48 protein-coding genes, 1 tRNA gene and 1 pseudogene (1 of these 50 only partly in view) are annotated in these 53,973 nt (G+C 72.8%); 25 read left to right on the top strand and 25 right to left on the bottom strand.

Annotated features, from left to right (window positions below; genetic code table 11):
- The 10 genes from ACIRQF_RS08420 to ACIRQF_RS08465 all read left to right on the top strand — a co-directional run.
- On the top strand, positions 1–1,959 hold the 3' portion of the coding sequence (locus ACIRQF_RS08420; RefSeq protein ID WP_404090017.1) for a hypothetical protein. The gene continues 8,556 nt to the left of window position 1, outside the view; only the last 1,959 of its 10,515 coding nucleotides appear in the window; its start codon lies off the left edge, out of view; it ends in the stop codon at positions 1,957–1,959.
- Positions 1,960–2,065: 106 nt separating this feature from the next.
- Positions 2,066–2,500, top strand: a complete 435-nt coding sequence (locus ACIRQF_RS08425; RefSeq protein WP_404090019.1) for a hypothetical protein — start codon at positions 2,066–2,068, stop codon at positions 2,498–2,500.
- A gap of 79 nt (positions 2,501–2,579) precedes the next feature.
- On the top strand, positions 2,580–4,112 hold the full coding sequence (locus tag ACIRQF_RS08430) for a hypothetical protein (protein WP_404090021.1): 1,533 nt from the start codon (positions 2,580–2,582) through the stop codon (positions 4,110–4,112).
- A gap of 85 nt (positions 4,113–4,197) precedes the next feature.
- Positions 4,198–7,608 (top strand): right-handed parallel beta-helix repeat-containing protein, encoded by a 3,411-nt coding sequence (locus ACIRQF_RS08435; protein WP_404090023.1) that lies wholly within the window; start codon positions 4,198–4,200, stop codon positions 7,606–7,608.
- A gap of 344 nt (positions 7,609–7,952) precedes the next feature.
- Positions 7,953–9,080 (top strand): S8 family serine peptidase, encoded by a 1,128-nt coding sequence (locus ACIRQF_RS08440; RefSeq protein WP_404090025.1) that lies wholly within the window; start codon positions 7,953–7,955, stop codon positions 9,078–9,080.
- A 340-nt stretch (positions 9,081–9,420) separates the two neighbouring features.
- Positions 9,421–10,017, top strand: a complete 597-nt coding sequence (locus ACIRQF_RS08445) for a sigma-70 family RNA polymerase sigma factor (protein ID WP_382485450.1) — start codon at positions 9,421–9,423, stop codon at positions 10,015–10,017.
- Positions 10,018–10,783: 766 nt separating this feature from the next.
- A complete protein-coding gene (locus tag ACIRQF_RS08450) occupies positions 10,784–11,638 on the top strand; it encodes a MinD/ParA family protein (protein ID WP_404090027.1) in 855 nt (284 codons plus the stop codon).
- Positions 11,639–11,685: 47 nt separating this feature from the next.
- Complete coding sequence (locus ACIRQF_RS08455) at positions 11,686–12,222, top strand: hypothetical protein (protein ID WP_404090029.1); 537 nt, start codon at positions 11,686–11,688, stop codon at positions 12,220–12,222.
- Positions 12,223–12,362: 140 nt separating this feature from the next.
- On the top strand, positions 12,363–12,695 hold the full coding sequence (locus ACIRQF_RS08460) for a hypothetical protein (RefSeq protein ID WP_404090031.1): 333 nt from the start codon (positions 12,363–12,365) through the stop codon (positions 12,693–12,695).
- 326 nt (positions 12,696–13,021) lie between these two features.
- A complete protein-coding gene (locus ACIRQF_RS08465; protein WP_404090033.1) occupies positions 13,022–13,852 on the top strand; it encodes a glycoside hydrolase domain-containing protein in 831 nt (276 codons plus the stop codon).
- A gap of 181 nt (positions 13,853–14,033) precedes the next feature.
- On the opposite strand, the gene ACIRQF_RS08470 is transcribed toward ACIRQF_RS08465, so the two are convergent.
- Positions 14,034–14,780: a DUF2071 domain-containing protein gene (locus ACIRQF_RS08470; protein WP_404090035.1), complete on the bottom strand. Its 747-nt coding sequence runs from the start codon at positions 14,778–14,780 to the stop codon at positions 14,034–14,036.
- Complete coding sequence (locus ACIRQF_RS08475; RefSeq protein ID WP_382485434.1) at positions 14,777–15,127, bottom strand: metalloregulator ArsR/SmtB family transcription factor; 351 nt, start codon at positions 15,125–15,127, stop codon at positions 14,777–14,779. Before ACIRQF_RS08475 ends, ACIRQF_RS08470 begins: the two co-directional genes overlap by 4 nt.
- A 543-nt stretch (positions 15,128–15,670) precedes the next feature.
- On the opposite strand from ACIRQF_RS08475, the gene ACIRQF_RS08480 reads away from it, so the two are divergent.
- Together ACIRQF_RS08480 and ACIRQF_RS08485 are read left to right on the top strand one after the other, a co-directional pair.
- A complete protein-coding gene (locus tag ACIRQF_RS08480; RefSeq protein WP_404090037.1) occupies positions 15,671–16,822 on the top strand; it encodes a hypothetical protein in 1,152 nt (383 codons plus the stop codon).
- 464 nt (positions 16,823–17,286) lie between these two features.
- Positions 17,287–18,453: a Rieske 2Fe-2S domain-containing protein gene (locus ACIRQF_RS08485; RefSeq protein WP_404090039.1), complete on the top strand. Its 1,167-nt coding sequence runs from the start codon at positions 17,287–17,289 to the stop codon at positions 18,451–18,453.
- A 67-nt stretch (positions 18,454–18,520) separates the two neighbouring features.
- Here ACIRQF_RS08485 and ACIRQF_RS08490 read toward each other — a convergent pair whose 3' ends face one another.
- From ACIRQF_RS08490 to ACIRQF_RS08505, 4 genes are all read right to left on the bottom strand, one after another.
- The gene (locus ACIRQF_RS08490) at positions 18,521–19,840 is read right to left on the bottom strand and encodes an FAD-binding oxidoreductase (protein WP_404090041.1); all 1,320 of its coding nucleotides are present in this window, start codon (positions 19,838–19,840) and stop codon (positions 18,521–18,523) included.
- A 370-nt stretch (positions 19,841–20,210) separates the two neighbouring features.
- Positions 20,211–20,284 (bottom strand) — tRNA-Met (locus tag ACIRQF_RS08495).
- A 57-nt stretch (positions 20,285–20,341) separates the two neighbouring features.
- Positions 20,342–20,542 carry a cold-shock protein gene (locus tag ACIRQF_RS08500; protein WP_030221474.1) on the bottom strand — a complete coding sequence of 67 codons (201 nt, stop codon included), beginning with the start codon at positions 20,540–20,542 and terminating at the stop codon, positions 20,342–20,344.
- 181 nt (positions 20,543–20,723) lie between these two features.
- The gene (locus ACIRQF_RS08505; protein ID WP_404090044.1) at positions 20,724–21,689 is read right to left on the bottom strand and encodes a lysostaphin resistance A-like protein; all 966 of its coding nucleotides are present in this window, start codon (positions 21,687–21,689) and stop codon (positions 20,724–20,726) included.
- 582 nt (positions 21,690–22,271) lie between these two features.
- Here ACIRQF_RS08505 and ACIRQF_RS08510 point away from each other — a divergent pair.
- Together ACIRQF_RS08510 and ACIRQF_RS08515 are read left to right on the top strand one after the other, a co-directional pair.
- Positions 22,272–22,631: a hypothetical protein gene (locus ACIRQF_RS08510; RefSeq protein WP_376634424.1), complete on the top strand. Its 360-nt coding sequence runs from the start codon at positions 22,272–22,274 to the stop codon at positions 22,629–22,631.
- 148 nt (positions 22,632–22,779) lie between these two features.
- Complete coding sequence (locus tag ACIRQF_RS08515; RefSeq protein WP_404090046.1) at positions 22,780–23,304, top strand: RICIN domain-containing protein; 525 nt, start codon at positions 22,780–22,782, stop codon at positions 23,302–23,304.
- Between the two features lie 135 nt (positions 23,305–23,439).
- Here ACIRQF_RS08515 and ACIRQF_RS08520 read toward each other — a convergent pair whose 3' ends face one another.
- From ACIRQF_RS08520 to ACIRQF_RS08540, 5 genes and pseudogenes are all read right to left on the bottom strand, one after another.
- On the bottom strand, positions 23,440–25,101 hold the full coding sequence (locus tag ACIRQF_RS08520) for a SpoIIE family protein phosphatase (RefSeq protein ID WP_404090048.1): 1,662 nt from the start codon (positions 25,099–25,101) through the stop codon (positions 23,440–23,442).
- A gap of 397 nt (positions 25,102–25,498) precedes the next feature.
- Positions 25,499–25,903 (bottom strand): annotated as a pseudogene (locus ACIRQF_RS08525) (LysR substrate-binding domain-containing protein); the annotation flags it as partial.
- Between the two features lie 200 nt (positions 25,904–26,103).
- The gene (locus ACIRQF_RS08530) at positions 26,104–28,107 is read right to left on the bottom strand and encodes an amino acid transporter (protein WP_404090050.1); all 2,004 of its coding nucleotides are present in this window, start codon (positions 28,105–28,107) and stop codon (positions 26,104–26,106) included.
- A 77-nt stretch (positions 28,108–28,184) separates the two neighbouring features.
- The gene (locus ACIRQF_RS08535) at positions 28,185–29,432 is read right to left on the bottom strand and encodes a phosphatidylserine/phosphatidylglycerophosphate/cardiolipin synthase family protein (RefSeq protein ID WP_404090052.1); all 1,248 of its coding nucleotides are present in this window, start codon (positions 29,430–29,432) and stop codon (positions 28,185–28,187) included.
- Positions 29,433–29,731: 299 nt separating this feature from the next.
- Entirely contained in the window at positions 29,732–30,025 is a 294-nt protein-coding gene (locus tag ACIRQF_RS08540) for a hypothetical protein (RefSeq protein WP_376634414.1), read from the bottom strand.
- A gap of 443 nt (positions 30,026–30,468) precedes the next feature.
- Between ACIRQF_RS08540 and ACIRQF_RS08545 the strand changes: the two genes are divergently transcribed.
- Complete coding sequence (locus ACIRQF_RS08545; RefSeq protein ID WP_404090055.1) at positions 30,469–30,630, top strand: hypothetical protein; 162 nt, start codon at positions 30,469–30,471, stop codon at positions 30,628–30,630.
- Positions 30,631–30,910: 280 nt separating this feature from the next.
- Positions 30,911–31,528, top strand: coding sequence for a hypothetical protein (locus ACIRQF_RS08550; RefSeq protein WP_404090057.1), 618 nt, complete (start codon positions 30,911–30,913; stop codon positions 31,526–31,528).
- A gap of 85 nt (positions 31,529–31,613) precedes the next feature.
- On the opposite strand, the gene ACIRQF_RS08555 is transcribed toward ACIRQF_RS08550, so the two are convergent.
- The 4 genes from ACIRQF_RS08555 to ACIRQF_RS08570 form a co-directional block, all read right to left on the bottom strand.
- Complete coding sequence (locus tag ACIRQF_RS08555; protein WP_404090059.1) at positions 31,614–32,012, bottom strand: ATP-binding protein; 399 nt, start codon at positions 32,010–32,012, stop codon at positions 31,614–31,616.
- Between the two features lie 179 nt (positions 32,013–32,191).
- Positions 32,192–33,010 carry an isocitrate lyase/phosphoenolpyruvate mutase family protein gene (locus ACIRQF_RS08560; protein WP_404090061.1) on the bottom strand — a complete coding sequence of 273 codons (819 nt, stop codon included), beginning with the start codon at positions 33,008–33,010 and terminating at the stop codon, positions 32,192–32,194.
- A 237-nt stretch (positions 33,011–33,247) separates the two neighbouring features.
- Positions 33,248–34,432, bottom strand: a complete 1,185-nt coding sequence (locus tag ACIRQF_RS08565; RefSeq protein WP_404090063.1) for a GyrI-like domain-containing protein — start codon at positions 34,430–34,432, stop codon at positions 33,248–33,250.
- Between the two features lie 232 nt (positions 34,433–34,664).
- Entirely contained in the window at positions 34,665–35,345 is a 681-nt protein-coding gene (locus ACIRQF_RS08570) for a TetR/AcrR family transcriptional regulator (RefSeq protein ID WP_404090065.1), read from the bottom strand.
- A gap of 77 nt (positions 35,346–35,422) precedes the next feature.
- On the opposite strand from ACIRQF_RS08570, the gene ACIRQF_RS08575 reads away from it, so the two are divergent.
- The 3 genes from ACIRQF_RS08575 (at position 35,423) to ACIRQF_RS08585 (ending at position 38,415) form a co-directional block, all read left to right on the top strand.
- Positions 35,423–36,532 carry an FAD-dependent oxidoreductase gene (locus ACIRQF_RS08575; protein ID WP_404091738.1) on the top strand — a complete coding sequence of 370 codons (1,110 nt, stop codon included), beginning with the start codon at positions 35,423–35,425 and terminating at the stop codon, positions 36,530–36,532.
- A gap of 153 nt (positions 36,533–36,685) precedes the next feature.
- Positions 36,686–37,660: a helix-turn-helix domain-containing protein gene (locus ACIRQF_RS08580; RefSeq protein WP_404090067.1), complete on the top strand. Its 975-nt coding sequence runs from the start codon at positions 36,686–36,688 to the stop codon at positions 37,658–37,660.
- A 170-nt stretch (positions 37,661–37,830) separates the two neighbouring features.
- Positions 37,831–38,415, top strand: coding sequence for an SMI1/KNR4 family protein (locus tag ACIRQF_RS08585; RefSeq protein WP_404090069.1), 585 nt, complete (start codon positions 37,831–37,833; stop codon positions 38,413–38,415).
- 18 nt (positions 38,416–38,433) lie between these two features.
- Here ACIRQF_RS08585 and ACIRQF_RS08590 read toward each other — a convergent pair whose 3' ends face one another.
- From ACIRQF_RS08590 to ACIRQF_RS08605, 4 genes are all read right to left on the bottom strand, one after another.
- Positions 38,434–38,901 (bottom strand): DUF3592 domain-containing protein, encoded by a 468-nt coding sequence (locus tag ACIRQF_RS08590; RefSeq protein WP_404090071.1) that lies wholly within the window; start codon positions 38,899–38,901, stop codon positions 38,434–38,436.
- Between the two features lie 105 nt (positions 38,902–39,006).
- Positions 39,007–39,510, bottom strand: coding sequence for a hypothetical protein (locus ACIRQF_RS08595; protein WP_404090073.1), 504 nt, complete (start codon positions 39,508–39,510; stop codon positions 39,007–39,009).
- A 210-nt stretch (positions 39,511–39,720) separates the two neighbouring features.
- On the bottom strand, positions 39,721–40,386 hold the full coding sequence (locus ACIRQF_RS08600; RefSeq protein ID WP_404090075.1) for an SDR family NAD(P)-dependent oxidoreductase: 666 nt from the start codon (positions 40,384–40,386) through the stop codon (positions 39,721–39,723).
- A 40-nt stretch (positions 40,387–40,426) separates the two neighbouring features.
- Positions 40,427–40,810, bottom strand: coding sequence for a DUF6479 family protein (locus ACIRQF_RS08605; RefSeq protein WP_376634388.1), 384 nt, complete (start codon positions 40,808–40,810; stop codon positions 40,427–40,429).
- Between the two features lie 380 nt (positions 40,811–41,190).
- On the opposite strand from ACIRQF_RS08605, the gene ACIRQF_RS08610 reads away from it, so the two are divergent.
- Entirely contained in the window at positions 41,191–41,916 is a 726-nt protein-coding gene (locus ACIRQF_RS08610) for an alpha/beta hydrolase (RefSeq protein WP_404090077.1), read from the top strand.
- Between the two features lie 186 nt (positions 41,917–42,102).
- On the opposite strand, the gene ACIRQF_RS08615 is transcribed toward ACIRQF_RS08610, so the two are convergent.
- Positions 42,103–42,282: a DUF6480 family protein gene (locus tag ACIRQF_RS08615; protein ID WP_404090079.1), complete on the bottom strand. Its 180-nt coding sequence runs from the start codon at positions 42,280–42,282 to the stop codon at positions 42,103–42,105.
- 295 nt (positions 42,283–42,577) lie between these two features.
- On the opposite strand from ACIRQF_RS08615, the gene ACIRQF_RS08620 reads away from it, so the two are divergent.
- Entirely contained in the window at positions 42,578–44,074 is a 1,497-nt protein-coding gene (locus ACIRQF_RS08620) for an MFS transporter (RefSeq protein ID WP_382486192.1), read from the top strand.
- A complete protein-coding gene (locus ACIRQF_RS08625) occupies positions 44,071–44,712 on the top strand; it encodes a TetR family transcriptional regulator (protein WP_404090081.1) in 642 nt (213 codons plus the stop codon). The genes ACIRQF_RS08620 and ACIRQF_RS08625 overlap by 4 nt, the downstream gene beginning before the upstream one ends.
- A 67-nt stretch (positions 44,713–44,779) precedes the next feature.
- On the opposite strand, the gene ACIRQF_RS08630 is transcribed toward ACIRQF_RS08625, so the two are convergent.
- On the bottom strand, positions 44,780–47,083 hold the full coding sequence (locus tag ACIRQF_RS08630; protein WP_404090083.1) for an FUSC family protein: 2,304 nt from the start codon (positions 47,081–47,083) through the stop codon (positions 44,780–44,782).
- 184 nt (positions 47,084–47,267) lie between these two features.
- Here ACIRQF_RS08630 and ACIRQF_RS08635 point away from each other — a divergent pair, with 184 nt between their 5' ends.
- The gene (locus ACIRQF_RS08635) at positions 47,268–47,780 is read left to right on the top strand and encodes a GNAT family N-acetyltransferase (protein ID WP_376634377.1); all 513 of its coding nucleotides are present in this window, start codon (positions 47,268–47,270) and stop codon (positions 47,778–47,780) included.
- Positions 47,781–47,796: 16 nt separating this feature from the next.
- On the opposite strand, the gene ACIRQF_RS08640 is transcribed toward ACIRQF_RS08635, so the two are convergent.
- Positions 47,797–48,564 carry a VanZ family protein gene (locus ACIRQF_RS08640; protein ID WP_404090085.1) on the bottom strand — a complete coding sequence of 256 codons (768 nt, stop codon included), beginning with the start codon at positions 48,562–48,564 and terminating at the stop codon, positions 47,797–47,799.
- Between the two features lie 183 nt (positions 48,565–48,747).
- Here ACIRQF_RS08640 and ACIRQF_RS08645 point away from each other — a divergent pair, with 183 nt between their 5' ends.
- A complete protein-coding gene (locus tag ACIRQF_RS08645) occupies positions 48,748–49,428 on the top strand; it encodes a DUF4230 domain-containing protein (protein WP_404090087.1) in 681 nt (226 codons plus the stop codon).
- A gap of 82 nt (positions 49,429–49,510) precedes the next feature.
- Here ACIRQF_RS08645 and ACIRQF_RS08650 read toward each other — a convergent pair whose 3' ends face one another.
- Genes ACIRQF_RS08650 through ACIRQF_RS08660 form a run of 3 tightly spaced genes read right to left on the bottom strand, consistent with a single transcriptional unit; the run spans position 49,511 to position 52,727 of the window.
- Positions 49,511–49,915: an STAS domain-containing protein gene (locus ACIRQF_RS08650; protein ID WP_404090089.1), complete on the bottom strand. Its 405-nt coding sequence runs from the start codon at positions 49,913–49,915 to the stop codon at positions 49,511–49,513.
- Complete coding sequence (locus ACIRQF_RS08655; RefSeq protein ID WP_404090091.1) at positions 49,912–51,042, bottom strand: B12-binding domain-containing protein; 1,131 nt, start codon at positions 51,040–51,042, stop codon at positions 49,912–49,914. The genes ACIRQF_RS08650 and ACIRQF_RS08655 overlap by 4 nt, the downstream gene beginning before the upstream one ends.
- The gene (locus tag ACIRQF_RS08660; RefSeq protein WP_389751915.1) at positions 51,039–52,727 is read right to left on the bottom strand and encodes a PP2C family protein-serine/threonine phosphatase; all 1,689 of its coding nucleotides are present in this window, start codon (positions 52,725–52,727) and stop codon (positions 51,039–51,041) included. Before ACIRQF_RS08660 ends, ACIRQF_RS08655 begins: the two co-directional genes overlap by 4 nt.
- A 407-nt stretch (positions 52,728–53,134) precedes the next feature.
- Here ACIRQF_RS08660 and ACIRQF_RS08665 point away from each other — a divergent pair.
- Positions 53,135–53,973: restriction endonuclease (locus ACIRQF_RS08665; RefSeq protein ID WP_404090093.1), on the top strand; the 839-nt coding region annotated here is incomplete at its 3' end.

Consider the following 53,973-nt stretch of genomic DNA (forward strand, 5'->3'; position numbering starts at 1 on the left):
GGCCAGTACCTCAAACTCGCCCACCGCGACATGGACGACCCGGGGCGCGTGGTGCCCGTGGACGCGATCGTCAAGGCGATCCTTTTCCACGACATCGAGAAGGCGAACTCGAAGGTGATGTTCGGGGAGGACAAGGACCCGGACCAGGAGCCGGAGGGGAAAAAGCCGAAGAAGGGCCCGAAGAAGAAGGAGCAGCACGACTACGAGGCCGAGCACCGTGGCGCGGTCGACCTCATGAGCCGATACCGCCACCTGTGGGGTGACGTGGACGGCGACACGGAGCCGGCGCGCGCCTACCGGGCGGCCGTCATGATGGTCGACTCCGACCCCTTCGGCTTCTACTACCGGAAGAAGCACCACGCCAAGGACGCCCTCAACCGCGACGCGACGTTCCACTGGATCGTCGAGGCGTACATGCGGCTGCAGGGCAAGCCCCTGGTCACGTCCGACGGCACCAGGCGCCGGCTGGCCACGCTGGACGACGAGGACACCAAGGGCATCCGGAGGCTGTTCCACGAGTTCCACCAGTACTACCAGGCGGACTTCTCCTCGTACACGAGGTACAGCCGCTACCACGACTACGAGGCCCCCGAGGATCAGCGGCCGGGCGAGACCCTGAGTCTGGAGAACCCCGGCGCCTTCGAGGCCGCTCCCCGGGAGCCCGCCAAGGAGGCCGTCGGCAAGGAGACGTTCACCCAGCAGTTCGTCTCCGACGAGGGCCGGCAGCCCCTGGACCCCGACAACCCCTACGGCACCGGCCCCCGCATGGCCGAGACCTCCCCGGTGGGCGGGAGGCACGGCCTGCGGTTCGTCTTCGACACGAAGTACGAGACCATGTACGCCGAGATCGCGAAGATGTTCGCCGACGACGATGAGGTCAGGACCCACTTCCGGCGCGTCGGCGGAGAGCGGATGCGCGCCGACGCGAAGGCGCTCGGCGACGAGGCGAACGCGCAGCCGGAAGCCGGGACGCCGGCACCCGGCGCGGTGCCCCCCGCGGACGGCGACACCCCGCCGACGGACCAGGACGGGAACGAGGGCGCGCCCGTCGACCCGCTCGACGACGAGGACGACAACCTGCTGGGCTTCATGCTCGGGCAGGGCAAGGTTCCCGTCCCCGCCACTTCCCAGTCCTCCGCCGAGCGGGTCGACGAGCTGGTCGTGTCGCTCACCCGCTCCCATGGGGCCAACGACACCCACCACCTCCTCGACCCCGACACCGACCCGGCCGAGGCGCACCGGATCCGCGACGCCGTCGGGCGGTTCCCCCGCGACGACCGGTTCTTCACACTCGCCGGTCACATCGCGGGGACCGACGGCGCGCCCACCTGGCGTGGGCAGCGGGTCAGCGCTCGGGAGCTGGCCGTCGTGCTGTCCCGGCTCGCCGACGACGGGGTGTGGGACACCGACAGGCCGCTGCAGTTCGCCGCCTGCGGTCTGGGCGAGAACATGGAACGGTCGTACGTCGCCGACACGTTGCGCGCGCTGCGGGAGCTGCGCCCCGACCTGCCGCTCACCGCCTACGCGCCCCGGTCCACCCTGTGGTTCGTGCCGTCGGTGACCGGACCGTTCACGACGGACACCTCCGGTCCCGGCCACACTGCCGTGGCCCGGAAGGTCGTCTGGGGCACCGACGGCACACCCCGGCTCGTGGCCGACCACTGGGTCAAGCTGTCCCTGCCGACGGGCAGGGACGCCGCTGTCAGGACCACGCTCCTCGACGCCCACATGCCCCCCGACGGCCGGCTGTCGCCCGACGACGTACCGGCGACGACTCCGGCGCCCGAGGGCTACCGGGCCGACGGGGGCGACACGTCCGAGGACCTCTCCGAGGCCGTGGCGTTCGGACCGACGGACCACGGCGGGGACGGGTACGGGTCTCCGGAGGGCGACGGACACACGCGCCTCGGCCGGCCGCCTGCCGCCGTCACCCTGCCGTCCGTGGACTGGTCGTTCTGACCGCCCGCGCCCGGTCTGAACCGTGTCCGGCGTTCCGTACGTTCCCCCGGGGGCGTACGGCCGCCGGGCCGCCCCGACCCGCCCCGATCCAGGACAGGACCCCGTCATGACCGACCCCGAGAACCGGCCGGAGTTCCGGCTCGCCTCCGTCTTCGACCACGCGGACCCGGTGACGGGTCCGGGCTTCGCCGCGGACCACGCGGTGGTCGAGGACCCGGAGCTACTCGCCCTGCTGCTGGAGCGGCTGGCCGCCGGGACGCCCGTGCTCGCGACGCCGGTGCTGATGGACGACGTGCTGGACCCCTCCCGGGTCGCGGAGGTGCCGCTCACCTTCCGGACGGACGGGCGGTGGGTGTGGACCGACACCGTCACGTACTACCTGGAGCGTTACGCGCTCGCCCCTGACCCCGAGCTGATCGGGTACCTGAGCGACCCGGGCTACACGGCACCGGGCCCTCTCGGGCAGGACGTCGTGGAGCGGGCCGCCGCCTTTGTCCTGACGCCGGCACCGGAGGGGACCGAGGTCCTTCGGCTGGGCTGACCGGGGCGGTGAACCGCGGGGCGCCGCCGGTCCGTTCGTACGTGCGCGGAGGGTTCGCGACGACCGAGGGACCGAGGGGATGACGGTGGACGACAACGAGGTGCGGGCCGGGAACGCCGCCGGGCGGGCCGTCTCGGCCATCAGCCTGCCGACGGTCGCCTGGCAGCAGGCGGGCGGGGAACCCGAGGAGGGGCCGGAGGGCGAGCCGCAGGGGAATCCTGACGGCAAGCCTGCGGGGAAGGCTGAGCCGAAGCCCCGGGGAGAGTCGGAAGGCAAGCCGGTGGAAGGTGCCGTCGCGGCGGTGCCGGCCCCGGAGGCCGCCACGGAGCCGGCGCCTTCGGCCGTTCCTTCCGGCGCCGCCCCGGCCGTGCCCGCCGCCGACGGCGAGACGGGCTCCGGCACCGGGACCGACTCCGGAGCCGATGCAGGAACCGACTCCGGAACCGACGCCGGAACCGACATCGGAACCGACTCCGGAACCGACAGAGGAACCGACTCCGACGACGAGGACACACCGGACGGCGCCCCCGGGAGCGGGGCGCACGGAACGCAGGCGGCCTCCGACGCGGACGGCCTCGCGGCGGAGGCCGCCGCGGCCGGCGCCGCACCGGCGGCCCGGCCCGAGTCCCGGCCCGCCCGACGCCTCTCGAAGCCGATGATCGCGGCGGCGGCGACGTCCGGGGTGGTCCTGATGGGCGTGCCGCTGCTGCTCTCACAGCTGGGCGGCGGCGGTTCCGGGCCGGATCCCGTGCCGCCACGCCCCACCGGCTACAACCAGGCCGACGGCGGTCCCGGCGGCTTCGTGCCGAGGGCCGACGCGCCGGAGAAGGGCTCCTCGCTGCCCGGCGCCGTCCGTCCGGGAGTCACGGCCGGTACGGGGAAGGGCTCCTCGGTCGCCGGGAAGGGCCCCCTGGCCCCGGGCGTCGCCGGCGTCGGAGCCGGCATCGGAGCCGGGGTGGGCGTCGGTGCCCCTGCCGGTCCGACGCCCACCTCCGTCGCACGTGGCACCACCCCCACCGCGCCCCGGGAGAACACCGGCACCCCAAGGAAGCCGGCCACGCAGGCGCCCCCGGCCCCTCCGGCGAAGCCGCAGTACTCGGCCGTGTCGGGACCGAACTGCGCGGGAACGGGCGCGAGTTTCACCTACAGCGGCTGGTACACGGACGGCAAGGAGGGCTGGCAGAAGTACGGCTCCGGCGGCTACGCGGGCGGCGGCTGCAACGGCAGCTTCTTCTCACTGCCGATGTCCGGGAAGGCGGGCTCGGACGCGGGGAACGCGCTGCGCTGGACCTTCCGCACCGGTGCCGTCACCTCCGGCACCTGTCAGGTCTCGGTGCACATCCCCAGCAGCACCGACATCAAGGCGGTCGGCGGCAAGCCGTCGTACTACACCGTCCACGCGGGTGCCACGGGGAACGATCCGATCCTGCGGTCCTTCACCGTCGACCAGCAGTCCCTGCGGGGCCAGTGGGTGAGCGCGGGCGGCGTCCGCGTCACCGGCGGCGTGCTGACGGTGAAGCTCCACGACCGGGGTCTCGACTCGTCCGGGTCGCGGAACACGTACGCCCATCACGCGGGCGACGCCGCCCGCGTCCAGTGCACCTCCGCCTGAGGCGGCCCGGCCGTCCCCGGTCCGCTCCTGAGACCACGCTCCTGAGGCCCGTCCCCACGGCCCACCACGAAGGGAACATCCACGCATGTCGCGCCATGTGCTGACCGTGAGCGCCGAGGCGCAGAGCGACCGCCCGCCCGCGGGCGGCTCCTTCCGCACGATCGGGGCGGCCCTGGAGGCCGCGCGCAGCGGTGCGGTGATCACGGTGCGCCCGGGACGGTACGAGGAGAACCTGGTCATCACCAAGATGGTGACGATCGCCGCCGAGGACCCGCACGGGACCGTGCGGATCGTGCCGCCCCGGGGGACGGTGGTGCAGGTGGTGGCCGAGGCCGTCCAGCTGACGGGTCTGGTGCTCCAGGGCCAGGACGACGAACTGCCCGCCGTGGACGTGCCGCGCGGGCAGGCGGCGCTCCAGGACTGCGAGGTGGTGGGCAACGCCTGGACGGCCGTGCTCACCCGGCAGCAGGGTTCGCTGGCGATGCGGGGCTGCCGGGTGACCAACCCCGGTGGTGCGGGAATCGTGGAGACGTCCACCGGGACCAGCGTGATCGACGGCTGTGTCGTGGAGCACCTGGGCACCTCGGCGGTGGTCATCGGCGAGCGGGCCAACCCGACCTTCCGCAACTGCGTGCTGCGCGACGCCCGGGGCAACGGGGTGTGCGCCAACGGCGAGGGCCGGGGGCTGATCGAGGACTGCGAGATCTCGGCCACCGACAAGCCCGCCATCGCCCTGGAGCAGAACAGTGCCACCCGGGTGGTGCGGACCTCGGCGCGGGACTGCCTGTTGGGCGTGTACATCAGCTCCAAGGAGCGGGTGGTGCTGGAGGAGTGCTCGGTGTCCGCCACGAAGGTGCACGGCATCGCGCTCGCCGAGGGCACCGACCCGGTGCTGAGCCGCTGCCGGGTCTCCCGGACGAAGGGCAACGGCATCCATGTGACGGGGCGTTCGCGCGGTTCCTTCGAGGAGTGCGAGGTCACCTCTGCCGAGGGCACCGGCATCTGGGTGGAGGAGTCCTCGGGTCCCTCGTTCAACGGGTGCTCGGTGCGGGACGCGCGGGAGGCCGGGGTCCAGCTGACCGGGGACAGCGCCCCGGATTTCGACCGTCTGGAGGTGCGCGGCGGCGGGGCTGCAGCGGTGCGTGTGCTGGAGGGAGCGAACCCCATGCTGCGGCGGCTGAACCTGTCGGACGTGGCCGGGGCCGGGGTGGAGGTGACCCGGGGTGGCCGGGGCCGTCTCGAAGGTTCGGAGATCTCCGCCACCGGGCAGACCGGGGTGCGGATCGCCGACGGGGGCGACGTGTACGTCGGCACCACCACGATCCGGGACACCGGCGCGGCCGGTGTGTCGGTCGGCCGGGGCGGGGTGGCCACACTGCGGGACTGCGAGGTCGCGGGCTCGCCGCAGGAGGGCGTGCTCGTCGAGGACGGCGGGGAGCTGACCGCGGCCCGCACCCGGGCGCGGTCCTGCCGGCGGTACGGCTTCCGGGTCGCGGAGGGCGGGCGGGCCACGCTCAACCGGTGCGAGGCCTCGGACAACACCGGCGACGGCATCCGTGTCGACTCCACGGAGGCGGTACGGGTGCACGACTGCGCGGTCTCCGGGAACGGGGGCTCGGGGCTGCGTCAGCTCAAGCCGTCGGCGCGGCTCGCCGTGGAGAACCTGACCAGCACGGGGAACGGACTGCCGGACTCGTACGGGGAGGCGACCGCGGCGACCGGCGGGCCGGGCGCGACGGGTGACGTACCGCGCGGGGAAGACGGCCGCGAGGGTACGCCGGGTGGTTCCGGCGGGGGCCCGGAGGCGACGGCGCCCGCCGCGTCGCGCAAGCCGGACGGGCCGCTGGAGGCGCTGAACGCGCTGGTCGGCCTGGACGGGGTGAAGGAGCAGGTCGCCACCCTGGTCAACCTCAACAAGCTGGCCAGGCGCCGGGAGCTGGCGGGGATGCCCGCGCTGCCGATGAGCCGCCACCTGATCTTCGCGGGGCCGCCGGGCACCGGCAAGACGACGGTCGCCCGGCTCTACGGCTCGATCCTCGCCGAGCTGGACGTGCTGCCGTCGGGACATCTCGTGGAGGTGGCGCGGGCGGACCTGGTGGCGTCGATCATCGGCGGGACGGCGATCAAGACGACGGAGGTGTTCCAGCAGGCGCTGGGTGGCGTGCTGTTCATCGACGAGGCGTACACGCTGTCGCAGGGGACCGGCGGCAGTGGGCCGGACTTCGGCCGGGAGGCCATCGACACGCTGGTGAAGCTGATGGAGGACCACCGCGACGAGGTCGTGGTCATCGTCGCCGGGTACTCGGAGGAGATGCGGGGCTTCCTCGACTCCAACCCGGGCCTGGCGTCCCGGTTCAGCCGCACGGTGGAGTTCGAGAACTACGCCGACGACGAGCTGACCACGATCGTTGCGATGTCCGCCGCCTCGCACGGCTACCAGCTCGCCGACGGCACCCGCGAGGCGCTGGGACTCCACTTCGGGACCATGGCGAAGGGCGCCGACTTCGGCAACGGCCGCGCCGCGCGCAAGGTCTTCGAGGAGATGGTGGACCGGCAGGCGTCCCGGCTGGCCGCGCTGCCCGAGATCGGCAACACCGACCTGGCGCTGCTGACGCCGGAGGACGTGGGGGTGACGGCCGCCGCGGCGGCGTCGGGCGAACCGGTGGAGCGCAGGACGGAACTCCTCGACGAGCTGCGGGCGATGATCGGCCTGCCCGCCGCCAAGGAGCAGGTCGAGGACCTGGTCAATCTGATCAAGCAGGTCAACCGGCGCAAGGAGGCCGGGCTCCCGACGGCCACGATCAGCCACCACGTGGTGTTCTCCGGCCCGCCCGGCACCGGCAAGACCACCGTGGCCCGCCTGTACGGGCAGTTGCTCGCCGAACTCGGCGTGCTGCCGGGCGGCCAGCTGGTGGAGACGGCACGGGCCGACCTGGTGGGCCGCTTCGTCGGGCACACCGCGCAGTTGACGAAGGACGCCTTCGACCGGGCGCGCGGTGGTGTGCTGTTCATCGACGAGGCGTACACGCTGACGCCGCGCGGCGGCACCGGCAACGACTTCGGGCAGGAGGCGGTGGACACCCTCATGAAGCTGATGGAGGACCACCGCGACGAGGTCGTGGTGATCGTCGCCGGGTACGCCGACGAGATGCAGGGCTTCCTCGACTCCAACCCGGGTCTGGCCTCTCGCTTCTCCCGCTCCGTCGTCTTCGAGCACTACACCGACGAGGAACTGGTCCGGATCGTCGGTGCCTTGTCCGACAAGACCGGCTACGTGTGCCCGCCCGAGACCCTGTCGGCGCTCGGCGAGCTGTTCGCGGCGGTGCCGCGCGACCGGAACTTCGGCAACGGACGCTTCGCCCGTCAGGTCCTGGAGACGATGATCACCCGGCAGGCCGGCCGACTCAGCAGACTCGACGTCGACGACGTGGCCGAGCTGAGCCTGCTGCTGCCGCAGGACGTGCCCTGGGACCGGGTGCCGGACGGTGTCGCGTGAGCCGGGGTGCCCGGGGCGGGACGGCTCCCCTCGCGGCGGCCCTGCTGTGCGCGTCCCTGACCCTGCTGCCGGTCGCGAGCGCGGCGGCCGTGCCCGGCCCCACCGGCGGGACGGGCACGGCAACGAACGGGGGCGGAGCGGAGGCCGGGACCTGGACCGCGTACCAGGCCGGGGCCGGGACCGCCGAAGGGGCTACGGCAGCGGTAAGGGCTGTGGCTACGGCCGGGGCAGGGACCGGGGCGGCGGCCGGGACAGGGACCAGGGCTACGGCCGGGGTAGGGACCGGGGCTACGGCCGGGATAGGGACCGGGGCGACGGATACGGATCCCGCCTCGCTGCCCGCCGTGACGCAGCGGCTCTCCGACGACACCTGCCGCAAGGCCTCGGACCGGAAGGTCACCGGACTGCCGTGGCCCCAGGCCCTGCTGCGCCCGGAGGCGGTCTGGCCGCAGTCCGAGGGTGCCGGGGTGACCGTGGCCGTGGTGGGTTCGGGGGTGGACGACACCGCCGGGCTGCTCGGCGACCGGCTGAAGCGGACGCCGCGCCCGTTCGAGGCCGGCCCGGCCGCGGACTGCGCCGGTCACGGCACCTTCACGGCCGGTCTGATCGCGGCGGCCCGGACCCCGGGGGCGGGCTTCGCCGGGATCGCGCCCCAGGCGCGGATCCTCGACGTCCCGGTCACCGACCGGCGGGGGAACACCACCCCCGAGCTCCTCGCCCAAGGCATCCGGGCGGCGGTCGACGGCGGCGCCCGGGTGATCGCCGTGGTGGCGGTGACGGCTTCGGACAGTCCGGCGCTGAGGAGCGCCGTGCGGTACGCGGTCGCCGGGGGCGCGGTCGTGATCGCCCCGGCCGCACCGGACGGAGCGAAGGACGTGGCGTACCCGGCGGCCCACCCGCAGGTGGTGTCGGTGGCCGCGACCGGTCCCGGCGGGCGTCCGTCCGGGCCGGCCCCAGCGGGTCGGGTGGACCTGACGGCGCCGGGAGAGGCGCTGACGGGCCCCGGGCCCGGCGGCCGGGGCAGTTTCACGGCCTCCGGGCCGAGTTACGCGACCGCGCTGGTGGCGGGGACGGCGGCTCTCGTCCTGGGCAGCCGACCGGAACTGAGCGCCCAGGCCCTGGTCCACCGGCTGCGTTCCACCACGTCGGGACCGGGCGAGCCGGTGCCGGACCGGATGCGGGGGTACGGCTCCGTCGACCCGATCGCCGCCGTCACCGCTGTGCTCCCCGAGGAGCGGCGCGGCGCGGCGGCTCCGCGGGGGCGGGCGGCGGCGCCCGGGGTGGCGATGCCGCCCGCGCCGGGGCCGTCCGCCTCCGGGGCCGCCTGGTGGGTGGCGGCCGGTTCCCTGGCGGTGGTGGCGGTCGCGGCGGGGGCCTCCGCCGTGGTGCCGCGAGGCCGCAGACGGCAGTGGCGACCGGGCAGCTACCTCGCTCCGGAAGCGACGGGGAACAGCGACACGGACCCGGTCTGAAGCGTGCCGCGGGAGGTGCTGTCCGGGCAGCTCGGGGCCTGGGCCGGCCTGCGGCGGTCGCCGACACGCGCCGCACGCGTCGTGCTGCCCACTGCCCGGCGGCGGTCAGCCGTCCCCGTCCCGACGCCTCACCGCGTGCCGTGCACCGCTTCGTCAGCAGCACCTCGTTAGCGGCGCGTTATCGCACCAGCCGCGAGGCGCGCCCGGGCATTAGCAACGCATTAGTCAAGGCTGCCAGGGTCGTTCCGACCAGTCCGACGCGCCCGGAGCCGTCGGCCGATCGATGCCGCCGTCCGCCGCCCCAGAGTCGCCGACGCGCGGCGGGGGAGGAACAACCGAGGTGGGAACGCACGAGAACGGCGCGGCCGGCACGGTCCGCGAGGGGACGGGACCGAGGATCGGCGCGGAGGTGCGGCCCCGGCCTACCATGGACCGCGACACCCTGGCGGAGCTCCACCGGCTGCACGCCTCCCCCCTGCTGCGCGCCCTGCTCCGCCTGACCAGCGGGGACCGGGGCAAGGCCGAGGACATGCTTCAGGAAACGTTCCTGCGCGCGTGGCAGAACCCCCAGGCGCTGACACGGGGCCCGGAGCACGGCCGCCCCTGGCTCTTCACCGTCGCCCGCCGGATCGCCATCGACCACTTCCGGGCCCAGGCCGCCCGGGTGAAGGAGCTGGGCGACGAGACCCCGGAGGACCGCGCGGCGCCGGATGACCCGTACGAGGAGGTCGTCACCGCCCACGCCGTCGGGGACGCGCTCGCCGAACTGCCGCGCCACCAGCGGGAGGTGCTGGTGGAACTGCACCTCAACGACCGGTCGACCGCGGACGCGGCCGCGGTGCTCGGGATACCGCCGGGCACCGTCAAGTCCCGCAACTTCTACGCGGTCCGGGCCCTGCGCCCGGTACTGGAGCGGCACGGCGTCGCCCCGGCGTGACCGCCCCTTCCGCGCCGTCTGAACCGGCCACGCCTGCCGGGCCGTTCTTCCGGGCGACCGACGAGAGGGGGCCCAGGTGGTCACCGTCGTAGCCAGGAACGACATGGACGCGCCCGAGCACTGGACGGCCGCGCCCGACTACAGCCCCGAGCACTGGCGCGCGAGGCGCAGTGAAGCCCCTCCGGAGACGCCTGCCCAGACACGCGGGGAGACACCGGCGGAATCCCCGGTCGGGGCGCCGCCCGAGCCGGTCGCCGAAGCCGTAGGCACGGAGCCCGAGCCGGTCGCCGAAGCCCTAGGCACGGAGCCCGAGCCGGCCGCCGAAGCCGTAGCCACGGACCCCGCGGCGGTGGAGCCCTCACCCGCCCCGACACCGACTTCGGCTTCGGCTCCGGCTCCGGCTCCGGTTGAACGCGTATCCGCGGAGCCCGTAGCCGCCGGTCTCGTGCCCGAGGGGACCGCCCCCGTGCGTCCCGCACCGGCGACGGTGGTTGCGGAGCCGGCCCGCGAGCACCCGCAGCAGACGGAGGCGAAGAACGAAGCGGGTACAGAGGCGACGGGGACCGAGGCGCGAACGGAGGCCGGGAGCGAGCCTGGGACCGAGACCCGGACAGAGCTAGGGACCGCGGTCGAAGCGGAGGCCGGGACCGAGACCGGGACGGAGCTAGGGACCGCGGTCGAAGCGGAGGCCAGGGCCGGGGTCGAAGCGGAGGCCGCGGAATCGCTCCCGCCGCTCCCCTTGGCCCCGACCGGCCCGGCGGAGCACGTGGCGGGGGCGCGGCCGGCACGGCGCACTCCCCGTCCGCTCTTCCGGATCGGGCGGCGCGGGGTGCCGGGCGGTGTCCCCGACGCCCTCCGGATCCCGCTGCTGCGCAGCCACCGGATCGCCGTGATCGGCCTGGACGGCGGGGCCGGGAAGACGACCGTCGCCCTGGCTCTCGGCGCGGTGCTGGCGCGGGAGCGGGCGGACCGGGTCGTCGCCGTGGACGCGGGTCCCGACTCGGGCGCCCTGGGCCGCCGGGTGCGGCGGCAGTCCGGCGCCACCGTGCGCGACCTGGTGGTCGCGCTCCCCCGGCTGCGCACCTACATGGACATCCGGGCCTTCACCTCGCAGACCCCCGACGGCCTGGAGGTGGTGGCGCACGACCCGGATCCGACGGCCCCGCCGACGTTCGGCGAGCGGGACTACCGGCAGGTCGTCGACCTGCTCAGCGGCCAGTACCCGATCGTCCTCACCGACACCGGGACCGGCATGCCGCACGACACGCTGCGCGCGGTGCTGGAGCTGGCGGACCAGTTGGTCGTCGCGGCCACGCCGGGCGTGGCGGGCATGAGCGGCGCCGGTCTCCTCTTCGACCGGCTGACCGCCCTCGGCCACGAGGAGAAGGCGCGCCAGGCGGTGACGGTCCTGTCCGGCGTGCGGTCGTCCTCCGGGCGACCGGTCCGGTCGGACGAGGCCGTGGCCCACGTTCGGCAGCGCAGCCGGGCAGTGGTGACCGTCCCGTACGACCCCCACCTGGCCCGGGGCGGCGAGGTCGACCCGGCGTGGATGCGGGGCCGGACCAGGGCCGCGTACTACGAACTGGCGGCACTCGTCGCCCAGAACTTCCCCCGTGGCTGACGCCGCCCTCCCCATTCGCCCGTCCCCGAGAACACTGGAGAGCACCCATGGCCTGGTACGAAGGCCCCTGCCGGATCACCGTCATCGGCCTCGACGCCGACTGGCCGCAGCGCGCGGTCGTCACCGTCTCCGGTGGGCGCGGGGCGCGGATCGAGATCCCCGGTGAGGTGGGAACGGTCCGGCACGTGGACGCGCCGAGCTGGCACCTGGAGGTGGAGCACCTGCACGAGGGCCGGTGGCGGCCCAACATCCGTGCGATCAGGAGCCGCTGGGAGACGGTGGGCGGCGTGCGCACGCAGACGATCACCAGCAAGGACGTGGACTGGCCGGGGGGCAACCGGCACGAGCGCAATCTGGTGCTGCGCCTGGAGCGGGTCGGTGAGGAGGCCGAGCGCCCGCGCGAGCCGGTCCGGGAGGCGCCGGCCCGGGCGGTCACCCAGTCGACGGCGGACACCCCCGCCCGCCGCGCGGCCGCCGGCCCCGCCTCCGTCCCTGCTCGGTCCTCCTCCGACGGCTCCGCCTTCGGCGCACCGTCCACGGCCTCCGGGGGCGCGACGTCGACGAGCAGCACCAGCCCCTGGTAGAGCCGGCCGGTACCACCAGCCCCCGGGTGGGGCCGGTCGGAACGTGATCCCCGTCCACAGGAGCCGAGCCCGTTCCCCCGGGAACCGGCAGGACACGAACCGTCGCCGTTCACTACTGTCACAGGCGAAAGGGCGGGGACATGGCACTGGCGAAAAAGGGATCGCGTCTCATCACCGTGGACGGCACCACCTACCGATGGCGTCTGCGCGGACGTCCGACCTACACCCAGGGACTCGTTCACTCGCCTCTCACCTACGCGGTCGAGCGCGCGAACGATCCGGGCACCACACTGGTGGTCACCACCGACCGACCTCATCCGAGCAACTGGTTGGGGACCCCGAGCGCCCCCGTCCTGCCCTCGCAGGTTGCCGACACCATCCGCACGGCTCTTATCGAGGGCTGGACGCCCGAGAGCCCCGGCTCGCCCTTCCATCCGCACCGGTCCGGCCTCGGTGCGGCTGCCACGGAGTGAGGCCGGCAGGCACCGGCAGCGCCCCGGAGCGCCTGCCAAGGCCGGCTGACCCGCGCACGCTCCGGGGCCGCCGCCTGCCGGCTCCCGTCCCGGCGACGGGCCGTCCACCCGGCATGCGCGCTCCAGCAGGGAGCGCGAGCCATGGCACGCACGCCGGACCCGAGCAGCCCCGGCGCGACGACCGAGGTCGGAGCCGCACTCCCCCGGCCACGCACCGGTGACGCCCGCCGGCGCGAAGCCCCCACGCGGCGGCTGCGGCCCCGCACGCACTGGGTAGAGTGAGCGGGCTCCGGAGCGTCGGAGCTGTCATGCGTAAGGGGTGGGGAATGGCGAAGCACCGGCTGTCCAGAAAGGGCCGCTACATGGCCCTGGCGACGACGGGTGTCGCCGTCGTGGCCGGCGCCGGGGTCGCGGCGCAGACTTCGATGGCGGCCTCGGCCTGGCCGGTCCAGAAGACCTACACGGGCCGGGCGTTCGACGCCTGCACGGCGCCCTCGCTCTCCGCGATGAAGGCGTGGAAGAAGGACGGTTATTACGGCGGCGTCGCGGTCTACGTCGGCGGCAAGAACCGCGGCTGCGCCCAGCCCAACCTCACCAAGGCGTGGGTGAAGTCGGTCGACACCCTCGGCTGGCGCGTCATCCCCCTCTACGTCGGCGCCCAGCCGCCGTGCCAGAAGAGCGGGAACAAGGAGAGGTTCACCGCGGCCACCGCGGCCTCGGTCGGGGCGAGCAATGCCAACGACGCGGTCGCCAAGGCCTCGGCACTCGGCATGAAGGCCGGAAGCCCGATCTACCTCAACATGGAGCCGTACGACACGGCCGACAAGTCGTGCAACGACGCGACCCTGAACTACGTGCGTTCCTTCACGAAGACGCTGCGCGCCAAGACCTACCGCGCCGGCCTCTACGGCTTCAGCAGCTCCAGCGCCAAGGCGATCGCCACCGCCAAGAACCGCACGGACCTGCCGGGCAACCTCTGGTACGCCCTGTGGGACAACCAGGAGACCACGACCAAGGACTGGCCCTGGGACCCGAAGCTGTACACCGACCACAGCCGGGGCCACCAGTACAAGGCCAACAGCAAGGAGACCCGGGGCGGTTACACCATCACGGTCGACCGCAACGCGTGGGACGCGCCCGTCGCCATCGTCGGCTGATCGGCTGGGGCTGGGCGGCTGGGCGATTCGCCGGGTGGCGAGTCAGGTCCTTCCGTCCGTCCAGCCCGGCTGCTCCCTTCCGGCACCTTCGCGGCCCGGACGGCGCGGTCGTGGAGTCACGGTGGGCCAAGGCACTGGATGGCTCGAGTCGGAACTCACACGAGGGTTCCGGCTCAAGCCCTCACGCCGCCGCAGGAACACCGGCCCCGGTGGCCTTGGCAGGGAGCGGCCGCCAGCGGACCGGGACATCGCGCATGACGAGGACCGAGTCAAGTCGTGCGCTGCCCGGCGGGAAACGCTCGGGGTCGTCGAAGTAGCTGGACCGGGCGGCTGTGATCCGGCCGGGCTGGATACGCCAGGCATCGGTCTGGAGCTCCATGCCGTCCATGGAGCAGCCGGAGCGGGTCGCGGACCACCCCTTGCTTCCCGCGCGGAAGAAGGCGGAGGCTTCGGCGAGGTCGGCGAAGAGCTCGCTGCCCTCCAGGCGCTCGGTGACCTCGGCGGTGACGTCGACCTCGGTGGACCCGTCGCGGGTCGCGTAGGCGATGTGAAGCGTCCCGGGGGTCTCCCGCACCTCGAAGTCGGCGTGACCGTGTTCTCCGGGGAAGACCCGGCCGCCGGCCCAGCGGTTGACGAGCGAGCCGGTGTCGCGGCGCGGGATGTAGACGCCGGTCTCGACTCCGTCCGGCCCGTCCCACTCCACGGCTATGCGGTGCGCGGCGTTCTCGCTGCGCAGCCCGACGGCGGCGGGGGCCCAGGCGGGTCGCACCGAACCGAGCCGCAGGAGACAGATCCCGGCGGCGGCGTGCCCCCGCACGATCTGCGGGCGCAGCGACGCGGGGAGCAGGGGCGCGACGACTTCGGGGGCGACCCGGTAGTTGACGAGAAGGCGCCGTTCGATCACGGACGCGAGGCGTGGGGGTCTCATGCGTTGCTCTCCTCGTCGCGGGCGCCGCGAGCGGCGTCGGTCCGCCACTTCGTATGACGGAGCACGATCTGTTCGGGACACACCGCACTCAGGAAGCGCCCCACGCTGGTCGCCAACCGGTCCTCGACAAGCGAGTACAGGATCCGGTTGCCGTCCCGCCGCTCGGCGACGAGCCCCGCACTCTTCAGCACGCCCAGGTGGCGGGAGATGGACGGAGCACTGATGGAGAAGCGGCTCGCGATCTCCCCGGCGGCAAGCTCGCCGCCACGGAGGTCTTCCAGGATCTGCCGCCGGGTGGGATCGGCAAGTGCGCGGAACACCCCGGCGTCGTCTGCTGACTCGGTCATGCACGATATTTAGCACATTAGCTAAACAGCTAACAATCCCAGGCTCCTTGAGCCCAGGGTCGGCGACGATCCGCGATCCGCGATCCGTACGACGTTGCCGCGCCCGGGGCTGAGCGGACTTCACCTTCGGGAGCTTGCTCGCACGGTGGACGCCCGCCGGCGCGCCTTCGGGGCAAGGTCGCGGCGAGCGCGGGTGGTTCCGGCGGGCGGTGGTGGTCAGCGGGCCCAGGGCGGTTCGCGGGTGCAGCCGGCGCCGGGACCGAGGCGACTCCGTCGGGGTACATCGACACGCCAGGCGGGCGGGCAGGCAAGCGGGCAGGCAGGCAGGCAGGACATCGTGTTCGCGGACGACCAGGTTGAGCGCCAGATGAGCGGGGTAGAGTCGGCCCACCGACACCGGGGCAGCGCAGACCCTCCTGAAGGCGGGTGGTCCGCCGCCCGCCAGGAAGAACGTGCCCGACCGGGACCGCGCGACCTGGTGGACTCCACCACCCGAGCCGCGGACCATACTGGTCGGGCCCTGATCACCCACTGAACGGTTCCATGGCCAAGAACAGCACTTCCTCGACGACCGTCCCCGACACCGCGTGGCTCGGGCGTGGGCGCCACACCGGACCCGACGCCGAGCGCGACGTCCGGCGCAACCTGATCGCCCTCAAGGCGGCCCGGGTGATCGACGACTTCCTGGACCTCGACCCCGTCGAGGCGGCCCGCTCCACCGACCTGTTCCCTCGCGACGAGTCCGCCGACCCCGGCCCGTCGGCCCGCCGGCTCTTCGAGGCCCGCTGGCGCGTCGCCGACGGCGTCACGGTACGCGCACAACTGACCACCTACGAACCCGAGTCCCGCCGCGCGGACGGCGAGGGCGTCGGCTGGGTCCTCGCCGCGGAGGCGGAGCGGGCGTGGGAAGCCGGCTGGCCCTCGCCCGCAACCGTGTTCTGGCCCGACAGCGACCAGGTCGCCTGGGACCACGAGAAGGTGCCGGGCGTGCGTCTGCGGACCGCGAACCACCTGCCGAAGGACGACGACAAGTTGCGGCGCCTGCTGCGGGACTGCACCCGGGAGAGCTGGTACGTCCATGTCGTGGTGCACGAGGCGATGACGCCGGACACGCTGGGGCGGCAGCCGATCACCGCGTTCCTGCCGCCGAGCCTGCGACACCGGGTGATCGAGCACCGGGCCACGCCGGAGCAGGCGCTGATCGCCGACTTCGCGATGAAGCGTGAGCTGGGCGTGGGGCTGCCGCGCGGCGGAGCCGTCGTCCTGCCCCCGACGCCGCAGGTCGCGGGCTACGAAGCGGAGCGCTTCACGGTGCGCGACGTCTTCCTCGACGGGACCGAGCCGACCGAGCTGCTCGCGAAGATCGTGGAGTTCGCCTCACTGCCGCAGCCGCTGCCGGCCGACGCCGAACAGGTCCTGACCCGGCTGCGCCAGGGCTGGCACCTGCTCACCCCGGACGAGGAACTGGTCCACGCACGGGCCATGGTGACCAGGTACGCCAAGTCGCTCGAAGCCATGACGGCATCCTGCAACCTGTACCGGGAAGCGGCCGAGTCGGCACTCGCCGCGCTCGCCGAGGCGACCAACGGCAACGACGCGCCCCGGACACCCGCGCAGGCAGCGACGAAGCCCGACAGCTCTCCGCTGAAATCCCTCACGAAGACACTCGGCCTCTTCCGGAACCCGAACCGGTAGAAACACTTCCGTGCACGTCGGCGGAGATGAGGGCGGGGCGGGGCCGGCCCCGCAGCCGTGTCGGACCGATCGCGCGAGCCGCGGTTCTGCCGTCCGCGCAGGCCGGACCGACGCATGTCCCACCCGCACGGGCGGCGGCGATCTCGCCGCCCAGGATGACGGACGGGCAGGTGCTTCGCCTGCCGGGTTCGGGAACGCCCCTCGTCCTCTCGTCGGTGTTGGCACCCAGCAGGCGTGACCCGGCCGTCGTCCTTCGCGCGTACTCACGCCACACCACGGGGGGGCCGCCGCCCGGCACACCCCGGCTCTCGGGCGAACCCTCGGCAGCCCCTGCCCGGCAGCGGCGGACACAGCCGTCCGGGTGACACGGAGGGGACCGGTCGACCGCCGACGAATCGCGCTCCGGATCGGAGCATGGTCGGCTTGTCCAGGTACACCCCGAAACTCCGGCGAGAGGGATACGGATGACCGAGGAGGCTCGCGCCACGCGCACGAGGGGCGGGTACGGTCCGCAGGCAGGCGCCCATGAGACGCGCGAGGTCGATCTGCGGCGCGTCGGGATCGATCCGAACTTCTGGTACCCCGTCGCCCGTTCCGCCGGCCTGCGCAGGAACAAGGTGCGCGCGGCCGTCTTCGCGGGCCAGCGCATCGCGCTCTACCGGACCGCCGGCGGGACCGCGTACGCCCTGGAGGATCGCTGTGCGCACCGGCAGGTGCCGTTGAGCATGGGAGTGGTCGACGGCGAGGCTCTGCGCTGCTGCTACCACGCGTGGGCCTACCGAGGGAACGGGCGCGTCTCGCAGATCCCCTACCTGCCCAAGGATGCCGAACGGCCGCCCCGCGGGGTGCGCGCCTACCCCCTCCGCGAGCGGTACGGACTCCTCTTCGTCTTCCCCGGCGACCCCGAGCGTGCGGACACCACGCCCCTGCCCGTGCTCCCCGAGGCGGACTCGGCCCGGCACCGGACCATGATGTTCTCGCGCACCGTGCGCTGCCACTACTCCTTCCTGCACGAGAACCTCCTCGACATGAACCACCAGTTCCTGCACAGGGGCGTCCTGGGCCGGATCCAGCCCAGGCTCCTCGGGTACGACACCGGCCCGCGGTCCGTGGAGGCCAGGTATCTCTTCGTCCCCTCCGGCGGCCGGAAGGACCGCGGAGCGGGCCTGCTGTCCGCCGAAGGGGTGGGCGGTGCTTCGACGCCGGACGTCGTCACGATCCGCACCGAGTACCCCTACCAGACCCTCCGGAACGTCCCCGAGTCGTCGGCCACGGCCGCGTTCTCCCTGTGGGCCGCGTACGTTCCCGAGGACCTCGAGCAGCGCGTCAGCCGCGTCTTCGGGTTGCTCACGATCGCCAAGCCCGCCATCCCCGGTGCCCTCCAGCTGGCCTGGCCGCTGATCCGACGCTTCACGGAGCGCGTGTTCGCCCAGGACAGGATGGCCGTGGAGGCCGAGCAACGGGCCTGGGACGAGCAGGGGGCGGACTGGAACCAGGAGGTCTTCCCCCTCATCCTCGACGTACGGAACGTCCTGCGGACGAACGGCACCCCGCTCCGTGCCTCGCCCGCCTCCGCGGTCTGCCCGGACGCGGACCTGTGCGCCGACGGTCAGGGGAACACCCCCCGGTGAGAGGGCCCTCGACACCCCCGCACCGAGGCTGCGTCCACGCCTGACGCGGACGAGGCGCGACGCCGGATCACAGAGGTGGCGCGAGCACCCCCATGGGGTCGTAGCGGCGCCGAATCGTCCGGAGTCGGGCCAGGTTTCCGCCGTAGGCCGCTCGTGTCTCGGCCTCGGTTTCCGGGAGGCCCGGTCGCAGTTCGACGTTGTAGACCCCGATGCTGTGAGCGGCCAGGGCCCGCACCGTGTCGCGGGCCCACGCCGTGCACGCCTCGCTGTCGTGCGGAGCGTCCCAGATCGCGTTCAGTGGGATGCTCCATTCGCCGGTTCGCCCCCAGAACGCGGTGGCGGAGTCGTCGATGTCGGCCAGAGCCCCGCCCGTGTGCTGGAAATCGATGCGGCACGCCTTCGTGGGTGCGGCGCGGATCCGGTCCGCGAGGGCGTCGGCGACCGCGTCGTCGAGAGCAGGGCCGGTGAAGGTCGCCTTGCCGAAGAAGGAACCACGCGGTCCGTCCCCCGGGCGGGGCAGCCGGACCGGGGCGGGCTCGGCGCCGCCGGCCCCGGGGATGGCGAACTCGGGCAGCCCGGCCGGATAGTGGCCCGTCGTCTCCGCGCGGTAGAGCGGCGACGAGCCCGCGGCGGCGATGACGGCGGAGGTCGCCGCTCCGGCCCGCCGGACGTCCTCGTCCCGGCGGCTCGAGCAGGCGGTGTAGAGGAACAGGACCGGCTCGACCGGCGAGAGCGGGGTGTGACCCAGGACCGCGCTCATGGTGGTGCTGCGGGGAAGCTCGGGAGCGATCCGGAAGTAGGTGGCGAGTGCGTCCGGTCCCACCACCGCACGGTCGACCCACACGGGGCCGATCTCGTGGGTCCGGAACGTGGCGGAGGTGACCACCCCCGCCGAGGGCGCGCAGCCCCGCACGGCCCACCACAGGTCGCCCTCCTCGCCCGTGCTCCGTTCCGAGAGGTGGACGACGTCACCCGACGGGAGTACGAGTTCGACTCCGGCGAGATGGTCGACCGTAAGCCCCAGGGATCGTGTCAGATGGCCGATGCCCCCTCGGGTGGCCATCCCCAGGCCGGTGCTGTCGACGACGCCGATGGGCACCGCGCGACCGGCCGGGGCGAGGGCCCCGAGCAGGGTGGCCATGGTGGCCCCACCGGCGACGACCCCTCGGTCTCCGTCCGGACGGGCGGCGTTCAGGTGCTGCGAGAGGTCCAGCATGACGGCTCCGTCGGCGACGCAGTTCGAGCTCAGACCGCCGCCCCGCACCGTCACCCGCGCTCCCGTCGCGGTCGCGATCCTCATGACGCTCGCGACCTCTCCGACCGTGCGGGGCGCAACGACGCAGAGGGGTCGTCGACGGGCGGCCTCGGGAAAGAACACCCGCGCCATGGCGTCCTCGTAACCCGCGCTCCCCGGCGCGCGTACCACCGCTCCGAGCGCAGACCGCAACTGTCCGACGGTGTCGTCCGACGGACGGACGGGCGAGCTCACCGCATCGTCCGGCGTCGGAGGACGCCCGGAGGAAGGGTCGGGGGCGGCGTGGGGGGTGTCGTTACTGGTCAACGCGACTCCGAATTCCCGGTGACGGGTTTCGAGCCGAGGGCCTTCGGTTGTCCCTGACGGAAGCGACCCCGCGAGCGTAGACGAGTCGGAACTCCCTGTCAGGTCTTCGCTGCGGGCGTCCGCGCCCGGCAGCGCGTAGGGACCCGAGAACGGAAGCACGACAGGGGCCCGGCTAGTGCCGGGCCCCTGTCTTTCGTAGCGGGGACAGGATTTGAACCTGCGACCTCTGGGTTATGAGCCCAGCGAGCTACCGAGCTGCTCCACCCCGCGTCGGTGATCCCATCTTACACAGCGGGCGACGCGAAGGGCGCGGCATTTTGTGGTGGGTCAGCCGCGAACGATGTTCTCGGCCTGCGGGCCCTTCTGGCCCTGGGTGACGTCGAAGGTGACCGTCTCTCCCTCGACCAGCTCCCGGTACCCGTTGCCCGAGATGTTGGAGTAGTGGGCGAAGACGTCCGGGCCGCCGTCCTGGGCGATGAAACCGAAGCCCTTCTCGGCGTTGAACCACTTCACGGTGCCGCTGGCCATACTGCCTGTCCTTCAGTTCATGCCGGGCGAGCCGGCAGGGGTGAGTAGCGGCGTCTCCCCACCGTGGGAAGACGTCCGGCGTCCGTTCTACCCCATCCAGGGCTCCGTCATTCGATCATCCGTGCATGAAGTTGGACCCGCGATGCGGCCCGGTCGGCTCCGGGAACCGCCGACCGCTTCCTCAAGGACGGTTGCCGGCCGGCCGCGTCGCGGTGACACCGCGCTTCTCGGCGAGCCGCGCCACCAGCAGGCAGTAGGCGGGGGCGGTCACCAGCTCTGCCAGCAGCGCCTGCCACGGTGCGTCCGCGGCGGTGCCGGTGTCCGCCAACTGTCCCAGGGCCAGCGCGACGGCGTAGGCCAGCACGTTGTTGGCCGTGTGCAGCGCGATGACGGCCTCGAGCCCGCCCGTACGGTCGACGAGCCACCCCCACCACAGCGCGGAGTACAGCAGCAGCAGGAACCCGCTCCATCCGCCGAACCCGTGCGCGAGCGCGAAGAGCACCGAGGCCACGACCACGCCCGGCCAGGGCGAGCGCAGGAAGCCGCCGAAGAACTGCGGCAGCCAGCCACGGAAGACGAACTCCTCCGCGGCGGCCTGGAAGGGCACCAGGACGAGGAAGAGCACGAGGCCCGACACGAGCCGGCCGACGCCCGGAGCTTCGCCGGCGAAGATCTCGTCGCCGTTGGCGAGCCAGTCCCACACCATCAGCCCGCCCATGTTCAGGGCCATGACGGCGAAGGCGAGACCGGCGCAGAGTCCGAGCCAGCGCAGGCGCAGCCGGCCCGTCACCGAGGCCAGCGTCCCCGCGGGCCGGCTTCCGCACCACCGCACCCCGAGCATCACCGCGGGGATGCCGATCGCCAGCGACAGCAGCCCGAGCGCCTCGTCGGCCAGCGGATCGGCCAGCAGGCGATCAGTCGACTCGGGCGCGAACCGGGCCCCCGACACGGCCGCGACAGCCATGCCGAGCAGGACGACGGAGAGGGTGCCGGCCGCCAACAGGCCGACGACCGCGAAGAGCTCGCCGAGCCGCCGCCACGCCCCCTGCCGCCCGTTCCGCGCCTGCTCGCAGAACCGCGACCCCTCCGGCGCGGCGACGACCCCGGTGACAGCCGCCCGCTCCTCCCCAACGGGCCACCGCTGCACCGGGAATTTGTGCGGAGCGCCCCCCGGCGGCGCGGCCCATCCATGAGTCACGCCCTCCGGCCGCCCGGGCCACGCCCGTGACCCGGCACCGCCGGGATGCCCTGGCCCGGGCCGCGGCGCGGCCCAGGGATCCGGGGACGGCCAGTCCGCGGAGGACCCGGCCTTCGCACCGTCCTGCCCGTCCCCGGTCACATGCCCCGCCCCTGAGATCTCCGCCACCCCTGCCCCTCCCCCGCACCTCGCCCGGGCGCACCACGCGTGTCCGGGCGAACAACCGACATCCGAAACCCTAATCGACCACCCAAACCGGACAGCCGCCCGGAGCGGTCCGGCGACGGGGCGACCACCGTCGGGCGCCCCCTGCACGCAGTACACAGAAGGTCTGCACGTCAGGCACACCGCCACGCGCCGCTCCTCCCTAGATTCGCCTCTGGAGACACCGCCCTGGCGTGAACGGATCCCCGGGGCGCACCCCGGGCGGTTCCTGACACCCGTCGACAGCGACGGCACGTGACAGCCGTGTCTCCGTGCTCCTCGCGTCTTCGCGAGCGGGCGCCCTGGATCCAGTTCACGAGGAAAGATATGAACCTGCGCAAGAAGGTCGCCACCACCGTCGGGGCCTCGGCCCTCGCCCTCGCCGGCGTGCTCGGGTCCGCCGGCCAATCGTCGGCCGCGTCGAACGGCCAGCAGATCCACTTCCACGACAGCAGTGGCGCCGTCTACTCGATCCGCATCCAGGGCTACAACCAGAACGGTGACGTGGCATCGGGCTGCTTCAACACCCCGGGCAGGGACACCTGGGTCGGCGGCTGGTGGTGGAAGGGAGAGGTCACCGTCACCTTCTACAAGAGCAGCTCCTGCTCCTCCGTCACGTATTACGGCGAGACGAACGCCTGGGTGCCCACCTCGCAGAGCGGCGACTGGACGTCGGTCTACTCCTGAGCCGCCGCGTCACGGGAACGGCGCCGACACGTGCGGCACGAGGGGACCGCACGATTCGCGCCGTGAGCGACGCATGCCTGAGCACCTGTCATCGAATGCAGACGCAGGTCGTGCCCTGGGGGCACGGCCTTCTGTCCAAGGGGGAATCGTGATCGCAAAGATCAGGTCGAGCAGAACCGTCCGGCGTCTGACGGCGCTGGTCATGGCGAGCCTGGCGATGATCGCCGGCAGCCTGGTGGTGGCGCAGCCCGCCTCCGCGGCCTCGTGGGGCAGCGGGTCGCTGTGGAACGCCCAGACGGGACTCTGTCTGGACGGCAACGGCGGCGCCGGTCCCGGTTCCGCCGTGATCCAGTGGGAGTGCAACCAGGGTTCCAACCAGTTCTGGTACGCGAGCTGGGACTCCAAGGGGCGCCCGAGGATCGTCAACTCCACGAACAACCTGTGCCTGGACCGGCATGACGACACCAGGACGGGGTCCACGCTGATCCTCTGGTACTGCAACGACTCCTGGAACCAGGTCTTCGCCTTCAGCGGAGGAACCGGCTACCTCACGAACACTCTTCTCGACCAGGTGGTCGACGTCCCGGGAGGGACGGGCGTCTGGGGTACCCAGGTGATCATGTGGGAACGGAACGGCGGGGACAACCAGTTGTGGGTGCAGCACCTCTGGTAGAACCACGCCTGCACCTACGGCCCCGCTGTCCGGTGCACGACGGAAGACGAGGCGACGCCCTGACCCATAGGGGGCGTCGCCTCTTCGGACACGTCGACCCGGTGATCAGGGGCCCCGGGCGCGCCCTTCACGACGCTAGCGGTCGGCGAAGGGCCTGCCGGGGTCGGGCACGCGCACGGCCAGGAGGGCGACGTCGTCGTCGTTGTCCTGCGGGCGGACGTCCTCGAGGAGCCGCTCGCAGACGACTCCCAGGCTGTGGTGGGCCAGAGCGGCGGCGTGGCGGCGGAGCCGGGCGAGCCCGGGTTCGATGCCCTGGGCCCGGGACTCGATGAGTCCGTCGGTGTACAGCAGCAAGGTCGATCCCGGTGGCAGGTTCACGGAGTCCCGGCCGCGGGTGAGGTGCGCCCCGGTGCCGAGCAGCATGCTCCGCGGGGTGGGCAGGTAGGTGGCGCGGCCGTCGCGGGTGACCAACAGGGGCGGCGGGTGGCCGGCGTTGGTCCACTCCCAGGTCCAGCCGGCCTGCGGAGTGGAGGTGAGGCGGCCCAGGACGAGGGTGGCCGTGGACATGCCGGCGGTGCTGGCCATCACCTGGTCGAGCCGGCCGACGGCGCTGGGCGGGTGAGGCTCGGACCATGCCAGGGCGCGGAGCATGTTGCGCACTTGCGCCATGCGGGCGGCCGCCTCGAGGTCGTGGCCGGCGACGTCTCCGATGGCCAGGCCGGTGGCGTCGTCGGAGAGCGTGAACGCGTCGTACCAGTCGCCGCCGACCTGGGAGGCGTCGGGGGCGGGCAGGTAGCTCGCGTGGAGTTCGATGCCCGGCACGTCGGGCAGACGGGGCAGCAGGTGGCGCTGCATCGTCTCGGAGATCCGGCGCTGGCGCTGGTAGAGACGTGAGTTCGAGACGGCCAGTCCGGCACGACGTGTGATGTCCTCCAGCAACGACAGGTCGCTGGTGGTGAACGGCACGGGGTTGTCGCCGCGCCCCAGCGTGAGGGCCCCGAGGACTTCACGGGGACCCCGGATCGGGGCGATGGCGGCCGAGTGCATGTCGGTGGCGGCGAACAGCTCGTGCTGAACGACGGCGATGCCGGAATCCGGCTCGCCCTGGTAGACCTCCGGCCCGGCCAGGGATGCTCCGCTGCCCCGCAGGGCCCGTGACAGCGGCAGCGGCGACTGGGCCGTCACGGCCGGGATCGGACCCTCCAGATCCGGGTGCCTGGTGAGGCGGCCGTCGCGGTGCTCGACGACGTGCGTGCGCCGGATGTCGCCGCCGTCCGCTATCAGGTCCACGACCATCCAGTCGGCCAGCCGGGGCAGGACCAGCTGCGCCAGCCGGTCGACCGTTTCCTGCTCGTTCAGCGTCGCGGCCAGCGACGTGGTGGTCTCGGCGAGCAGGGCGAGGCGGTCGAGCTCCGGCATCACGCCCTCGGCGACCGCCGGCGCGTCGACGGGCCCGGGGTGGAAGAGCACCAGGGTGCCGGGGCCGCTCGCGGCGGGGAAGGGAGTGGCGGTCCAGCGGACCGGCAGCAGCAGGCCGTCGCCCCGCAGGAAGCACACGTCCCCGCCGCTGCACGCGGCGCGGGACAGGACGGCGTCCATGAGGGGGCACAGGGCCCGGGGGCCGATGTGCCCGTCGGCGTCACGGTGCAGCAGGTCGTGGTGGTCGCGGCCCAGCGCGGCCGCCCGGGTGAGGCGCAGCAGCTTCAGGCCGTGGTCGTTGACCGAGACGATCCGCCCGGTCTCGTCCACCACGTAGCCGCCGAGGTCCCCGAGGGCAGGGGCCGCTGCGGACAGCACGGACGATGACGATGCCGAGTCCTGCCGTTGCATGCGGTGCACCCTTCACTTCCCGGTCGGTCGTACAGATCGGCAGTCATCTCAGTAGATCATGCGACGCCTCGCGACGGAGCCGCTCCACCGGGGTGGCGGTGCAGCCCTGCCTCCGCCACCGCGGGTTGGGGCTCTGCCGTTCCGCACCTCACCCGCCGGACCACCTGCTCGCTGGAGAGACCGGTAAACGCAGGATGCGGGCTGCCGACCCGCCGGTACGCAGGTGTTCACGCACCTCCTGGGTGTCGCGGTCGGCGACTCGGCCTCGACCGTCGGTCCGTTGACCCGTTTCGGTGATCACGTCGAACGGGGACGGGCTGTGCTCCCGCGGTACCGCCCCCGCGTCCCCCGGCGATCTCGCTGCTCAGTGGCGGTACGCGGCCGTCGCGACCTCGACGAGGGACCGGATCAGGGGGTTGGTGTCACCTTCGTTCCACACCGCGACCACGCGGCTCGGCGCCATGTCGACCAGCGGCACCAGGGCCGGCTCCGCGGGCAGGTCGTGTCCGAGCGGGGCCAGGCCGACCGTGCCGTTCCACAGCACGGCCTGCAGGCATTCCTGGACGGCGCGCACCACGGGGCCCTCGCGCGGCCTGCCGCCGTTCCAGTAGGACTGCCAGACGGGATCGGTACCCTGCGGGAACTGGAACCAGCGGCGGGTGCCGAGGTCGGCCAGCCGCAGCCGGTCGCGACGGGCCGGCGGATCGTCGGCGCGCAGGACCACGCCGACGGGATCGGTCCGCAGCGAGCGCACCGTCAGGGCGGTCTCGCGCCGCATCACCCTCAACGCCGGCCTGGCCGTCACGGCGGCCGGGGCCGTGGTGCTCTGGCTTGCCGCCCAGCGGTGATCGGGCGCGGTCCGGTTCCTGGGCGGGGCAGGTTCGATCCACACACCTGGACCGGCCACGACGACTGCCCGACGCGGTCGGCGTGGCCGCGCCGGCACCCGCCCGGCGAGGGGACGCGCCGTCAGCCCCCGACGTGGATTCCGGGGCGCCGCTGCGGGTCGGGTTCGTTCCTGCGGATGATCTCGCGGGTGACCGGCGCCGTGTCACCGCGGCCGAGGAGGAAGTAGCGGAGCATGTGCTTCAAGGGACTGCCCTCGGCCCAGGCGAAGTAGCAGTGCGGCCGCACGCCCGTCTGGTCCCGCAGGGCGAGCAGGATCGCGGCGATCGCGTTAGGGCCGGCCGGGGCCTCGGCCCGCAGGATCCGGTATCCGTCGACCTCGACGCCGCACACGTTCAGGTCCTCGCTGAAGTCCGACGGATCGACCACGTGGATCTCCAGGAACAGCACGTCGGCCTGGCCCGGGACCGGGTTGCTGCCCCGCTGCTCACGCTCCTTGTCGCGGTACTCGGCGCCGTCGCCCGCCTGGCGGCGGTTGGCGATGATGTTGATGGCGCCGTCGTGGGACAGGGTGTCGTCGACGAAGCGCCGGGCGTTCGCGTCGAAGACGATGCGGTCGGCGCGCAACTCCGTGGTGCGCGACACCCGGGAGACGAACGACACCAGGAGGATGCCGGCGATGAAGAAGCCGGAGATGGTGATGCCGTCGGGCTTGTCGACGACGTTGTACACCAGGGCGTAGAGAAGGACCGTCGTGAGGACCGCGAACCCCAGGGCCACCGGCCTGCGGCCGTGGCGGGCGACGGAGAGGGTGACCGCGAAGGCGCCGGACACCATCATGGCGAGGATGCCGGTGGCGTAGGCGCCCGCCTGCGCGTCGACGTCGGCGTCGAAGGCGACGGTGATCAGAATGCACAGTGCGGTGTAGACGAGGACGACGGGCCTGACCGCGCGGCCCCACTCCGGGGCCATGCCGTATTCGGGCAGGTAGCGCGGGACGATGTTGATCAGCCCTGCCATGGCGGACGCGCCGGCGAACCACAGGATCAGAATGGTGCTGATGTCGTACGCGGTGCCGAAGGCCTCCCCGACGTGCTCGTGCGCCAGCCACGCCAGCGCACGCCCGCCGGCCGCGCCGCCGGGCTCGAACTCCTTCGGGGGGATGAGGACGGTGGTGACGAAGCTGGCGGCCATCAGGTAGACGCTCATCACGAGAGCCGCGGTGGTCAGCAGTCTGCGGGTGTGGCGGATGCGGGAGCGCAGGCGTTCCTCGTCGTCGGCACCGCTGCTCGACACCAGCGGCATCATGCTGACCCCGGTCTCGAATCCCGACAGGCCGAGAACGAGCAGCGGGAAGGCCAGGAGCGCCGGCGTCATCAGGTCGCCCGGGCCGGCACCGTTCTCGGCGAGTGCGTCCGTCCAGGTCGCGAGGGCGCCGGGGGTGGTGAAGACCTGGACCGTCCCGACGGCGATGACGACGGCGTTGAGGGCGAGGAAGACCGCGACCAGGGGGATCGCCACGCCGACGGCCTCGTCGAACCCGAGGAGGAAGACGCCGCCCAGCACCACGAGCAGCCCGACGGTGAGCAGCACTTCATGACCGTGCAGCGCCTCGGGGAAGAAGGGGTTCTCGACGACGTGGACGGACGCGTCCGCCGTGGACAGGGTGATCGTGATGATCCATGACGTCGCGACGAAGCCGAGCAGGACCAGGACGAAGAGCTTTCCCCACCAGAACGGCAGCAGGTCCTCCAGCATCGCGACCGATCCGGCTCCGTACGGGCTCGCCTTGGCCACCCGCCGGTACATGGGCAGCATGCCGCACAGGGTCAGGGCCACGATCAGCAGCGTCGCCAGCGGAGAGACGGCGCCCGCCGCCACGGCGGCGATGGCCGGGACGTAGGCCAGGCTCGAGAAGTAGTCGACCCCGGTCAGGCACATCACCTTCCACCACGCCTGCGTCTCCTGCGGCGCTCCCGTCGCCCCTTTGCCGACCGCGGGTCCGACGCGCTGCACCTGGTGACGGAGCATCCATCGCGCCAGCCGCCCGGTCGGCCGCGTCCGCAGGGCCCGTCCCTCCACGACCTCGGGCATGCCCGACACGGTCACCTTCGTCGCGTCACCCATCTACCGCTCCCCTCCTGTCCCCGCCTCAAGGCCCCGTGCGGCCGTGGGTCGTCGCACGCCGTGCGCCGCCAGGACGCTCACAGGAAGTGCCGGATCGGTGTGACGGCGGCTTCCTTGACGCGCTGGACGAGCGCGCGGCGTCGCCACCGTGAGAGGTCGATGTCCACGCTCTGCTCCAGGTCCGCGTCGTAGTCCCGGTCGAGCGCGGCGGTGAAGTCCTCGTCGAGGACGGCCAGCATGACCTCCTCGTCGTGCTCCATGGACCGGCGGTTGAAGTTGGTCGACCCGATGAGGGCGGCGACCGAGTCCACGGTGATGATCTTGGCGTGCATCATCGTCGGCTGGTACTGGCGGATGTGCACGCCGGCCTCCAGCAGGCGTCTGTAGTGCTGCTGGCCGGCGAGCTGGCAGGCCCGCTGGTCGGTGTGCGGCCCGGGAAGCAGGATCTCCACGCGTACGCCGCGGGCGGCCGTTCGGCACAGCAGGTCGACGAAGTAGCCATCAGGGGCGAAGTAGGCGGTGGCGAGCCGGAACCGCTCCTCGGCGGAGGTCAGCATGACACGGACGAGAGTCTCCATGTCCTGCCAGCCGATGCTGGCGGAGCCGCGCACCACCTGCACCACGGAGGTTCCCGGCTGGGGATGCGCGGTGAAGCGGTCGCGGTCGTCGAACAGCTCGGCATGGCACTCGGCCCAGTTCTGTGCGAACGCGGCCGCGATGCCGTCCACGGCCGGGCCGCGCACCTGCACGTGGGTGTCGCGCCACTCGTCGGAATTGCGGGCGTCGCCGCACCATTCCTCCGCGATGCCGACGCCTCCGGTGAAGGCGGTCCCCTCGTCGACGACGAGTGCCTTGCGGTGACAGCGGTGGTTCTGCTTGAACGGCGACAGCCAGATCGGCTTCCGGAACCAGGCCACCTGGACGCCGGCCGCCTCCATGAGGTCGAGGAGCTGTTCCTCGATCACCTTGGCTCCGAAGCCGTCGAGCAACAGCCGCACCCGTACGCCCGCGCGGGCGCGCTCCGCGAGCGCGACGGCGAAGTCGCGGGCGATCTGGCCGCGCCAGTACACGAACGTCATCATGTCGATCGTGTGGCGGGCGGAGCCGATCGCCCGGAGCATCGCGGGAAAGATCTGGTCGCCGTTCCGCAGGGGGATCAGCTCGTTGCCTTCGGTGGCGGCGACACCGATGAGCCGCTCAAGCCTGCGGCGCATGCGCTGCTTGCGGGCGGCGAGATCGGGGCCGGTGGCGCGGTCGGCGCCGGCAGGGTGATCGGCGGCAGCAGGGTGATCGGCGGCGTCGGCCGGTACGTCGTTCAGGAGCATGCGGTGTCCCCCCGGACCTTGAAGACGACGGTGGCGGGCTGCTCGTTGAGCCCGGCGTACCGTGTGCCCGCTCGCCACCTGCCCATTCCTGCGCGCCGGACGGCGCAGGGACCATCCGTCCGTGACAGCGCGGCGGGCGATCCTCACCAGCCTGGACGGGGGCGGCTTGAGCTGCTCGCCGCCGCGATCGGCGAGACCGCACCCGGCGGCGTCGCCGACGGGGTTTCGCCGAGACACCGGTGCACGAGCATCCCGCCCGCGGCGACGGCCCGCGGCGTCCAGGCGCAGCCGAACCGGCCTTACCGGACGACGACGTTGTGCGCCGGAATGATCGTGGGCTGCACGTCGCCGTGGCCGAGGTCGGCCAGGACCGGCCCGAAGGCCTTCGCGTGCGTTTCGAGGGCCTCCACGCTCTCCCAGACCTCGGTCACCCGGAACCCTCCGTCCACCGGCCCCGCCGCGTGGGAGACGAGACCTGCGTTCGGCAGGTCCGCGAACTTCGTGAACCCGCGTCCGCCGGTCACGCGCTCGATCACTGCGTCGTACAGCTCCTGTCCGGCGCCGGGCAGGTCGAAGGTGACGATGATGGCCATGCGGGTGCCCCTGTCTCGGTCGGCCGCGCGATCGCGGCAACGCCGGGCATCCTAGCCCTGAGTGGTCGAGTGAACACAAAGGGCAACGACGAGCTGCTTCGGCGTACGGGGGCGAAGCTGCTGTTCGAAGCCATCCCGTACCCCACCGACCACGAGGGGGTGTCATGGCGGGCTGCCGCAGCGCATCCATCGGCGCATCAGGGGTACCGACCACAGTGAACCGGGCCTCTGCGACGTCAGCCGGCTGCCGAGCATGCCGCGCAGGGGCAAGTCCGATGGGCGTCGCGGACGACGTCCGCCAGCCCGCCGTCCCGGCCCTCGGCCCCAGCCGTTCGCCGGAGGTGCACGGTGAGGTGAGGTCCGGCCAGGCCGGCCACGGACGCGACGGCCGTCGCCGCGGCGCACCGCACCTGGCGCCCGCGGACCGAGAGAGAGGACGGAACATGAGCACGCCCGAGAAGAGGTACACCCAGGTCGGGGAACAGACGCGGGAGCGTTCCGCGGAGCAGAGGAACATTCCGGTGCCCACGCCGAAGGACGTGCGCGCGAAGGCGGAGAAGGGCCGCGAGAAGGAGCCGCCCGCGGACGACGCCAAGGCTTCGTGACCAGCTGACGGGCCCGTGGTCTCGCGGAGACCGAGCGGCTACGACAGCCGGCGCCTCGGGCGTCCAGCAGCCCCGCCGCCTGGGCCGGTGGATGCCAGGGGTGGGGACCGATCGCCTGTCGTGGCACGTGCGTGGCGCCATCGCGGGTGACTCCCGCGATGGCGCCGGCACTCCGGCTCAGCTCAGCCGAGTGGCGGCGTAGGTGTCGCGCGCTCGTTCGGGAGTCGCCCAGAGCGGAAACTCGTTCGCTCATGCCCACGGGCTCCGGGACAATGCGTCCGTGGGAACGGACATCAGCGGTTACATCGAGTGCGAGCGCGACTATCGAGTCGACTTCGCCGCGGCCGGCTCCTTCTGGCACCCGGCGATGGACTTGGACCATCTCTACGACACACGTGATCCCCGCGCCTTCGGCTGCCTCTTCGGGGTGGGTGACCGCAGCTTCGAGCCACTCGCCTCGGAGCGCGGGCTGCCTTCGGACGTCTCCCAGCGGGTCGCCTGGCTCGTCGAGGAGCTCGGCGGCCGGTGGCCCTCCTGGATCAGCTGGGCCGAGGTCGAACGAGTCGACTGGGACGAGACCGCTCCGGCCGTGGATCCCCACATCCACGAGTACCGGCGCCGCACCCCGGAGGGTGACTGGTGCTTCCACGCGAGCGGCGGCTACAACAGCCGCTTCGAGCAGGTGTCGGGGCTGAACGGTCACGAGGCCCTCTACCCGGGAAATCACTGGCCGGAGGGAACCGAATGGGCGGACGGGGACCGGCTCTTCCGGGTGGAACGCCTGACCCGACGCCAGGCCGTGCCTGAGGTGCAGTGGTCCCCGGTCTGGACGGTCATGCGTACGCTTGCCGCCCGGCACGGCGCCGAACACGTGCGGCTTGTCGTCTGGTTCAGCTGATCTTCACCGTCCACACGACCTGTCCTGGCTGTTCAGCGGCCGCTTCGGGCCCCTCCTGTGTTCGCCTTGCACAAGGTGGGTGGTGTCAGGAGCCCAGGTCGATGTGGGCGTGAACGGTCTTGCCACGCTGATCGCCCTGCACGGTCAGTTCGCTGGTCAGCCGGGAGACGATGCCCCAGCCGCGACCGCCCTCGCTGGTCGTCTCGATCGACCGCGGGCGAGGCGGTTCGGGGTTCGGATCGCTGACGTCGATGTCGATCCCCGCCGGTCCGAAGGCCAGGTCGAGGGAACAGGCGCCGCCGGCATGACGGACTGCGTTCCCCACGAGTTCGCTCACCACGAGCACGGCGTCGTCCTCCACGGTCTGCTCCACCGTGCCGCCGGCGAGCCAGGCCTCCTGCGCGAGGCGGTGGACCTCCGCCCTGGCCCGAGCCGCCGCATACGGGCCGTGGATCTCACAGTGCCGCCTGAAGGGGGCCGCCATGAGCGCTTCCTCCTCCCGTGGCGAGTGCGGTCTCCGAACCGGCATCTGCCCACCGGCGCCTCCGGCAATGCACGCAGCGTGGTTCCCGTTCGACAGAGATGTTCGACAGGGCCGCGGCTACGCAGGACCACCCGGGCCGGCGATCTGCGCGGTGGCTGTTCCGGCCCGCGGGTCCGTGGTCAGCGCGGGCCGGAGAAAAAGCCGTTGAGCTCCGGAAAGGGGATGGCGTCGGCGAGGGCGTGGTAGGCGCCGGTGTCGTACAGCTGCTGTGCCGCCATGCGGGTCGCGGCGTACGCGGCCTGGGCGACGCCCGCGCCGAGACTGACCCGGGCGACGCCGAGGGCGCCCAGCGCGGCGACGTCCGGTGCGCCGGGGACGGCCATGATGTTGAGCGGTACGGCGACGCCCGCGGCCAGCTCCGCGATGGTGGCGGCGTCGACGACGCCGGGGACGAAGATGCCGTCGGCGCCCGCGTCCACGTACCCGCGCGCCCGCTCGAGGGTGTCCTTCAGGCGGGTGGCGGGGTCGCCGAGACCGAACAGGTACGTGTCGATGCGGGCGTTGAGGAAGAGGGACGCGCCGGCTCGTTCCGCGGCGGCCCGGGCCGCGGTCAGTCGCGCCCCGAGTTCGGCCGGCGGGCGGGTGCCGTCCTCGATGTTGATGCCTACGGCGCCTGCTGCCAGCACCCGTTCGACGGTGTCGCCGACGCCCGCCGCGTCCTGCGCGTACCCGCCCTCGATGTCGGCGCTGACCGGCACGCCGACCGCGGCGACGATGCGGCCGACCAGGTCCACCACTCGCTCGCGAGTCAGGGTGTCCCCGTCGGGGCGGCCGAGCGACCAGGAGATGCCGGCGCTGGTGGTGGCGATGGCGGGCGCCCCGGCGGCCTCGATGACGCGGGCACTCGCCACGTCCCAGGCGTTGGCGAGCGCGAGGGGACGCGCGGGGCTGTGGAGGGAGCGGAAGAGTACGGCCCGGTCCGTGTGCGTGACGGTCATGCGGACAGCCAACCAGTGCGCCGAGGCCCCTGTCCGGCAGGAATCCGACACCGTGGTCACCCGGTAGCCGTCCCCCGGCGACCTGTTCGCGGAGTGGTCGGTACGCGGTGTCAACCGGTGGGCGGGCCCGGCCCGCGGTGTCCACCGGTGGGCGGGCACGGCTGCAGGCGGGTCCGGCCCGGGCAGTGGACCCGTGGCCGCTTCAGGGTGCTCGGTCCTGGGCGGCGACGGCCCTGACTACCGCCCGAGGGGTTCCACCGGCTGGCGCAGGACGGTCTTGAGTTTCTCGGGGGCCGTCTTGCGAGGGTCGCCGAGGTAGATCTCGTGGTGCACGCCCGCTTCCGTCAGGCCGTTGGCCGCGAGATAGGTGTGGTGGAGCTCGTGCAGCACGGGTGCCTCGTCGTCGTACGAGCCGATGTGGAGCACTTGGGCGCTGGTGCCTTCGTTGAGGGTGAGGTGCCGCAGCCGGGAGATCGCGGCAAGCTTCTTCTTGGCCAGCGCGGTCTGCTTGGCGTCCTCGATCATCTCCCGGGTGATCCACGGGGGCATGGAGATGAGCATGGTCCAGTTCCAGGTGTCCTTGGCGCGGGTCGTGAACGCCTCGGGCCGGTCGGCCCACCACAGACCCTCCAGCGGAGCCACGACGAAGTCGCCTCCCTCCGTTCGCTTGCCGGCGAACTTCAGGGTGTAGGCGACCGCGTACAGCGCCTCGACCGCGCTCGTATAGGCGGGTGCGGTGTTCGGGTTTCCCGTGCCGTCGATGGCGATGAACTGCTGCTCGGGAACGTCCACTACCGCCCACGAGGTGTTCTTGGGCGCGTAGAGCGCTTTCTGCTCGCGCTTGACGTCGTACGGCGCCATGGATGTCCCTCTTCCTTGAGGTCGCGTGTCGCCCAGTGATGCTCGGTAGCGGGCCAGCCAGGCCTGTTCGGCCGACAGCTGGCTGAGGGTGTAGTCGAAGATCGCGTGCACGAACCCGGGGGCCCGCTCCTCCCGGGACGCTGCCTCGCGGACACGCTCCATGCGCTCCGCGACGGCGTGGGTTCGCTGATCGAGGGCGGCGAGCAGGCGCTCGTGGTCGACGGCCGGCTGGTTGGCCAGACCGACCAGCACGCGCGGGAAGAGCGGGTGCAGGTCCGCGATCGCCTCCTCGGCCGCCGCCGCGCAGGCCTGCCGTCCTTCGGGCGTCGCGGCGTAGACCTTGCGCGCCTTGGCGCTCCCCGACCGCGAGGCCTCGGTCTGGGTGATCAGGCCCCGCTCCCGGAGCTTCGTCAGCAGGTAGTAGATCGAGCTGAAGCCGATCTCCGTCCACTCGCGCATTCCCCGCTCGGAGATCACCGCCTCCAGCTCGTATCCGTGCCGGGGTTGTTCCACGAGCAGGCCGAGCAGCGTCAGTTCGGCAGCGGACAGGCCGGGGTTCATGCCGCCTATCCTAGCGCTGGAATAGGCGTCTCCGGGGGACTCCCGTGAAGCGCTCGGCGCGAGGTCGGGCCCATCGAGGCCGTGTGGGATTCGGCCGGGCCGGCCGGCGTCTCGCGGCTCGACCCGACGCGCGTCACCGCGAATCTGCGTGGGGGTCCGATCGAACCGGGCCGTACGGTCCGGCCCTTCAGCCGCGCGTCACCGCGAGACGCCGGCCCTGATCAGCCGCGCGTCACCGCGAGATGCTGGCTCCGATGCCGTCGAGCAGGAAGTCGAGGCCGATCCGGAAGGTCTCGTCGGCGTCCAGGTGGGCGGCATCCCGCACCACGGTGGCCAGCGCGGGGAATCGGCCGGTGGCGAAGGTCCGCTCCAGATAGGGACCGAGCGAGGCCTGCCAGTGCCTCTGGTCCATCCCCGAGGCCCGCTCGGCACGCCGTTCGGCGATCTCCCGGCGCACCGCGCCGATCACGTACGCGTCGACCGCGCCGACCACCGGCATCACGGCGTCGACATCGACGGCGCCCAGCGCGGCCACCACGGCCTCTCCCCTGGCCAGCGCGTGCGGCCCGAGTTGCGGGCGCCCGCCCAGCAGGTCGGAGAGCCATTCGTGCTCGTGAGCGGCCTGCCGGGTGGTTTCGGCGAGCGACCGCAGTACCTCTCGCCAGTCGTCTCCGACGGGCCGGATCTCGGCGTGGATCGCATCGACCATCAGGTCGAGCAACTCCTCCTTGCTCGCGATGTAGCCGTACAACCGCATCGGCCCGACGCCCAGCACGGCGGCGACCTTGCGCAGCGACACCGCCTCCAGACCGTCCGCGTCGGCCAGTCGGATCGCCGCGCGCACGATCCGGTCCCGGCTCAACGAGGCCGGCACCGGTCGACTCGGCGGCTCCGGCCGCTCCCATACCAACATGCCGCTCACAGTACATCGCATGGGGCGATACAGTGTATCGACTCATACGGCGTATCGAGGGGGAGACACCCATGACCATCGCCATCGCCATCGTCGGAGCCGGCCTCGGCGGCCTGGCTCTCGCCCGCGTGCTGCACCTGAACGGCATCGACGCCGTCGTGTACGAACGCGAATCGTCACGCGCCGCGCGCGGCCAGGGCGGGATGCTCGACATCCACTCCGGCCAGCGGGCGCTGCGCGTGGCCGGCCTGATGGAGCAATTCCACGAGATCGCCCGGGGCGAGGGCCAGGACATGCGCCTTCTCCAGGCGGACGGCACCTTGCTGCTCCAGGAGGACACCCCCGACGACGCCCCGCTCGCGCGCCCCGAGGTCGACCGCGCCGATCTGCGCAACCTGCTGCTGGACTCCCTCCCCGAGGACATGATGCGCTGGGGGCACGCGTTCACGTCCGCCGACAACGGCGTGCTGCACTTCGCCGGCGGCCACAGCGCGACATACGACCTGCTGGTCGGCGCGGACGGCGCACAGTCCCGCGTCCGCCCCCTCCTCACCGACGCACGTCCCGCGCACACAGGCCAGAACGTCGTCGAGGTCGGCATCCCCGACATCGACCGCACGTACCCCGACCTCGCGGCGATGGTCGGACGGGGTACCTACTGGGTGCTCGGCGACGGAATGTCCCTGGCGGCCCAGCGCAACGGAGACGGACGGGTCCGCATCGGCATCAGCTTCTACAACACCACCGAGGACTGGTTCGCCACCAGTGGGATCCCGTTCGACGACCCGGCCGCCGCCCGGGCCCGCCTGATCGAGCTGCTCCCCGGCTGGGACGCCCGGTTCACCGCGCTCATCGCGGCCTGCGACGACACGGTCGTACCCCGGTCGATCACCACCCTTCCGGCCGGCCTGACGTGGCCGTCCGCGCCGGACGTCACGCTGCTCGGCGATGCCGCGCACCTGATGCCGCCCGTGGGAGAGGGCGCCAACATGGCGCTGCTCGACGGCGCCCGGCTCGGGCTCGCGCTGGCCGCGAACCGGGACGACTTCCCGGCCGCCGTCAAGGAATACGAAGGCGAGATGTTCGAACGCACCGCCGCTGCCGCCCGGATGTCCGCGGACATGCAGGAACTGCTGATGTCGCCGGACGCCGCCCAGAGGCTGCTGGCGTTCTTCCAACCCGGCTGACGCCGTTCCGGGGCAGCGCCCGAGCCCCACCCCCCAGGCTCGATGGCCGACCGCTCGCAGACGACAGTGCCATCCTTACGAGGCGGAGGACGTGCTTCGAGTGATCCGCCCTCACACACCTGTCCGGAACCGCGCGGCCCTACACTTCCGGACGTGACCACTGTTGCGCTGGCCATCACCGACGGCATGTTGCACTTCGAACTGTCCCTGGCGATGGAGGTCTTCGGCTCCGACCTGACCCACCTCGTGAACCCCTGGTACGACTTCGCGCTCTGCGGGCCGAGCGCCGTCCAGGTCGGGCGCTTCCGGTTGGAGCCCGACCACGGTCTCGAGCACCTGACCCAAGCCGACACGGTGATCGTGCCCGGTTGGGCCGACGTCGACCAGGAACCGCCGGCGGAACTGGTCGACGCCGTGCGCCAGGCCCACGAGGCGGGTGCCCGCGTGGCCTCCCTGTGCACGGGGGCCTTCGTGCTCGCCGCCGCCGGTCTGCTGGACGGCAGACTCGCGACCACGCACTGGGCACACACCCAGGAGCTGGCCAGACGCCATCCCCGGGTCACGGTGGACCCGGACGTCCTCTACGTGGACAACGGCGGCGTGCTCACCTCTGCGGGCAAAGCCGCCGCCATGGACCTGTGCCTGCACCTGGTGCGTCTCGACCACGGCTCGGCCGTCGCCAACACCGTCGCCCGGCGCCTGGTCGTCCCGCCGCACCGCGACGGCGGCCAGGCGCAGTTCGTGACCACCCCGGTGCCCGCCCCCGGCAACCACCCGCTGGCCGGCCTCTTCCCCTGGGCGCTGCAGCGCCTCGACCAGCCGCTCACCGTGGAGGACCTGGCCCGCCAGGCTCGGATGAGCTCGCGCCATCTGGGCCGCCACTTCAAATCGGTGACCGGCACCACCCCCTTGCAGTGGCTGCTCGCCCAACGCATCCGCCACGCACAGGAACTGCTGGAGACCACCGAGGACACCGTCGACACCATCGCGACGGCCACCGGCATGGGCACCGCCACCACGCTCCGCCGCCACTTCGCCCGGACGGTCGGCGTCCCCCCGGACACCTACCGCCGCACCTTCCGCACCCGGACCCGCCCCGGCCCGCTCAACGGCGAGCGCCACCCGTAGCCCCTCGAACCCGGCCGCCGTGAACCGGCCCCGCGGACCCGGCCGCCGTGGACCCGCCCGTACGTGAACCGCTCCGACAGCCGCGGGGCAGGGCTGCGGCGGACGCAGAGGGCCGCCGCGCACGGGGCACGCGGCGGACGAGGCACAGTCGGCCTTGTTACCTTCACGGGATGAACGACTGGGACGGGGACGGCGTACGCGCGCGGATACGGGAGATGGCAGCGCAGGACCCCGGGCGGGAGCGCTTCGGGGCGGACACGCACCGATACGAGATCTCGCCTCCCCTGCCGGAGGCGGAGATCCGCGCCTTCGAGGGAGCCCACGGCATCGATCTGCCGGAGGAGTACCGGTCGTTCGTGGCAGAGGTGGGCGACGGCCCCGCCGGCCCCGGCCATGGACTGATGCCGTTGACCGCCGCCCGCCCCGAGGCCGACGAGGAGTGGGCCGTGGACGCCGAGTGGAGGGAGGACCGCCTGCCGGGCCGACTGGCGGAGCCTTTCACGCTCACCGAACCTCTGCCCGGCCGGATCGGCCGACGTGCCGACGTACTGACCCCGGGCACGCTCATGCTCGCCGAACGGGGCTGCGGCAGCTTCCTCCGGCTCGTCCTGAACGGCGCGCGAGCCGGGCAGGTCTGGGAGCTCGATCCGGACTGGGGCGGCTTCGTGCCGGTCAGCCCGGGCTTTCGTACCTGGTACACCGAGTGGCTGGAGAGCCCCTTGAAGACGCGTCACACCGCCGGGGCCACCGGGTGACCTCGGCCGCAACCTGCTTCAGCGGGCGAACACCAGCGCCCCGGCGAGGAATCCCGAACCGATGAGCACGAAGAGCCCGCCGAGCGCGACGGCGAGCCACCACATCGTGGCCTTCTCGGTCGGCAGCGTCCAGTGCGAGGGCTTGGCCGGGTCGTATCGGACTTCGACCCTGGTGCCGAGCGGGAGCGTCCTGTTCAAGGGGCGAGCGATGTCCGTCCTGGTCTCCATGGCCTGGCCGTCGGCCGTGGCCCAGGCTATGACCGGGTAGTAGACAGTGGTGCCGGAGCTGCGGATGGTGATCGTGTGGTCCGAGCCGTGGCCCTCCAGCTTCGTCGGCTCGAGACGGACCACCATGCCCTCAGCGCTCTTCCCTTGGCGGATCAGCCGTCGGATCTGCCGGATTCTGTGGTGAGCCGCCGCGGCGACGAGGGCGCCCGCCGGGGTGAAGGCCGACGCGAGCAGCCACAGGACCGTCGAAGGGGACATACAGACTTCTCGATTCAGCCGCTCAGCGTGACGGCAGGAGGAAGGGGGTTGATATCGCTCGGACTTGACGCCCGAGCTGTCGTCGACACGGAACGGAGGATGCGATCAGTGGCCGGAGCTGGGGGCAGGAAGGGGGTTGGTCGTGTCGAAGTAGACCAGGTCCTCGCTCTCGTCGAGGAAGAACGTGCCGGCATACGCCCCACCCGTCACCTCGCGATCGAAGGACTCGCTCCGGACCCAGTGGGCGCCCTTGGGCAGGTACGGCACGAGCGGTTCCGGCGGCGGGCTCGGCGTCGTGGGACGGAATCCCTCCCGCGGTGCCCCCGCGACGGCCTTGACGCCACCCGCTCTCAGCCTGGCGAACCCGACCACACGGACATCGGTGGGGCCGGGAACGGAGCCTCTCGAGTCGGTGCCCAGGACCATGCCGAGCCAATGCGCGTCGGAAAGGCGGCCGAGAGCGGCGAAACGGCGTTCCAGTGGTTCGGAGTCCGTACGGACCGTGGTCTCGTCCGAGCTCTCCGACGGCGATGTACACGCCGCGAGTACGGTCGCCAAGCCGAGCGCGAGCGCGCCCCGCCGCCCGAAGTCCCCCACGCCGTCGCCCATGTGCCCCCGCCCCGCAAACCCCAGAACAAAACCCTGTGATCGTAGCGGCCCGCTCCATGCCGCTCCCCGTCGCTCGCACGGAAGGAGCGGAGCCTCCGCCGCTCGGGGGGATGGACAGCGGAGGCTCCATGGACACTTCTGCCGGGGGCGCGATCCGGATGCGGCTCGATGGAACGAGACGGGGAATTCACTCCTCCGTGGATCGCCTCCTCAGGGACCCTGTCTCCTCGCAGCGGCGATCGGCGCGATCACGTGCTCCTCCACCGCCCGTGCGGGGTCCAGGCCGGGCGGCATCCGCGGCGGGCTGCCCGTCACCGCACGGTCGGCGAACCCACCGTCGAGGTGCGGCATGCGCACGTCCACCACGGAGACGCCGCGATCGCGCCGTTCTCGTCGGACCACGTCCAGCCAGGCCGCGAGCGCGGTCTTCGCCGCCGTGTAGTCGGCCGTTCGGCGCAGCGGCCTGTCGACGACGAGTCCGGTGACGACCACGACGGCGCCCGCCGGTTCCAGGACCGGCAGGGCGCCGCGTACGACGGCCATGGGTGCGAGGGCGTTGACGGTCATGAGGTGCTCCGCCGCGGCCTCCGACACCTCCTCGGCCCGGCCGAAGCCGGCGACTCCGATGGCGACGACCATCGTGTCGAGTCCCCCGAGGGCGGCCGCGGCCCACGGCGCAAGCGCGGCGCAACCGTCGAGGTCGTACGCGTCGAAGGGGCGGTACGGGCGGTTTCCCAGCAGCCCCGACCGCTCCGCGAGCAGCTGCGTGTCACGGCCGGCCAGCGCCACGGAGGCACCTGCCCGAACGAGCATCTGCGCTGCGAGACCACCGATCATGCCGGTCGCGCCCACGACGAGCGTCCTGTCTCCGGGCATCTCGGGAACCTCCTGGGGAGCCGGGACGGGTGATCCGGGCTCAGTCGCCGTGGCCCGGGCCGCCGCTGCCGAATCCGCCACTGGAGATGCCGCGCCACTTGCGCTTCTCCTCACTCTGCGGTTCGGGGTCGGCCTCGCCCGAGCTCTTGAGGTTGTAGGGCATGAGCCGGTGCTCGCCGTCCGTCTCCGGCATCTCGGAGGGCTTTCGGTACTCGGACACCTCGCCGGGCAGCTGGTCGGTTTCGGGGCGGTAAGGCTGTGACTCCGGCTCCGGCGGCGGGAGCTCTCGGTTCTTGACCCGGATGCCCAGCGCGAAGGCACCGATCAGAACCGCGACCACGAGCAGCCCGCCGAGCACCTGGGCCAGTCCGGACTGCCAGACGCCGGCCGCGAGTACCTGCTCCTCCAGAATGTGCCTGTGCATGGACGTACCTCGCTCGTCTCTCCCAGTGGGCCGAAACCTCGAGTCGGGGTTCGGCAACGTCAACTGTCTTTCTGTGCGTGTCCGGCGGGCGGATGCACGGGAACGGAGCGCCCCGCCCGGGGGTGCCAGGAGCCGCGCACGGCCGGGCGACGCCCCCACGACCACGCCCCGTCGGGTGAGCCGTATCGGACCACGGGCCTCGGCGAAAACCCGTTGGCCGACCACGGTGACCCTTGCTAGCCTCCGGGAGGCCGTGTGAGAGAACGAGGAGGTGGTACCCGTGAACGCTGTATCGACATGGGTGCTCCCCTCCGGGGTCACGGTCGGGCGATAAGGTCGTCCGGGAGCGCCGTTCACGAGCACTCCCGAAAGGCACGACCATGCACTTCATTTCTGAAGAGCGCCTCGACGACGGCGTCCTCGAGCGCCGGTTCACCCTCGGCGAGATCCCCGGCACCCTGTGGACCACGCCCGCATCCGCACCGGCCCCGCTGATCCTGATGGCCCACAACAACGGCCTGCCCATGGCGGATCCCCGGCTGGTGGCCCGGGCCCGGTACACCGCGGCGCGCGGCTACGCGGTCGCCACCATCGACGCCGCCGGTTGCGGTGAACGGCCCCGTTCCGCCGCCGACGAGCAGGCCCGCGCCGACCTCCGCCGCGCGATGCAGGCCGGCGAGCCGGTCGACGAGATCTTCGAGTCCTTCGTCGGCCCGCTGGTCGAGAACGCGGTCCCGGAATGGCAGACGACGCTGGACGCCCTGCTCGAGCTGCCCGAGATCGGCGGCCCCGTCGGGTACTCGGGCGGGTGGACCGCCCTCGGTATCCGGCTGGCGGTGGCCGAGCCGCGCATCGCGGCCGCGGGCTTCTTCGCGGGCGGGTTCGTGCCCCGCGCCCAGCGCGAGGAGGCCCGTCAGGTCACCATCCCCTTGCTGTTCCTGTTGCAGTGGGACGACGAAGGGAACCCGCGGCAACGGGCCCTGGACCTGTTCGACTCCTTCGGCAGCAAGGAGAAGACCCTGCACGCCAACCTGGGCGGGCACACCGGCACCCCGTACTTCGAGCTGGAGGACGGGTGCCGGTTCCTGGACAGACATCTGAAGTGACGCCGGGACGACCGGCAAACGGTTAGCCGGGCGGGCGGGCGGCGTGTCGGCCGGAGCACCGCCGTCGAGGACAGGTCCTGAGCCTCCTCGACGGCGGTGGCATGCAGAGGTCCGAGGGGCCGTGCGGCGGGGCCGCGGGCGGCCGAGCCTCACCACCCCCCGCCTCGACGGCGCTCACGCGGTGCTTCAAAGACCTGCGATGCGGAAGGCGAAGAAGAGCGCGACGATCACGGCACCGGCGACGATGAGGGAAACCCACATCCCGGGGTGGTCCCAGATGCCGCCGTCCGGCCTTTCGGGGTGCGCCGACGAAGTGGAGCCCTCCACAGGCGGTGTTTCCTCGGGCGGTACGCGCCTGTCGGCCATGACGCCTCCTCGGACCGTGGGCTGCATGTGCTGGGCGTTCTCGCTCAAACGTCTCTCGTGGTCGACAGGGGTGCCACCTGCAGCGTTGGTGCAGCGAAACCTTGTCGCGCACCGCCCGGCCGCCCGGCCGCGCCGCCACGGCGACCTCCCCCGGCCTCGCCGGAGCAAGCCACCCGAGGCCCGGGATCCCAGCCTTGGCAGGGGGTGCACGCTTGTTTACCCTAGGGGTGAACAGATGTGCACCCCTGCCCTCCCCCTGCCCTCCCCCCTGCTCTCGCATCGCCTCTGGAGCACGATGACCTCCGCGACATCCGCGCCCGGTACACCGCCCGGCCCCGCCCGTTCCCGGCTCGTGGTCCCCGTCCTCGCCTTCTGCGGCATGGTCGTCGCCGTCATGCAGACCCTCGTCGTGCCGCTCCTGCCGCACGTGCCGGAGCTGACCGGGGCGAGCGCGGGCGCCGCGGGCTGGCTCGTGACCGTCACCCTCCTCACCGGCGCGGTGTTCACACCGGTACTCGGCCGGGTCGGCGACATGTACGGCAAGCGTCGGGTCCTGCTCGCCTCGCTCGGGGTGCTCACCCTCGGCTCCGTACTGTGTGCGGTCAGCTCCGACATCGGCGTGCTGATCGCCGGACGGGCCCTGCAGGGTGCGGCTCTCGCGGTGATCCCGCTCGGCATCAGCATCCTCCGCGACGAACTCCCGGCCGAGCGCGTACTGCCGTCGATCGCGCTCATGAGTTCCACCCTCGGCATCGGCGCGGCGATCGGACTGCCCCTGGCCGCCGTCGTGACGGAGAACTTCGACTGGCACACCATGTTCTGGGCCTCCGCCGCACTCGGCCTGCTCGACCTGCTGCTCGTGCTGTGGATCGTGCCGGAGTCGCCCGTGCGCTCCAAGGGACGCTTCGATGCGCTGGGCACGCTGGGCCTCGCCGGACTGCTGGTCGGCGTGCTCCTGGCGATCACGCAGGGCTCGGGCTGGGGCTGGACCTCCGGGCTGACGCTCGGCCTGCTCGGCGCCTCGGTCGCCGTGGGCCTGCTCTGGGGCCGGTACGAGCTGCGCACCCCCTCCCCGATCATGGACCTGCGGGTGTCCGCGCGGCCCGCCGTGCTGCTCACCAACATCGCGGCGCTGCTCATCGGCTTCTCGTTCTACGCCAACTCCCTGGTCACCGCGCAGCTCGTGCAGGAGCCCACGAGCACCGGCTACGGCCTCGGCGCGTCCATCGTCGTCAGCGGACTCTGCCTGCTGCCCGGCGGACTCGCGATGGTGGCCCTGTCGCCCCTCTCGGCGCGGATCTCCGCCGCGTACGGGCCCCGCACCGCGCTCGCCGGGGCGGCCGTCGTCATGACCCTGGGCTATGTGGTGCGCTTCTTCACGAGCCACAGCCTCTGGCTGATCGTCGCCGGTGCCACCGTCGTGTCCTGCGGCACCGCCATCGCCTACTCCGCGCTGCCCGCCCTCGTCATGCGGGCCGTGCCGGTGAGCGAGACCGGGTCGGCCAACGGCCTCAACACCCTGATGCGTTCCGTGGGCCAGGCCTGCTGCAGCGCCGTGGTCGCCGCCGTACTGGCCCGCGTCACCTTCGTGGCGGACGGCCACACCGCGCCGACGCTCCACGCCTACCTGCTGATCTTCCTGATCGCGGCCGGAGCGGCCCTCGCCGCCCTCGTCGCGTCCCTCCTCCTGCCGTCCGACCGCCCGAGCCGGGACAGCGCGCGCGACGGCGACCGTGCGGGCGGTACGGTCACGGTGTCACCACCCACCAGCGCCGCCCGAGGGAACGCATGAGCACCGCCGACGAACCCACCGCCCGGGCCGAGGACGGCGCGGATCGACCTGTCCACGGGGAGGCCTTCCACGCCAGGACGACCGCCGGTGAGCCGGGTGCGGAGACCGGGCGCGAGGCCATCATCCGCGCCGCACGGCGGGCGTTCACGCTCAAGCCCTACGCCGAGGTCACCATGCGCGGCATCGCCGCGGCCGCCGGAGTGAGCCCGTCCCTGATCGTCAAGCGGTTCGGCAGCAAGGAAGCGCTGTTCAACACGGTGGTCGACTTCCGCCCGGCCGCCGCCGAGCTCTTCGCCGCCCCGCTCCCCGGCCTCGGCCGGCACCTCGTGCTGACCATGGTCGACCTCCGTGACCGGCTCCGTGGCGACCCGCTGCTGCGCGTCGTCTTCTCCCTCGGCATCGAGGACGAGCGCACCCAGCTGCGTTCCCGCTTCCGTGAGCAGGTCACCGACCGGCTCACGGGCATCCTCACCGGCCCCGACGCCGGTCTGCGCGCCGAACTCGTCGCCGGCCAACTCCTGGGCCTGGGTGCCACCCTGAGTCTCCATCGCCCCGACGGCGCCACCGCCCACGCCACCGCCGAACGGCTCGCGGACCTCTACGCCCCCGGCATCCAGCACCTCGTCGACGGCAGCTGAGGCACCCGGCGCAGGCGCTTCCCCGGCTCGCGGCGCCGACTTCGGGCGGTCACCGCGGCCCCGGGCGTCAGGCGCGTCCCTCGCCGACGGGTGCTTCGGCGTCTGCGGCGGTCCCGGTGCCGGCGCCGGTACGGATGTCGGTAGCGGTTGCGGTAGCGGTAGCGGTAGTGCCGGTTTCCTCGGCGAGGCGTGCCAGGTCCGTCGTCAGCGAGGCCAGCCAGGACACGGTCGCGTAGTACGCGCGCGGTGCGTCCGGCGGGTCGGCCGCCATGGTGGCGGAGGCCGTCGGCGCGTGGAGCGGCGCCGGCGTCTCCGTGGTGTCCCCCGTGGGGTCCATCCGCGCGGAGGTCAGCAGCATGCCCGCCGCTACCCGGTCGCCGGTGCGGATGAGGGATTCCGAGGCGTCCGGCCCCAGCGGTGGCACCACGACCGGCTCGGGCGGGACGAGGAGCCGGTCGGCGCCCCACAGCGTGTGGTGCCCGGCGATCAGCGCGGCCTGCCAGTCCCGGCGGGCGGGCGGTGGCGTGCGCCGCCCCTGGGGTTCGCTCTGGTACTGCGCGTACGCCGACTCCGCCAGGACCAGGGCGTGTTGCAGCGAGCGGTGCCCCGGCGCCGTGAGGACGGGCACGCGCCGCCCGCCCGCGGCGATCTGCGCCGTGGTGGCCACCACGATCTCCGCGGCGATCCTCAGCAGCACCGCCACGGAGCGCCGTAGCTCGTCATGGGCGCCCCTCGGCCAGGCCAGCAGTCCGAAGACGGCGCCGATCGCGCTGCCGGTCAGCACGTCGAGGAGCCGGAACTCGGCGAGCTGCCAGGTGGCCGGTGCCAGTTGTGCGAAGACCAGGGCGACCACCACGGTGAACAGCGCCTGCGCCCATCCGACGCCCTTCACCGGCCCCACGGTGAAGGTGACCAGCATCAGTGGCGGCAGAGCCACCGCGTACACCTCGATGTCGGTGCCGACCAGGGCCAGCAGCGTCGCAGCGACCAACGCACCGACGAGGGTGCCGGTCAGCGCCTTCCGTTCCGTCGTCCGGGTCTCCCGCACCGTCGTGCGCGTGAGTGTCAGGGTGGCCAGCAGCACCCAGAACCCGTGCGGGAGCGTGTCGATGCCCGCGATCAGCCGGGCCGCCGCCAGGGCGAGACTGATCCGTACGGCGTTCTGGAAGAACACCGACCGGCCGCCCGCGTGGCCTGACAGGCGCCGCCACCACAGTCGGGGGGCCCGTTGCCTCGCGTACCAGAAGCGCCCGGGCGCCGGTGCGTCGGCCGCCCGGCCCCGTACGGCGATGTCGGCCGCGGTGGACATCGCGAGCGCCGCGTCCGCCACCTCGAGGAGTGCCGCGTTACGGCGCAGCTCGGCGGGAGAGCCGTCCTCGCCCTCCGCCAGTGCCTGACGCGCCTGCTCCAGGGCGGCATGCGCCCGTCCGTCGGGCGCTCGGCCCCGCAACCGTTCGGCGGCCTCCCGCGCCGCCTCCGCGACCGCCCGCAGCGGGTCCGGGCCCCTCCCCTCCGTGCTCTCCGCCGCCCCGGCCGTGCCTCCGGCCGCCGTGGCTGCCCCCTCCGCGTCTGCGTCGGCTCTCCCCGCGCCGGCGCCGGCGTGCGGCGCCACGTCCGGAGGAGGCGGCAGCGCGGTCAGCCGGCCGAGCAGGGTGCGGGTCGCCAGGCCGGTGTGGGCCAGTGCCCTCTGCCGTAGCCCCGCTCCGGCCGGCCGTTCCGCCTCGGGCACCTGGGAGGAACGAAGCCCGTCGCTCAGGGCCCGGGCGGTGCGCAGCGTGTCTTCCGGAAGCGTGTACGGAGCGGAGCGCAGCCGGTCCGCGCAGCGGACCGCGGCCTCGACGGCCCGCGCGGCGCGGTCGCGGTAGGACGGGGCCCCCGGCTCGGGCAGCAGCGTCATCTCCGCGATGATCAGCAGCGCGAGCCCGAAGGTCGCCCCCGCCAGCCTTTCGCCCAGTGAACCGGGGTCGTATGGGGGGAACGACGGCAGGATGTACATGAGCTGAAGCCCCGTGGCCGCGCCCGCGAAGCGCGGGCCGCCGACGGCCGTGAACGCCAGCGCGAACCCGACGACCAGCATCCCGAGAACCGCGCTCCAGGTCCGCACGGACAGGTAGGTGCCGAGCGTGATCAGGACCCAGCACACCGGCACCGTGCACAGCAGCAGCGTGGCCCGCTGACGCCCGGAGCCGGGGAGGTGGGACAGCCCGGCCATCGCGATCGCGCCGAACAGCGCGTACGTCGCGCCGACCGCCAGGTCGAATCCGTAGAGCAGCACGTAGAACCCGGCCCCGGCGGCGATCGTGACGCGCAGCGCCCTGCGCGCCGCCGCCCGGTAGGCGGGCGACGGAGGTCGTGGGAACGCGCCACCCATGCCCCCAGCATCACCCGCCCGGCCGCACCCGGCACGACGGGGACCGCCCCGCGGGGTGACGGGGCGCGGTGCGCCGCGCCACACAGCGGGACGAAGGCTGCGCCGGCGCGGGCCTCGTCCTCGACCTGACGGAATGCGGCGCGGGGGTAGCCCACCGCTCCGGGCCGGGGGCAGGCTGGTGCGCATGAACGAGTTGCGCGGTGCGGGCGTCGTCCTGCGTCCTTCCGGTCCCGGTGACGTCCCCGCCCTGGCCGCCATCCGGGCCACTCCCGAGGTCCGGGCGAGGTGGCGCGGCGGTGCGGACCTGACGGCGGAGGTGTCCTCCGACCTGGAAGACCCGGCCACCCATTGCCTCACGGTCCTCCACCACGACCGGATCGTCGGAATGATCCAGTGGTACGCGGAGGAAGAGCCGGACTACCGGCACGCCGGGATCGACCTGTTCCTCGACCCCTCGGTGCACGGCAAGGGTCTCGGCACCGACGCCGTCCGCACCCTCGCCCGCCATCTGGTCGACGACGTCGGCCACCACCGGCTCGTCATCGACCCGGCGGCCGACAACGCCGCGGCGATCCGCTGCTACGAGAAGGTGGGCTTCCGGCCCGTCGGTGTGATGCGACGGTACGAGCGGGGCGCGGACGGCAGCTGGCACGACGGACTGCTCATGGATCTGCTGGCTTCCGAGCTGGTGCGGTGATCCCGGCTCGTCCGGCTCACGGCCGGGCGGCGTCCGGGACCCGGCGGCGCCACCACCGGCGGCGGGTCCGTGGGTGGACGGCCCGGCCGAGGCGCCGGCCGACGAGGAGGTAGCCGAGCAGCGCGCCCGTGGTGTTGAGCAGGACGTCGTCGATGTCGAAGGCCCGTCCCGTGACGAGTGCGCCCTGGACCAGCTCCACGAGCAGCATGGTGCAGACGGTGACGAGCGCCACCCGGAGGAAGCCCCGGGTCTTGCGGGACAGCAGCGGCAGCAGCAGGCCGAAGGGCACACCGAGGGCCACGTTGCCGCCGAGCTGCTTGACGGTCTCCACGAAGGCCGGCTGCTGGAGGTACGCCTGGATGGACCGGCCCGGTGTCAGGTTGTTGTGGGTGAGGGGGACGGACGCGGGTGACTCCCCCAGGGTGAGCTTCGCCAGCACCGCGGCGAAGGCGACCATGCCCGCCAGGCCGAGCAGGGCGACCAGCACCCGCACCACCCGGCCGGGCCCGGTACGGGCAGGTCCCCGCCGCCCGGTCTCCGCAACCGTCGGCTCCGCCGCGGCCGGCTCCTTCGCGATGCGCCTGCCGGAATCCGGCTTCCTGACGAGCAGTTTCCCGGCGACCAGACGTCTGATGAGCAGTCGTCCGGCCAAGGGCTTCGCGGCGCCCGCCCGCGGCGTGCTCCGCTTCGCCCCGGCCCGCGCCGGGCGGGACGGGGCCGCCTCCTCGGTGGTCTTGCGCGTCCCCGTCGTGGCCGGTCTCCGCGTGGTTCTCCAGCCGATCATGAGCCCACTCCCCCATCTCTGGTCCGATGGTCAACGGGGCCCGCGTACCCGGACCGGGCCGTCGTATGCCGGGGACGCCCTCGGGTCCGCGGCCGCACGACGGCAAGGGCGACCGACCGACGACCGCTGCCGCTGCGCGGGAGGGCCAGGCATGAGTCGCGGTGCGCCGGGAACCAGGCGCCCATGGGAGAAGACACCGCGAACAGACGCTCGTTCCCCGAGAGACGCCCGGAGCGCTCCGGGCGGAGGTGGCCCCTCGGCGCCGTCGTGCTGCTCGTCCTCGCCGTGGCCCTGATGGTGGTGGGCCAGTTCCTGCGGCTGCCGGGGCTGGACGTGTTCGGGACCGACGCGAAGGACCGCTCCGGACCCGCCGTCCTGAAGTCCGTCCAGGACATGAACCGTTACGAGGGTGCGGCCGGGACCTACCAGGTCGTGGTCGACCTGGAGCAGGACGCCCGGTTCCTGCCGGACGCCATCCGCGGGACCCGCACGCTCTACGTGGCGACCGGCAGCGTCACCGCGTACGTGGAACTCGGCGGTGTCGGGAAGGACGCCGTCACCGTCGACGCGAACCGGACCACGGCGACCCTGCGTCTGCCGCACGCCCGGCTGGCCTCGCCCGCGCTCGATCCCGAGCGCTCCTACGCCGTCTCCAAGCAACGCGGGCTGCTGGACCGGCTGGGCGACCTGTTCTCGGACAACCCGGCGAGCGAACGGGCGGTCAACGTCCTCGCCGCCCGGCACATCGGCGATGCCGCCCGGGAGTCGGACCTGACGTCCCGGGCCGAACGCAACACGACCGCCATGCTCCAGGGTCTGCTGCGGGCGCTCGGGTTCGAGCAGGTGACGGTCACTTACGTCTGAGCGAGGAGCGGGTCGCTGCCTCTCGCCTCGCTCCGTGGGGAGTCGACACACCACGGATCCGGGCCGCCGGGAAGCGCGGACGTCAGGGGCGCGGCAGGCGGGGGCTGTCCGCGTCGTCGCCAGGGGTGGGGCCGTCGGGGCCGGCCGCCTCGGTCCGTTCCGTGAGGTGCTCGTACGTGCCGGTGAGGAGGAGCAGCCGGTCGAGGACGGGCGGCCTGTGCTCCAGGTGCAGCCGTACTCCGGCCGCGGTGGAGTACCGGTGGAGGGCCAGCAGGGCGGACAGGCCCATCGAGTCGCACAGGGTCAACCGAGCGCAGTCGAGGCGTATGTCCCCGGGGTCCGGGGCCGCGGAGAGGTGCGCGCGGGCGACGTCCAGCAGTTCGTCGGTGGCGTCCCAGGCGAGGTCGCCGGCGAGTTCCGCGTACAGGACGCCGTCCGCACCGGTGGTGGCCTTGAGCTCGAAGGTGTTGTGGGAGAACGTCGTCATGCGTGGGTTCCGGGGTCGGGCTGACGGGGGACACGGGTGAGGGCTCGGCGTCCGGCGGCGAGGTGGGCCCGGGCGCGGGGGAAGTCGCGCTGCGCGTCGGCGAGGAGGTCGAGCGCGGCCAGCAGGGCCCCGGTGGGGACCCCGCGTGCTTGGAGGATTCCGGCCGTCCAGGTGAGGAAGCCGGTGAACAGTTCGGCGTCGTCGGTGTAGAGGGAGGCGGCGAGGAAGTCGACGATGTGGGCGATGTCCTCGGCGGTCCGCTCCCGTTGCCGTTCGGTGTACGCGGACATCGCGGGGACCCTGTCCTCCAGCCCCGTGAGGACGTCGTGGGTCAGCTGGACCCGGGTGCGGGCGACGAGGGTGTACTCCTGGTCGAGCAGGTGGGGCAGGTGGGGCAGGTCGTGGTGCGGGGCGGGGAGCGGTTCTTCCGGCCGTCGCAGGCCGCCGGCCAGGAGGGTGGCGGCGGCGCGGGCGTCGGGCGCCCACCCGTCGGCTCCGAGCAGGCGGGCGTATCTGCCGTCGGGGCCGAAGGCGGCTCCGCCGACGAGTACGGGCAGCCCGACGGCCTGGACGGCCGTGATGGCGGCGTGCGCCGACGGGAGGCGGACGGGCAGGGACGAGGAGAGCGCGACGACGTCCGTGCCGGTCTGGTGCAGGTGCGCGATCAGGTGCGGAGTGGGCACCTGGGCGCCGAGGTAGTCGACATCGAATCCGCGCCCGCGCAGGACCTCGGCGAGGAGGCGGGCGGGCAGGGCGTGCCATTCTCCGTCGACGCAGGCGATGGTGACGCGGTGCACAGGCGCCCCGTCCCGCCGCCGGACCGCCCGGCCGACGGCGGGACGGGGCGCGGTGCGGTGGGCGAGGGCGGCGATGACGCGGTCCTGGATGGCCGTCACGGCGTGTTCCTGGGCGACGCTGAGCCGGCCGGCGGCCCATTCCCGGCCGACGCGGGCCTGCACGGGGCCGATGACGTCGAGCAGGACGTCCTCCAGGGGGGTCCCCGTGTCGCAGGCGTCGAAGACCGCCGCGGCGGCCTCCTCCTCGTCCCTCGCCGCGAGGGCCGCCCACAGTCGCTCGCGGATGCCGGCGAGGCCGGTGGACGGGTTCGTGATGTGCGTGGTGGTCATGCGGTGTACCTGCCCCGGGTGTGGCCGTTCACCGCGGTGAGATGGGTGGTGTGCGGTGCGGTGATCGCGACGACGGCCATGTCGTCGTGCGGACCGCTGCCCACCCAGTTGCCGGCGAGCATCTGCATGCGCTCGACGATGGCCTCGGCCGGGAGTCCGACGCATTCGGCCAGGGCGGTCCGCAGCCTGTCCTCGCCGAACATGGACGAGCCGAGCGGTCCGCCGCGGGCCTCCGTGATCCCGTCCGTGTAGAGCAGGCACGTCTCCCCGGGCGCCAGATGGACGGTCGCGGAGCGCGAGGTGACCTCGGGGAGCGCGCCCACGAGCGTGCCGCGCGTGTCGGCCTCCTCGACCTCCCCCGTGGCGCGCAGGATCAGCGGCTCGGGGTGACCGGCGCTGGTGAGCCGCACCCGCACGCGCCCGCCCGAACGTCTCACGGACGCCAGGACGAGGGTGGCGAACCGGGTGTGACGGGTGGTCAGGAGGGCGCCGTTGAGCAGGGTCAGCACGTTCTGGTGGTCGCCCGCGAGGGGCAGCAGCGCCTGGAGGGTGCTGCGGATCCTGCCCGTCAGCACGGCGGCGTCCAGCCCCTTGCCGCACACGTCTCCCAGGACCGCGAGCGACTCCTGGTCGGCGTCGGCGCCGGCGTGGACGTCGTAGAAGTCGCCGCCGATCCGCTCCGTGTCCTGGGAGGTGCGGTACCCGCCGGCGAAGTCGACCCCGTGCACGTGGTGCAGTTGCGGCGGGAGGAGTTCGGCGATCAGCGCGCGGGTGACGCGTGCCTGCTCCGCGTACAGGCGGGCGGCCGAGAGGGCGGCTCCCGCGCGGGCGGCGAACAGCCGGGCGAAGAGTTCCTCCGAGGCGTCGAAGGCCGCTCGACCGGTGCGCCGCAGCAGGATCAGCACGCCCGCGGGCACGCCGTGGCCGGGCAGGGGGGTGATGGCGACGGACCCGGGGGGTGCCTCGAAGCCCTCGGGTACGGCCCAGTCCGGGAGTTCCGCCGGATCGATCCACCGGGCGGGCACGGGAGGAAAGCCCTGGAGGGCCTCGGCCAGGCCGGGCACCGCGGTGGGGTCCATCGCCACCTGGCGTCGGGTGATCCGCTCCCCCACCGCGGTGACCACGCAGTACCGGTTCCTCACCGGTGGCGCGATCACGAGCGCCGCGTCGGCGAGGTGGGCGCCGGCGAGCAGGGCCGCCTTCTCCAGGCACCGGTCCGGGTTGAGCGACGAGAGCAGTTGGGTGGAGGCCTCCGCCAGGAGCGCGGTGCGTTCCTGCTCGGTCCGCAGTGCTTCCTCGGCGGCGACCAGGTCCGAGTCGTCCACCAGCCACCACGCGACGTCGCCGTGTCCCGACAGAGTGGGATGGGCCTTCAGGAACCGGCCCTGGTGGCATCCCCGCAGAGCGGGGCTCCCCGCCCGGGCCGCGTTGTCGGTGGGCCGCGTCCGCGGCCGGCCGGGGTGCGCCAGACGCCGATGCGCGTCGGCCAGCCACCCGGGGACGACCTCGTCCAGCCACGAACCGACGCCCATTCCCGGGAACAGCCCGGCGGCTGCGTCGTTGAACTCCACGACCCCGCCCTCACGGTCGGCCACCACCGCGGGATGGGGCGAGCGGAGCCATGAGGTGCTGACGGCCGCGGGTGCGCCCGCCGACCGGCCGGACTCCTCTTCGAAAACAGTCATATGGGTGGCCCGCTGGTGGTGGCCCGCCGCCTTCCACTCTTCGACGCAGCTCCGACCACTCTTCCGCAGCGCACGCCACACATCAAGTGAACCCCCTCTTCCGGTACACGGCGGGCCGCTTCCAGGCCATACCCTCACGTTCCGGGCACACGGGCTTCACAAAAGGGCCCGGAAGGAGGTCGTTTCACCACGGGCGGCACCGCGGTCTTCGAACTCCCGACGGGGGGACGCGTTTCGGCGGCGCTTTCGCGGTCATGCGGGAGTCGATCTCGTGAGACCGAGGACAGGACGAAGACGTCGTCGTGAGCAGTGGCTCACGACCCGGTGCCGCGCGGTCCCGCTCCCGTCTTCCGGGGGACGGGGCCGCGCTTCGGTCGAGCCGTACACCAACCGGGGAAGGGGGCCGCATGGCGGCGAGCGGTGAGAGGGAGAGGGGCATACCCGGTGGACGTCCGGTGGCGCTCGGGCGGGACGTGGCGCTCGCCGTCGGGCTCGCGGCCGCGATCGTCGGGGGTGCGGCGCTGTTCCTCAGGACGGCGCGGGCCGCGGGCGTGCACACGCCCGTCGTGCTGGTCGTGCTGCTCCTGGTCCTCGGGGTGGGGGTGGCGATGGCGCGGTGGAGCATCGCACCCGTGCGCAGCAGGAGGGTGCGGCCCCCCGGCGAGGCCGGGGAGGGCGGGGACGGCCGGTGGTCCGCGCCGGTGGAGGGGGTGCCGGCCGAGGCGCCCGTCGTGGACGGTGAGGCGCTGGACCACTTCGGCGCCGACCCCGACGAGTTCGAGCACACCGTGGCGGCCCTGTGCGTCCGGGACGGCTGCTCGGCCGTGGAAGTGGTCGGCGGCGCGGGTGATCTGGGCGCCGACGTGCTCGCGACCACGGCCGACGGCCGGCGGGTCGTGCTGCAGTGCAAGCGGTACGCGCAGGACCACCGTGTCGGCTCGCCGGACCTCCAGCGCTTCGGCGGCACCTGCTACACCGTGCACCGTGCCGATGTGGCGATCCTCGTGACGACCAGTTCGTTCACCGATCCGGCGCTCGAGTACGCGGCCTCGTGCGGAATCCTCTGCGTGGACGGCACGGCACTGGACGCGTGGACCGCGTCGGCGTCGCCGGCCCCCTGGGACGCGCTTCCCCTGGAGCCGGACGCGGGGGCCGGGGGGGGGGGCGGGGCGCGGCGCGGGGGTGAGCGCCCGGATCACAACACACCCCCCCACCCCCCGCCGCCGGGGCACAACCCCCCAAAAAC

The sequence above is a fragment of the Streptomyces sp. NPDC101191 genome (assembly GCF_044767915.1).
In the GTDB taxonomy this organism is placed as follows: Bacteria; Actinomycetota; Actinomycetes; order Streptomycetales; family Streptomycetaceae; genus Streptomyces.

Excerpts from the sequence above, each read along its gene's own strand:
- ACIRQF_RS08425 (WP_404090019.1), top strand. The coding sequence starts at position 2,066 with ATGACCGACCCCGAGAACCGGCCGGAGTTCCGGCTCGCCTCCGTCTTC.
- ACIRQF_RS08430 (WP_404090021.1), top strand. The coding sequence starts at position 2,580 with ATGACGGTGGACGACAACGAGGTGCGGGCCGGGAACGCCGCCGGGCGG.
- ACIRQF_RS08435 (WP_404090023.1), top strand. The coding sequence starts at position 4,198 with ATGTCGCGCCATGTGCTGACCGTGAGCGCCGAGGCGCAGAGCGACCGC.
- ACIRQF_RS08455 (WP_404090029.1), top strand. The coding sequence starts at position 11,686 with ATGGCCTGGTACGAAGGCCCCTGCCGGATCACCGTCATCGGCCTCGAC.
- ACIRQF_RS08460 (WP_404090031.1), top strand. The coding sequence starts at position 12,363 with ATGGCACTGGCGAAAAAGGGATCGCGTCTCATCACCGTGGACGGCACC.
- ACIRQF_RS08465 (WP_404090033.1), top strand. The coding sequence starts at position 13,022 with ATGGCGAAGCACCGGCTGTCCAGAAAGGGCCGCTACATGGCCCTGGCG.
- ACIRQF_RS08470 (WP_404090035.1), bottom strand. The coding sequence starts at position 14,780 with ATGAGACCCCCACGCCTCGCGTCCGTGATCGAACGGCGCCTTCTCGTC.
- ACIRQF_RS08475 (WP_382485434.1), bottom strand. The coding sequence starts at position 15,127 with ATGACCGAGTCAGCAGACGACGCCGGGGTGTTCCGCGCACTTGCCGAT.
- ACIRQF_RS08480 (WP_404090037.1), top strand. The coding sequence starts at position 15,671 with ATGGCCAAGAACAGCACTTCCTCGACGACCGTCCCCGACACCGCGTGG.
- ACIRQF_RS08485 (WP_404090039.1), top strand. The coding sequence starts at position 17,287 with ATGACCGAGGAGGCTCGCGCCACGCGCACGAGGGGCGGGTACGGTCCG.
- ACIRQF_RS08490 (WP_404090041.1), bottom strand. The coding sequence starts at position 19,840 with ATGGCGCGGGTGTTCTTTCCCGAGGCCGCCCGTCGACGACCCCTCTGC.
- ACIRQF_RS08500 (WP_030221474.1), bottom strand. The coding sequence starts at position 20,542 with ATGGCCAGCGGCACCGTGAAGTGGTTCAACGCCGAGAAGGGCTTCGGT.
- ACIRQF_RS08510 (WP_376634424.1), top strand. The coding sequence starts at position 22,272 with ATGAACCTGCGCAAGAAGGTCGCCACCACCGTCGGGGCCTCGGCCCTC.
- ACIRQF_RS08530 (WP_404090050.1), bottom strand. The coding sequence starts at position 28,107 with ATGGGTGACGCGACGAAGGTGACCGTGTCGGGCATGCCCGAGGTCGTG.
- ACIRQF_RS08535 (WP_404090052.1), bottom strand. The coding sequence starts at position 29,432 with ATGCTCCTGAACGACGTACCGGCCGACGCCGCCGATCACCCTGCTGCC.
- ACIRQF_RS08540 (WP_376634414.1), bottom strand. The coding sequence starts at position 30,025 with ATGGCCATCATCGTCACCTTCGACCTGCCCGGCGCCGGACAGGAGCTG.
- ACIRQF_RS08545 (WP_404090055.1), top strand. The coding sequence starts at position 30,469 with ATGAGCACGCCCGAGAAGAGGTACACCCAGGTCGGGGAACAGACGCGG.
- ACIRQF_RS08555 (WP_404090059.1), bottom strand. The coding sequence starts at position 32,012 with ATGGCGGCCCCCTTCAGGCGGCACTGTGAGATCCACGGCCCGTATGCG.
- ACIRQF_RS08560 (WP_404090061.1), bottom strand. The coding sequence starts at position 33,010 with ATGACCGTCACGCACACGGACCGGGCCGTACTCTTCCGCTCCCTCCAC.
- ACIRQF_RS08565 (WP_404090063.1), bottom strand. The coding sequence starts at position 34,432 with ATGAACCCCGGCCTGTCCGCTGCCGAACTGACGCTGCTCGGCCTGCTC.
- ACIRQF_RS08570 (WP_404090065.1), bottom strand. The coding sequence starts at position 35,345 with ATGTTGGTATGGGAGCGGCCGGAGCCGCCGAGTCGACCGGTGCCGGCC.
- ACIRQF_RS08585 (WP_404090069.1), top strand. The coding sequence starts at position 37,831 with ATGAACGACTGGGACGGGGACGGCGTACGCGCGCGGATACGGGAGATG.
- ACIRQF_RS08590 (WP_404090071.1), bottom strand. The coding sequence starts at position 38,901 with ATGTCCCCTTCGACGGTCCTGTGGCTGCTCGCGTCGGCCTTCACCCCG.
- ACIRQF_RS08595 (WP_404090073.1), bottom strand. The coding sequence starts at position 39,510 with ATGGGCGACGGCGTGGGGGACTTCGGGCGGCGGGGCGCGCTCGCGCTC.
- ACIRQF_RS08600 (WP_404090075.1), bottom strand. The coding sequence starts at position 40,386 with ATGCCCGGAGACAGGACGCTCGTCGTGGGCGCGACCGGCATGATCGGT.
- ACIRQF_RS08605 (WP_376634388.1), bottom strand. The coding sequence starts at position 40,810 with ATGCACAGGCACATTCTGGAGGAGCAGGTACTCGCGGCCGGCGTCTGG.
- ACIRQF_RS08610 (WP_404090077.1), top strand. The coding sequence starts at position 41,191 with ATGCACTTCATTTCTGAAGAGCGCCTCGACGACGGCGTCCTCGAGCGC.
- ACIRQF_RS08615 (WP_404090079.1), bottom strand. The coding sequence starts at position 42,282 with ATGGCCGACAGGCGCGTACCGCCCGAGGAAACACCGCCTGTGGAGGGC.
- ACIRQF_RS08620 (WP_382486192.1), top strand. The coding sequence starts at position 42,578 with ATGACCTCCGCGACATCCGCGCCCGGTACACCGCCCGGCCCCGCCCGT.
- ACIRQF_RS08625 (WP_404090081.1), top strand. The coding sequence starts at position 44,071 with ATGAGCACCGCCGACGAACCCACCGCCCGGGCCGAGGACGGCGCGGAT.
- ACIRQF_RS08630 (WP_404090083.1), bottom strand. The coding sequence starts at position 47,083 with ATGGGTGGCGCGTTCCCACGACCTCCGTCGCCCGCCTACCGGGCGGCG.
- ACIRQF_RS08635 (WP_376634377.1), top strand. The coding sequence starts at position 47,268 with ATGAACGAGTTGCGCGGTGCGGGCGTCGTCCTGCGTCCTTCCGGTCCC.
- ACIRQF_RS08640 (WP_404090085.1), bottom strand. The coding sequence starts at position 48,564 with ATGATCGGCTGGAGAACCACGCGGAGACCGGCCACGACGGGGACGCGC.
- ACIRQF_RS08645 (WP_404090087.1), top strand. The coding sequence starts at position 48,748 with ATGGGAGAAGACACCGCGAACAGACGCTCGTTCCCCGAGAGACGCCCG.
- ACIRQF_RS08650 (WP_404090089.1), bottom strand. The coding sequence starts at position 49,915 with ATGACGACGTTCTCCCACAACACCTTCGAGCTCAAGGCCACCACCGGT.
- ACIRQF_RS08655 (WP_404090091.1), bottom strand. The coding sequence starts at position 51,042 with ATGACCACCACGCACATCACGAACCCGTCCACCGGCCTCGCCGGCATC.
- ACIRQF_RS08660 (WP_389751915.1), bottom strand. The coding sequence starts at position 52,727 with ATGACTGTTTTCGAAGAGGAGTCCGGCCGGTCGGCGGGCGCACCCGCG.